Origin of the sequence: Leptolyngbya sp. AN02str, from assembly GCF_050565595.1 — a bacterium.
In the GTDB taxonomy this organism is placed as follows: Bacteria; Cyanobacteriota; Cyanobacteriia; order Elainellales; family Elainellaceae; genus Kaiparowitsia.
Genome location: NZ_JBNXVR010000053.1, coordinates 1 through 40,990, shown reverse-complemented (window position 1 = coordinate 40,990; position 40,990 = coordinate 1). Strand labels below are relative to the sequence as shown.

Annotated in this window: 21 protein-coding genes; 13 read left to right on the top strand and 8 right to left on the bottom strand. The window is 48.2% G+C overall.

Going from position 1 to position 40,990, the window contains the following annotated elements; all coding sequences use genetic code 11:
• The first annotated feature begins 524 nt into the window (after nt 1–524).
• The 5 genes from ACQ4M4_RS25770 (at nt 525) to ACQ4M4_RS25750 (ending at nt 11,478) form a co-directional block, all read left to right on the top strand.
• A complete protein-coding gene (locus tag ACQ4M4_RS25770) occupies nt 525–992 on the top strand; it encodes an Hsp20/alpha crystallin family protein (RefSeq protein ID WP_430687346.1) in 468 nt (155 codons plus the stop codon).
• 285 nt (nt 993–1,277) lie between these two features.
• Nucleotides 1,278–1,964: a phosphoribosyltransferase gene (locus tag ACQ4M4_RS25765; protein ID WP_430687345.1), complete on the top strand. Its 687-nt coding sequence runs from the start codon at nt 1,278–1,280 to the stop codon at nt 1,962–1,964.
• A complete protein-coding gene (locus ACQ4M4_RS25760) occupies nt 1,961–2,635 on the top strand; it encodes a dienelactone hydrolase family protein (protein ID WP_430687344.1) in 675 nt (224 codons plus the stop codon). Before ACQ4M4_RS25765 ends, ACQ4M4_RS25760 begins: the two co-directional genes overlap by 4 nt.
• A 381-nt stretch (nt 2,636–3,016) precedes the next feature.
• A complete protein-coding gene (locus tag ACQ4M4_RS25755; RefSeq protein WP_430687343.1) occupies nt 3,017–10,072 on the top strand; it encodes a PAS domain S-box protein in 7,056 nt (2,351 codons plus the stop codon).
• Between the two features lie 335 nt (nt 10,073–10,407).
• Complete coding sequence (locus ACQ4M4_RS25750; protein WP_430687342.1) at nt 10,408–11,478, top strand: 3-deoxy-7-phosphoheptulonate synthase; 1,071 nt, start codon at nt 10,408–10,410, stop codon at nt 11,476–11,478.
• 114 nt (nt 11,479–11,592) lie between these two features.
• Here the strand turns inward: ACQ4M4_RS25750 and ACQ4M4_RS25745 are convergent, their stop codons facing one another.
• Nucleotides 11,593–12,060, bottom strand: coding sequence for a cupin domain-containing protein (locus ACQ4M4_RS25745; RefSeq protein ID WP_430687341.1), 468 nt, complete (start codon nt 12,058–12,060; stop codon nt 11,593–11,595).
• A 15-nt stretch (nt 12,061–12,075) separates the two neighbouring features.
• Nucleotides 12,076–12,486: a RidA family protein gene (locus tag ACQ4M4_RS25740; protein WP_430687340.1), complete on the bottom strand. Its 411-nt coding sequence runs from the start codon at nt 12,484–12,486 to the stop codon at nt 12,076–12,078.
• A gap of 661 nt (nt 12,487–13,147) precedes the next feature.
• Between ACQ4M4_RS25740 and ACQ4M4_RS25735 the strand changes: the two genes are divergently transcribed.
• From ACQ4M4_RS25735 to wrbA, 4 genes are all read left to right on the top strand, one after another.
• On the top strand, nt 13,148–13,921 hold the full coding sequence (locus ACQ4M4_RS25735) for a hypothetical protein (RefSeq protein WP_430687339.1): 774 nt from the start codon (nt 13,148–13,150) through the stop codon (nt 13,919–13,921).
• A gap of 384 nt (nt 13,922–14,305) precedes the next feature.
• A complete protein-coding gene (locus ACQ4M4_RS25730; protein ID WP_430687338.1) occupies nt 14,306–16,666 on the top strand; it encodes a glycoside hydrolase family 31 protein in 2,361 nt (786 codons plus the stop codon).
• Between the two features lie 443 nt (nt 16,667–17,109).
• Nucleotides 17,110–18,471, top strand: a complete 1,362-nt coding sequence (locus tag ACQ4M4_RS25725) for an 8-oxoguanine deaminase (protein WP_430687337.1) — start codon at nt 17,110–17,112, stop codon at nt 18,469–18,471.
• A 208-nt stretch (nt 18,472–18,679) separates the two neighbouring features.
• Entirely contained in the window at nt 18,680–19,309 is a 630-nt protein-coding gene (wrbA, locus tag ACQ4M4_RS25720) for an NAD(P)H:quinone oxidoreductase (RefSeq protein WP_430687336.1), read from the top strand.
• 57 nt (nt 19,310–19,366) lie between these two features.
• Here the strand turns inward: wrbA and ACQ4M4_RS25715 are convergent, their stop codons facing one another.
• Entirely contained in the window at nt 19,367–19,606 is a 240-nt protein-coding gene (locus tag ACQ4M4_RS25715) for a hypothetical protein (RefSeq protein WP_430687335.1), read from the bottom strand.
• Nucleotides 19,607–20,263: 657 nt separating this feature from the next.
• Between ACQ4M4_RS25715 and ACQ4M4_RS25710 the strand changes: the two genes are divergently transcribed.
• Both ACQ4M4_RS25710 and ACQ4M4_RS25705 read left to right on the top strand, forming a co-directional pair.
• A complete protein-coding gene (locus tag ACQ4M4_RS25710) occupies nt 20,264–25,423 on the top strand; it encodes a diguanylate cyclase domain-containing protein (RefSeq protein WP_430687334.1) in 5,160 nt (1,719 codons plus the stop codon).
• 216 nt (nt 25,424–25,639) lie between these two features.
• A complete protein-coding gene (locus tag ACQ4M4_RS25705; RefSeq protein WP_430687333.1) occupies nt 25,640–31,528 on the top strand; it encodes an EAL domain-containing protein in 5,889 nt (1,962 codons plus the stop codon).
• A gap of 247 nt (nt 31,529–31,775) precedes the next feature.
• On the opposite strand, the gene thrS is transcribed toward ACQ4M4_RS25705, so the two are convergent.
• Nucleotides 31,776–33,008, bottom strand: coding sequence for a threonine--tRNA ligase (gene thrS / locus ACQ4M4_RS25700; RefSeq protein WP_430687332.1), 1,233 nt, complete (start codon nt 33,006–33,008; stop codon nt 31,776–31,778).
• A 1,013-nt stretch (nt 33,009–34,021) separates the two neighbouring features.
• Here thrS and ACQ4M4_RS25695 point away from each other — a divergent pair.
• Nucleotides 34,022–34,876, top strand: a complete 855-nt coding sequence (locus ACQ4M4_RS25695) for a DUF1206 domain-containing protein (RefSeq protein WP_430687331.1) — start codon at nt 34,022–34,024, stop codon at nt 34,874–34,876.
• Between the two features lie 309 nt (nt 34,877–35,185).
• Here the strand turns inward: ACQ4M4_RS25695 and ACQ4M4_RS25690 are convergent, their stop codons facing one another.
• From ACQ4M4_RS25690 to ACQ4M4_RS25675, 4 genes are all read right to left on the bottom strand, one after another.
• A complete protein-coding gene (locus ACQ4M4_RS25690) occupies nt 35,186–35,965 on the bottom strand; it encodes a peroxiredoxin-like family protein (RefSeq protein ID WP_430687330.1) in 780 nt (259 codons plus the stop codon).
• 184 nt (nt 35,966–36,149) lie between these two features.
• Complete coding sequence (locus tag ACQ4M4_RS25685) at nt 36,150–36,773, bottom strand: cupredoxin domain-containing protein (RefSeq protein WP_430687329.1); 624 nt, start codon at nt 36,771–36,773, stop codon at nt 36,150–36,152.
• Between the two features lie 140 nt (nt 36,774–36,913).
• Entirely contained in the window at nt 36,914–39,184 is a 2,271-nt protein-coding gene (locus ACQ4M4_RS25680; RefSeq protein ID WP_430687328.1) for a heavy metal translocating P-type ATPase, read from the bottom strand.
• Nucleotides 39,185–39,339: 155 nt separating this feature from the next.
• Nucleotides 39,340–40,083, bottom strand: coding sequence for a hypothetical protein (locus ACQ4M4_RS25675; RefSeq protein WP_430687327.1), 744 nt, complete (start codon nt 40,081–40,083; stop codon nt 39,340–39,342).
• Nucleotides 40,084–40,691: 608 nt separating this feature from the next.
• Here ACQ4M4_RS25675 and ACQ4M4_RS25670 point away from each other — a divergent pair.
• On the top strand, nt 40,692–40,862 hold the full coding sequence (locus ACQ4M4_RS25670; protein WP_430687326.1) for a four-helix bundle copper-binding protein: 171 nt from the start codon (nt 40,692–40,694) through the stop codon (nt 40,860–40,862).
• The last annotated feature ends 128 nt before the right edge of the window (nt 40,863–40,990 follow it).

The following is a 40,990-nucleotide window of genomic DNA, read 5'->3' as shown; positions in this document are numbered from 1 at the left end:
ACGGATAGGATTGGCAATCTTTGGCAGACGAGTCATGATGAGCACCCATTCGGCTACATCCAGCCTAAAATCTGCACAAGCTCAACATAACAGGCTTTTAGCTTCTCTTTATAAATCAGCTCTAAAGAGATGCATCTACATTAATTACTTTAGTTCACATTTCAATCCAGAATGAATGCAGAACGAATGTAGAGAATGCAGTTCTGGTTACCTTCACACTATCCTTACATCTTTGATTTATGATGCAGTGTGTAAAATGAATGCAACGGAACGATACAACAGATTTTGATACGTATTACAATCATAAGTAAGCCTCACTAGGGTATTTATTCCAGAAGCAAACAGCTCCTCAGCTCTTCTTGAGAATTAGAATTCGTCGCGCTGCATACACCAGTTTCCACAACCTAAATTTCCATCGAATATTTGGGCACTGAAAAACCTGGCTTAACTAGCCGAATAATGAATTCTAAGTGTTGAGTCCGCCACACAAGATCGAATCTTTCAACACGAAAGGAGATAAACCTATGGCTATCATGCATCGTGACTCCTTAGAAGAACTTGCACACTGGGAACCATTTCGCGGCGTTGAACGGCTGCAACAAGAAATGAATCGCTTGTTTGATCGATTTCTTCCCAACGGAAACGGCGAGATGCGATCGCTTGCCTTTATTCCTTCTGCCGAAATGGAAGAAACCGACGACCACATTTATCTCAAGCTAGAAGTTCCAGGATTGGAAGCAAAAGATCTGGATGTACACGTAACGGAATCATCAGTAATTGTGAAGGGTGAACGGCGCTCAGAATCCAAAAAAGAAGAAAAAGGTATCGTTCGTTCTGAGTTTCACTATGGCAAGTTTGAACGCAGAATTTCGTTGCCAGCGCATGTGCAAACAACGAACGTGCAAGCTGAATGCAAGAACGGTATGCTGCACCTGACTTTGCCCAAAGTCGAATCAGAACAGCACAAAGCAGTCAAGGTCAACCTTTCCTAAGAAATCAACCCAATCAAGTGTCATTTTTGAGCTACGGGCTTGGCAACGCCAAGCCTTTACCAAGCAAGCGATGGCGCAAGGGTTGGGTGCTGGTAAGCTTGAGCCAACCCAGCACCCTAAACGAGTTGAGTTCCCTCTGGTTTAGGTATTAGCCAGTAGATATTGGCCAGCATAAAACTGCCCAGCCATTACCTGCCCATTGGTGGGTTGTGTCTTCCACTTGCCTAGAACATCACCCATGGGTGAACGAGTTTTCTGAAATATGCAATTAGGAGAACGCACCGAATGCCTAGTCATCCTGGGAAGTTTCAAAATCGTACCGATGCTGGCCAACTGCTGGCCGCTCGGCTTGAGTTCTATGCCAAGCAGCCTAATGTGCTGGTGTTGGGTCTGCCTCGGGGGGGTGTACCTGTTGCGTACGAAGTGGCAACAGCGCTCAATGCACCGTTAGACGTGTGTTTGGTGCGCAAGCTGGGTGTACCAGGACAGGAAGAGTTGGCGATGGGTGCGATCGCCTCGGGTGGTGTACGAGTTCTCAACCATGATGTGGTGGACGAGTTGGGAATTTCGCGCAGAACCATAGATGCAGTCACTGCCCAAGAGCTACGCGAATTGCAGCGTCGCGATCGACTGTATCGTGACGATCGCCCACATCCTGAGGTTCGCGATCGCATCGTCATTTTGGTCGATGATGGCATTGCCACAGGCTCAACCATGCGAGCGGCGATCGCGGTGATTCGAGCACAGCATCCTGCCAAATTAATTGTGGCGGTGCCAGTTGCTCCTTTGAAGGCCTGCCATGAACTGCGAGCCGAAGTAGACGAACTAGTGTGCTTAATGGTGCCTAACGACTTTTATGCGATCGGTCTTTGGTACCAAGATTTTTCCCAAACAACTGATGAAACAGTTCGTTGTATCTTAGCTCGGGCTGCTCATTCCATGGGCTACTCTAGTAGCCATTCGCCATCATGAATCCATCGTTTATCTCCAATCTTCGAGAACAGATTGTGACTGTTGAAGCGGGGCGTGTCCCTTTGACGGGTCATTTGGTGATTCCTCAAGGGGCGCGGGGTGTTGTGTTGTTTGCCCATGGGAGCGGCAGTAGTCGCCATAGTCCTCGAAATCACTATGTTGCGCAGATGCTACAGCAAGCCGGGTTGGCTACGCTGCTGCTGGATTTGTTGACTGTGGAAGAAGAGGAAGAAGATTTACGCACTCGGCACTTGCGGTTTGACTTGGGGCTGTTGTCCTCTCGCTTGGTCGGTGCCACCGATTGGCTGCGTGGCACCCCCAGCACGCAATCGTTGAGCATTGGTTATTTTGGGGCAAGTACGGGTAGCGCTGCGGCGTTTATTGCAGCAGCACGGCGGCCTTCTGTCGTTAAAGCAATTGTTTCTCGGGGTGGACGGGTAGATTTGACAGGTTCGTTGCTGACGCAGGTGCAGGCCCCTGCCCTATTGATTGTCGGGAGCTACGATTTTCCGATCATAGCGATGAATGAGGATGCGATCGCCCTCCTCAACCAAGTGCCCGAAAAACGGTTAGAGATGATCCCCAACGCTACGCACCTGTTCCAAGAGCCAGGAGCCTTGGAGCAGGTAGCCATTTTAGCAAGCCAATGGTTTCAGCGGTTTTTGGTTTAGCGCTGGTTAGAGCCAGATACTGCGATGGACTGCTCACAACAGGGCGATCGCAGCGTTTGGATACCGTGGTTGCCTAAGGTGGTTGCGTAGGAATGAACCTATTTTTGCGGCGGTTCGAATCCTGATGAGCGACCTGATAAGCTAGCAGTAGAGCAGCGTAACTTTGGCAGGTTTGCAATACCCTTTGTGCTGATTCTTTTAGCACACTTGACTTAGGACAAAAAGTGATAGCCCTTCTTAACCTTGGGAATAATTAGGTAAATTCACAGACTTACATACACCGCAACGTATCCTTAACGCTCATGGGTAGTCTTAATCGTGCGCGAATTTAGCTGGTTGAAACGCCCCAACAAATCGCGTTTTTTTCGGTGGAGTTTCCTGATGCCTTTTGTGCTGCAAGCTGCGGGAGCTGTAGCACTGGTTGGGTACGTGTCTTACCGATATGGGCAGCACATCACACAGGGTTTGGCCATCCAAATATCAGACGCAGCCAGCCAGCAGATTGTTCAAGGATTAGACGATGTGCTGCAAGAGGTTAAGGCGGTATCTCAAGAACATCAAATCGCGATGGAACTTGGGATGCTGAGCTGGCAAACCCCAGAGCTGTTGAAGAGCTATGCGATACATCAACTCACCTTGCACCGCCATGTGAGCCAGGTCAGCTTCACTCGCGGCAACGATGTTTTGGCGGTGCATCGGCTCAGTGCAACAGACTTTACGGTTCGTCAGCGCCAACTGAAACCAGGAGAATTAGAAGCTTCCAAAATTCCGGTTCAGCCTCCCTCTGTCGTTCATGCAGTGCCCAGTTTGGGCCAAGAATCCGCTCAGCCAGCACCCCAGGGGCAATGGCTGCCCCTGGGAGAACCAGAATCAGACGAGCAAGCGCAACCGCTCATGCTGGCCTACCGCTTGCCTGTGACCGATGCCCAAGGCACCCTGCCAGGAGTGGTGACGGCGAGCGTTGCCATCCCCACATTGGCAGCCTTGCTCCAAACCATCAATCTTGGAGAAACGGGCCAAGCGTTTGTAATGGATGAGCACGGCTTGCTGGTAGCAACGTCCACGGCTGAAGCCTTGCTGCAAACAGATGCTGAAGTAGGAGCAGAGGCTGTGATCGGGACGCAGCCTCTGCTGCGATCGGCAGAGACCAGTCCCAATCCCATCACTCGAACAGCCGCCGCGATGGAGCGATCGCTCCACGGGGATACCGCCCAAACCTCAAATTTGACAGAATTTCGTTGGCAGCACCAGCGGTACTTTGTACGAACTGTGCCGTACTCATTGGATAGTCAGCTCAATTGGACGATTGTGCTGGTGGTGCCAGAGGTTCGGTTTTTGTCCGTCATTCAGCGCAATACTGCAATGACCCTTGCTCTGTGCGGGGCAACCTTGGGCTTGGCGATCGCCATTAGGCTGATCCCCACACGCAGACGGTCCCAACCTAGCAGCCAGGTTCCGTTGGATGGCGACACTGGCGATCGCCAAGATGGAGCGCCCATCCATCCTTCGCCCGAAACCGATAGGCCATTGAGCTGGTGGGATTACCTCCACGCAGTGCGGCTCCCCTCCAAAGAGATTCATGGACGCAAAGCCGCCGAACTGGCGTTGCTGGCAAGGGACACCCACTTTCGCCAAATTGCCGAAGCCATTGCCGAAGTGGTGTTTATCAAAACGGCAGATAATCGCGAAATTCTCTATGTGAGTCCTGCTTACGAGCGCATTTGGGGGCAATCGTGCGATCGCCTTTACCAACAGCCTCAGGCGTGGCTCGATAGTGTTCACCCAGAAGATCGAGCTTCCACCGCAGAATTTCAGCAATCGAACGTAACCGAACCTCGGCAGGCCGAATTTCGCATTATTCGACCGGATGGCTCCATTCGGTGGGTGGCCGAGTGGGTGGCCCCAGTTTTCAACGATGTGGGGCAGGTGCAATACCTGGCCAGCACCGTACGAGACATTAGCGATCGCAAATTTATCGAAGCGAAGCGCCTTGCCGCAGAAACCTCCTTACGCCAGAGCGAACAGCGATTTCGAGCCATTTTCAACACCATGTTCCAATTTATGGGACTGCTCACCCCAAGTGGCCTTTTGCTCGACATCAACCAGGCCGCATTGGACTTTGGTGCCCTCGCCCAGCACGAGGTGGTGCACAAACTTTTGTGGAAAATTCGCTGGTGGAGCCTGTCAACCGAGACTCAAGCACAGCTCAAGGTGGCTGTGGCTCGGGCGGCGGCAGGCGAGTTCGTGCGGTATGAGGTGGATATCTTAGGGGCGGGCGATCGCGTCGTGACCCTAGATTTTTCGCTCAAGCCCCTTCGCGATGATCAGGGCAAAGTTTGGCTGCTCATTCTCGAAGGGCGCGATATTAGCAATCGCAAACACATCGAAGCAGCCCTGCAAGAAAGCGAAGCTCGGTTTCAAACCCTGGCAGCCAACACACCAGGGATGCTGTATCGGTACTCCCCCGATCTGGATGGAGCGGGTACGTTTACCTATGCCAGCGCCGGAGCCTACGAGCTACTAGAGCTAGAACCCCAACAGGTTGTTCAAGATGCAACCACCGTTTGGAACTTAATTCACCCTGAAGATTTTCCCTCTCTGCAAGCGTCGGTTGCCGTTGCTGTCCAAAACTGTGCCCACTGGCAATGGGAGGGACGCTTAACCACACCATCTGGCCAACTCAAGTGGATTCAAGGGCGATCGCGCCCGCAGCCAACCCCTCAGGGAATGGTGTGGGATGGTTTGCTCATTGATATTAGCGATCGCAAATGTGCCGAAGAGTCGCTACGCCAGTCAGAACTCCGCTACCTATCCATCGTTCAAGACCAAACCGAGCTGATTGCTCGGTTTCAGGCTGATGGCACATTGGTCTTTGTCAATGATGCATTTTGTCGCTACTACGGCCTGCCCAAAGAGCGAATCGTTGGCCATAGCTACAAGCCCAGGATTTATCCCGAAGACCAACCGCTCATCGATGCCTGCTTAGCAGCCCTATCGCCCCAAAATCCTATTGGCACAGTTGAGCATCGCGTTTGGGTAAACGGCACCATGCGATGGACTCAGTGGACGAACCAAGTCATTTATGACGCGCAAGGCCAATTTATCGAGCTGCAGTCGGTTGGCCGCGATATTCACGAGCGCAAGCAGGCCGAGCTTGCCCTTCAGCAAAGCGAAACGCGCTTTCGAGAAATTTCGGATGCCTCTCCAGCCAACATCTACATTTTGGTCAGACGCGTGGATGGCTCTTTCTATTTCGAGCACATCAGCAAAGCGAGCGAAACGATTCAAGAACTGCGAGTTGAAGATATTCTGGCCGATGCAACAGTACTGCTGAACTGCATCCACCCAGATGATCGCGCCGGCTACGAAGCCGTGGTACAAACATCCCTTGAGCTGTTGCAACCCTTTCAGCACGAATGGCGAATCATCACCCCATCGGGAACGGTGAAATGGCTGAAAGGATCGTCGCAGCCTAAGCGCCGCGAAAATGGTGAGATTGCCTGGTACGGCGTCGCTCTAGATGTTACACCCCGCAAACAGGCCGAGGCCGAACTTAGGCAGATTCAATCTGCACTGCTACAAGCCCAGCGGGTCGCCCACATTGGCAATTGGGAATTTGACCTCTCAAGCCAAACCATCACCTGGTCGGCAGAGTTGTTTCGCATGTTTGGGCTGGACCCCGACCAAGGAGAGCCAGCTTATGCCGACTATTTACAGATGATTCATCCCGATGATCGCGTGGTTTTGCAACAGTGTGTTGCTAGAGCCGCAGAGCAGGGACTTTCCTATGTGATTGACTATCGGGCCATGTTGCCCGATGGATCGATGCGCTATCACGAAGGCCGCGCCGAGGTGGAACGCGATGCCCAGGGTCGAGTCGTGCGGTTGTTTGGCACCGCGTTGGATATTACCGATCGCAAACAGGTTGAGCAGGCATTGCAAGCCAGTGAGGCCCGGTTTCGGGCGGTATTCGAGCAGGCAGCCGTCGGAATTAACCAGGCTAGCCCGTCGGGTCAGTTCGTTGACGCCAACCAATATTTTTGTGATTTGTTGGGGTACACCCACGAGGAACTCTTAGCGCTGACCTTTCAAGAGGTGACCCACCCAATGGATATGGAAGCGCAAAGAGTTCAACTGGATCGACTGTATCGCGGTGAGATCGATGCATTTAGCATGGAAAAGCGCTACCGCCACAAACATGGTGGATGGGTGTGGACGGATATGACCCTGTCGCTGATTCGCGATGCTGAGGGCAACCCTATCAAGGATCTGGCCGTTGTGATTGATATTGGCGATCGCAAACAGGCCGAGACCGAACTCAAGATTAAAACAGAGGAGCTGAATCAGTTCTTTTCGGTTGCGCTCGATTTGCTTTGCATTGCCACTATTGATGGCCATTTTCTCCGGCTCAATCCCCAATGGCAGCAAACGTTGGGCTATCGCCTGGAAGATCTGGAAGGCAGCAGATTCTTGGATTACGTGCATCCAGACGATCGAGATAGTACCCTGGAGGCGATCGCCCAATTGGCCAACCAGCAAGAAATCTACGGTTTTGTCAATCGCTACCGCTGTCGTGATAGTTCGTATCGGTGGCTAGAGTGGCGCTCCTACCCCGTGGGCAATTTGATTTATGCCGCCGCCCGCGACATTAGCGATCGCCTCCAGCTTGAACAAGAACTGATCAAAAACCGCGATTTTCGCGAACTGTTATTCAACGAGTCGAACGATGCGCTGTTTTTGGTCGATGCCGATACGCTCCTCACCACCGACTGCAATCAACAAGCCCTCAACCTGTTCGAAATAGAAACCAAGGCTGACCTCATCGGCAAAGAAGGGCACATTCTGCAAAAGCAGAAGTTTACTCCCGAAGAATTGATTTCGATCAAACAAACCATTGACCAACGAGGCTTTTGGAGCCGTGAGGTGGAATATGTGACCCGCCGTGGTCGTGAGTTTTGGGGCGATCTCTCCGTTAAACAAATTACCTTTGGCGATCAGCGGTTTAATCTGGTGCGAGTTGCAGATATTAGCGATCGCAAACAGGCCGAATCTGACCTCCAGCAACTCAACGAAAAACTAGAGCAACATGTTCATGAGCGAACTCAGCAGCTCAGCCAAAGCGAAGAACGCTTGCGCCTGGCGCTCATGGCCTCACAACAAGGACTCTATGACCTCAACGTGCAAACGGGCGAAGCCATTACCAGCCCGGAATACGCCATCATGCTGGGATACGATCCAGCCACCTTTCAGGAAAGCCTTCAGGACTGGTTAAAGCGATTACATCCCGATGATGTAGAGCACGTTACGAATACCTACCGCGCCTACATGTCAGGCAACATCCATGAGTATCAGGCGGAGTTTCGTCAGCGCACTAAAGACGGACGCTGGAAATGGATTTTATCCATCGGTAAGCTGGTTGCCTGGGATGAATACGGGCAACCGTTGCGCATGTTGGGAATTCACGCCGACATTAGCGATCGCAAACAAGCAGAACAAGCCCTCAAAGAATCCCGAAATATTCTCAATCTTGTCTTAAACACCATTCCTCAACGCGTCTTTTGGAAAGATTTAGAGTCCAGATTTTTGGGTTGTAATGCCTCATTTGCCAACGACTATCACCTCACCGTTGAAGACATTGTTGGCAAAACCGATATGGAATTACCCTGGGCCGAGGGGGCGCATCTCTACCGAGCCGACGACGCCAATATCATCCGTACCCGCATCCCCAAACTCAACTACGAAGAACCAAACCGCAACAGCAACGGGGAAAAAGGTTGGATTCGAATCAGCAAAATTCCCTTAACCGACAGTCAAGGGGCGGTGATTGGAGTTTTGGGGTGCTATGACGACATTACCAATCTCAAACAGGCCGAAACCGCGTTGCAGCAGTTGAACAGCGAGCTAGAGCAGCGAATTCAAGAGCGCACCCTCGACCTACAGCAAGCTGTACAAGCAGCCGATGCAGCCAACCAGGCAAAAAGTGCCTTTTTGGCAAACATGAGCCACGAACTGCGCACCCCGCTCAACGTTATTTTGGGCTTCACGCAACTGCTGCGCTCAGACCGTACCCTTCAACCGCAGCAGCAAGAATACATCCGCATCATGCACCGCAGTGGCGATCACCTGTTGCACCTCATCAACGACATTCTGGACTTATCCAAAATCGAAGCAAACCGCATCACACTAGAAACCAGCGGCATTAACCTGATCGAACTGCTGCAAGACTTGCGGGCCATGTTTTGGGAGCGGGCAGAAGATAAAGAACTGCAATTTAGCCTAGAGCTTGACCCCAACGTACCCCGACATATCATTGCAGACCCAAACAAACTCCGTCAGGTATTAATTAATTTGCTGAATAACGCGATCAAGTTTACTCACCAGGGTGGAGTCATTCTGCGGGTTGGCTTGCAGCCCATGTCGCAAAACGATGAGCCACGGTTGGAAGATAACTTTGGCAGCAATACAGCAGTTTCTGTCTCTGCTCTGTACTTTGAAGTGATTGATACCGGCGTGGGCATTGCAACTGAGGAGTTGAACACCATTTTTGATGCATTTACTCAGGCGAGGGCCGGGCACATTTCGTTAGAGGGCACGGGGTTAGGGCTGGCCATTAGCCGCAGTATTGCCACTCTGATGGGAGGGGATCTCACCGCGGTGAGTACGTTGGGCAAGGGCAGCACCTTTCGGTTTTCGATTCCGCTGCGGCTAGCCAGTATGGAAGAGGTCACTTCTGTAAATAAACCTGAAACCGTTCTGGGGCTCACACCAGGACAACCGACCTATCGCGTTCTGGTGGTGGATGATCAGCCCTACAACCGCTACCTCATGGTCAGTGTTTTGTCGCATATGGGATTTGAGGTGCAGGAGGCAGCGAGCGGGACAGAGGCGATCGCCCGTTGGCATCACTGGCAGCCGCATTTGATTTGGATGGATTTGCGTATGCCCGATATGGATGGTTGTGAAGTCACTCGCCGCATTCGAGCGGATGAGGATGCGATCGCCGATCCCCATCGCCCATCCACCCGAATTATTGCCCTCACGGCCCAAGCATCGAGTGATGAGCGTACCCGTGCTTTATCGGCAGGGTGCAACGACTTTGTGAGCAAACCCATTCAAATTGACCTGATGTTGGCCAAAATGGCTGAGCACTTAGGCTTAACCTACGAGTATGACCAATCCGACAATTTCGGCCAGCCATTGGAATTGGCATCTCCGTCTACCAATCTCGATCCGCGACTGCTGCGCATCATGCCCGATGAGTGGATTGCAGCCCTCCACCAAGCGGCCCTATTTTGCGACGATGTTGCCGCCTGCAAGCTGCTACAAGCAATTCCACAAGACCAGTCTGACTTGGTGGATGGGTTGAGCCGATTGCTGTACGACTACAAATTCGAGGTTGTTGTGCAACTCACCCAACCCCAGATCCCAGACTCATGAGATGCATAACAGGGATAAGGGCTTGGCCGAGCGAGGTTTACTGAATGGCAGTCCGTGGGCCTTCTAGAGTTTCTAACGGTGCCTCAATGCCATTTAACCCATGCCCTAGAACGAATTCGCCGGATTGGACTGCTTTTTTGCCCTAATTTCATGGCATGATGCTAGTCTGTAATGCTGATTGGGCAAGTTCATGAGATCGGGGGATGGGGTCGTCGCGAATTTTTGAGAAAATTGTTGTTGATACGCAAGGTTATAAGGCACAGTCAGAGAAGGAAATTAGCCTGTTAGCTGCACATTTAAGATAACTAGGCTCTGTTACAGGGTTCACAAAACAGATGCGCCAAACTTACGATCTCCATGTTATTGAAACGCGCCCTCTGCTAAATCCAGCCTATATCCACGGAGAGCTGCCGATTACAGAGAATGTATCCACTCTTGTTGCGGATACGCGCGATCGCATCCGCAATATTTTGCAGGCAGAGGATCATCGTCTGCTCGTGATCGTTGGCCCTTGTTCCATCCACGATGTGGATGCGGCCTACGAATACGGCGAAAAGCTGCTGAAGCTGCGCCGTGAGCTAGCAGACCATTTAGAAATCGTAATGCGCGTTTATTTTGAAAAGCCCCGCACCAACATTGGATGGAAAGGGCTGATCAATGATCCCCATCTAGATGGCAGCTACGACATCAACACAGGGCTGCGGCTTGCCCGGAAATTGCTGCTTGATCTGGCTCAGTTGGGCCTTCCTGCTGCAACCGAATTGCTCGATCCCATCATTCCCCAATACTTGGCAGATGTCGTGTCGTGGACTGCAATCGGGGCACGCACAACCGAAAGCCAAACTCACCGCGAAATGGCCTCTGGCCTGTCGATGCCGGTGGGGTTCAAAAACGGAACTGACGGTAGTCTCAACGCTGCAGTAAACGCGATGTTGGCGGCTAGTTCCCCTCACCACTTCTTGGGAATTAACTTCCACGGCTTGGCGAGCATTGTCACAACAACAGGCAACCCCGACAGTCACATTGTGCTACGCGGCGGCAAAAACGGGCCAAACTATGACGCTGCCTCGGTTGCAAAAGCAACCAAAGAGCTAGCCCGCTACAAGCTCAACCAACGGGTGATGATTGATTGCAGCCACGGAAATTCTGAGAAGGACTACACACGGCAATCTGAGGTGTTGAAAGACATCACAAATCAGATTGAATCCGGTTCTTCCTCCATTATGGGGGTCATGATTGAAAGCCATCTGGTAGCTGGCAACCAACCCATCTGCCAAGACCTGTCGCAGCTCACCTACGGCCAAAGTATTACCGATGCTTGTGTCGATTTTGAAACCACTGCTACCATGCTGCGATCGCTAGCCGAGGCTGTAAAGCTGCAAACCCAAGGGGTGTTCGTCCCATAAGCCTGGGCTAGTTTGTGCTATCTAGGTTTCTGTGTTGCTCGCACAGCGGGCAACACAGAATTTTAGAGTTGGTCTTCATAGTTCTGCCTTGCAATAGGATAACCCACCCAATCGCTAAGTGGCCTGCTCCTCAGGAACAGGGTATTGATCAAACCGTTGCATTAAATCTAGTAATTCTGCTTGAGAGGGCTGTCGTCCATCTTTGGTGAGTTCAGCCAGCCCTTCAAAATATTGTTCGCGAGAGTCGGCAGGGCAAAACATAATCAGCAACGTTGCTTCGGTCGCTCCGACATTGGCAAAACCATGAGGCGTATTTTCGGGTGCGATCATGAATGTTTTGGGCTGAGCAACAACTTGGCGATCGCCCAAAATCAGCTCCACCTCACCCTCAACGACGTAAAACATTTCCGTTAGTTCTTTGTGAATGTGGGGACTAGCTCCCTTCGTATTGGGTTGCATCACAAACTCAAACAGCCCAAATTGGCCGTGGGTATCCTTTCCTGTTGCTTTGAATGTGCAGGTACTAGGGCCAATGTGAACCGTTCGTCCTTCTCCAGGCTGCAAAATTAGCGGTAACGACATGGCATTCTCCGAATACTAAGAGTTTGGAATTGAAGCGATCGCATCAACTTCAAAAAGTGCTTCTTCCACCGCCAATCTTGGGACGGGAATGAGGGTACTCGCAGGCTTATGCTCCCCCGGCCACATGGCATTTCGTTCAGCTGAAATTATTTGCTGTTTCTCGGTGGTATGGTCAACGGAAAGAACCGTAATTTTGACAACCTGATCGGGTGTGGCTCCCGCCGCTGATAAAGCTGTGTGGAGATTGTGAAAAGCCTGCTTGACCTGGGCAGCAAATTCGGCCGAGAAATGACCATGAATATCTTCACCAAGTTGGCCTGCAACGTATACGAGCGTTGTATCAGGAGGAACAACAGTGACTTGCGCATAGCCATAGTGAGACGGGTCAGCCAATCCTTCTGGATTGATTCGTCGAATTTTGCTCATGTGGTGGCAATTCCTCACAATATTTCGAATGCATTCTCTTTACATGCCAATCGGGAATGACGCTCACTGCCCCCATCTTCTGTGATTGAACTCTAAGCCTTGATGCTGGGCGATCGCCCAGCATCAACAGCACAAACCACATTCTCGACAGAATTCAGCAACCTGTTGCAATCATCAGCTTAGTACCCAGCCCATCACCTGACCAGATGGAAAGCGATAATGTAATAAAAAGGAAATTTAATTCATTGCGAATAAAGTTTCTCAATCTTGGAACTTGCACGCTGTCGATGAAGGAAGCACCCCAAAAGATGGTTACTCTGGAAGATGCCCAGCGCTGAAAGCCGACCCTACATTGTTGAAAGAAAGGGCGTCATCGCTTCATTTAAGCCTTGAGCACGGTTGTCGCGATCGCAAACCTGACGAGAAGGATAAAAAAGAGAAAACCTATCAGTCTTTCCTTCCAATCGTTTCGAACGAGTTGCTCAAGCCTTAAATCACAGCTTCGCAATCGATAAAAATAGAGCAAATTCTATCGTTGATTCGTAGCTTGGCAGAAATTGAATTACTATTTAGGGTAATCCACACGTCAACAATTGACTGAAGGAAACAGTTCTGATCTCAACGTTGATTTGTATGACAACTAAATAGTAGGAGTCAATTTATGATTGATCTGCAATCTGTTTTGGGTACTGAGCAGGCGACAACATTTGTGGAATCACTACAAACCGTTATCCATCAGCTAGAAGTTCGTCAACAGCATTTGGTTGAAGAGCTGCGTGATACATCCGCAACTCTCAACGCAGTTAAACAAATTATGGCTGGCTCGCTAACAGAAGCCACGGATGCGATTGAAATTGCCACGATTGTTTCGTTAGAAGATACAGAAGCATCTCATTTACAAGGCCCCGAAGGTTCAAACGAGGAAGAGGAAGAGGAAGAGGAAGTAGCACCTTCAACAAAATCACGACGCTCGTCAACAAAATCATCCACAAAAACAAAAGCAACAAAAACAAAACGAAGGAAGTCATCGGCAAAGCTAGGTCGTAGGCCCAAACTCAGTCCCAAAGCGAGTAAGGCCGAAACCCCAACAGGAGAGGATTTAGCAGAAAGCTCGACCCATACAGAAATATCTTCATCAGACGCGATCGCTGCTGCTTCCAACTTCAATCCCCGTGAGTCGGTTCTCAAAGAATTTCAAGATCAAACATTACGCACCTCCATTAAAACCATCCTGGAGCGCAATGCTGGTCAGCCCATGAGTACCGACGATGTCTTGCAGGCGCTGTATGGAAAACGCATCAGCCAGGAGAACTTGCAGATGGCTCGTCGGGTGATTGTTGTTGAGTTATCGAAAGGAAAGTTGGCCGGAATATGGGCTAATGTTGATGGCCGTCGTGGGCATTACATCATGCCCCTGGATGAGGATCAAGCCTAACAATAGTAAAGAACTGAGCAGCCTTCCAAGGAGAATTTCAATTCTCCTTGCAACAATGGCGCAGGTAAAAACCAAAGGAGAGATGAAATTTCCTTTGGCGAGGTGAGCCATATACCACTGTTGCCCAGCCTGGTATACGCTTATCAATGACGCCGTCACCAGCGTCTGTTGTGTTGTATTTGCCCATGCTCAACCAGTTGTTTCCTTCCCTTAAGGGAAGCCTCAAAGGGGCGTAATTTTGCGTGGCGCAGTCGCAGTCCCCGTCCCCGTCACGCAAAATCATGCCCTAACTGCAAATATCTCCTTGAGTTCTCCCTAAAGCTGTATGACGGCACAGTCAAGAGACGACATAGTGAAAGCTGCAACGCATTAGGGTGACAACTCATGCCGCAGTATTTTGGGCAATTGCCAGGCCAAGAGCAACAGTGGTCTAAGGTCGGTCGGATAAAGAGCATTACAGTTGGCAATACAGCGCAGGAAAAACTTGAGGAACGTCACCTCACGTTGCAATGTGAGCAGGGCCTTATACGGATCAGCATTTTGGCAATGAACTTGGTGCGAATCCGAGTGACCCCAACTGCAGAATTTTTGCCCCGACGCTCGTGGGCGGTTACTCAGCCCGATGATGCTTGGGAGTCGGTTGCGTTTGACATTCAAGAAACGGACACTCATCTTCAGATTCAAACTGAGCAAATGCGGCTAACCATCAGCCGCGATCGCGCTCAAATTCAATGTTTTGATGCGCAGCAACGACCCTTTGCTTGTGATAGTGAAGACGGTACAGGGTGGAGACAGGGTGCGATCGCCAGTTGGAAACGGATTGAACCCGAAGAGCACTTCTATGGCTTTGGTGAACGAACCGGCTTGCTAGACAAGCGCAGCGAGATTAAAACCAACTGGACAACCGATGCACTCGATTACGGTGCCCTGACCGATGAAATGTACCAAGCCATCCCCTTCATGATGGCTTTGCGGCCAGACGTGGGATATGGAATTTTTCTCAACAGCACCTATTGGAGTCAGTTTGACTTGGGGGTTGAGCATCCAGGACTGTGGCGCATGGAAACTCAGGCTCCTGAGCTAGATTACTACCTGATATATGGACCAGAGCCCGCGCAAATTTTGTACACCTACACTCACCTGACAGGCCGAATGCCCCTACCACCCAAGTGGGCCTTAGGTTATCACCAATGTCGTTGGAGCTATGACTCAGAAACGGTCGTGAAGCAGCTAGCCCAGGAGTTTCGGCAGCGGCAAATTCCCTGCGATGTCATCCATTTAGATATTGACTACATGCGCGGCTACCGGGTGTTTACCTGGAGCCCTACCCGGTTTCCCAATCCTGCCTCACTCATTCATAGTCTGGCGCAAAATGGCTTTAAAACGGTAACCATCGTGGACCCGGGGGTAAAGTACGAACCCGAAGCCAATTACTCCGTTTTTGACGAAGGACTGGAGCAAGATTACTTTGTTCGGCATGTTGATGGCAGGTTGTTTCACGGTTATGTCTGGCCCGACAAAGCCGTATTTCCTGACTTTTTGCGGCCTGAGGTGCGCCAGTGGTGGGGCACCTGGCATCGTGCCTTGGTTGATGCAGGAGTGGCAGGCATTTGGAACGACATGAATGAACCCTCAATTGCCGATCGCCCATTTGGAGACGATGGCAACAAGATTTTCTTTCCCCTAGATGCGCTTCAGGGGCCAGCCGATGAGCAAACAACCCATCGTGAAGCACACAACCTTTATGGTCTGACCATGGCACAAGCCTGTGCCGAAGGGCTAGAGCAACTGCGTCCAAACCAACGCTCGTTTGTCCTCACCCGATCGGGGTTTGCCGGAATTCAACGCTGGTCGTCGGTCTGGATGGGAGACAACCATTCCCTATGGGAGCATTTGGAAATGTCGTTGCCAATGCTCTGCAACATGGGCTTGTCAGGGGTAGGATTTGTGGGTTGCGATGTGGGCGGTTTTGCCAGCAATGCCACTGGAGAGCTGTTTGCGCGATGGGTGCAAATGGGGATGCTTTATCCTCTGATGCGAGGACATTCGGCGTTATCAACCGACCAGCATGAACCTTGGGTCTTTGGCGATCGCATTGAGCAAATTTGCCGAGAGTACATTCAACTGCGTTACCAATTGCTGCCCTACCTCTACACCCTGTTTTGGGAAGCCGCAACCACAGGGGCGCCCATTTTGCGCCCCCTACTCTACCACTACCCCAACGATCCGAGAACCTATGCATTGTACGACCAAGTATTGCTAGGACCATCCCTGATGGCGGCTCCGGTATATCGGCCAGGGGTAGAACAACGAGCTGTGTACTTGCCAGAAGGGGTTTGGTACGACTGGTGGACGGGCGATCGCTTTGAGGGGCCAACCTACATCTTGGCAGCAGCCCCACTAGAATGCATGCCCCTCTATGCCAAAGCTGGAGCCATCATTCCCATGCAGCCTGTCATGCAATTTGTAGATGAGCACCCGCTCAGTCCCCTGACGCTCAAAGTTTATCCAGGCAGCGGAGAAGGCATACTCTACGAAGACGACGGCCACACGCTAGATCATCGTTCTGGGCTGTGGGCAACGACTCACTACTCTGTTACCCCCCATACTCAGCACATAGAATTTTGTGCCTCATCGCGCCAGGGTCAATACCGCCCTCCAGCACGGCAGGTAATTGTTGACCTCGTTGGGATTGGGCAACACCACTATCAAGATGACGGAACAGCCCAAACCTTAACTTGGTAAAGATTCAAGCTCACGACCTATAGCAACGTCTGTTTTAGTCAAAAGCGTTGTGCAGTTGAGCCTGTAAATCACTTTAAAACTTGAGATTGATGCCGCCCGATTTCACAGCTTCAACAGACATCACAAACAGGCAGCATGAATAGATCCCCAGATCTCCTGCACGAATAGCTGTTAGGACTGACGCACTCCATCCAAAAAACCAGGCAGTTGAATGATGTTTGGGGTGCTTAGCACCCCAAACATCATTCAACTGCGTAATTCCTGAGCTGTTTCAAATATGAACTGTTGTGTAGCTCCGTCGTATAACAATTTCATACAGGAGGTCTAATAGACTCGTAATAAAATTCTTTACGCAGAAAAATGTGTGACTCCATACAGTCCTGGGCCGATTGTTGCTGTAAACCAGACACATCCTTTGCGGTTTGGATCACGGTTGAGAGTTTATGTCTACTCTGCTTGTTAAACAAATACACACCCTAGTCACCATGGATGCAGAGCGCCGAGAAATTGCGAACGGCGCTCTGTTCATTCGCGATAATGTGATTGAGCAGGTGGGAACAACCTCGGAACTGCCCCAGACCGCAGACGAGGTGTTGGATTTGCAGGGTCGCTATGTGGTGCTGCCGGGTTTGGTCAATACGCATCACCATTTTTACCAAACGTTGACGCGGGCAATTCCTGCTGCGCAGGATTGCGATTTGTTCAACTGGCTGCAAACGCTATATCCCATCTGGGCCAAACTTACCCCTCGGGCCATCTATGTGAGTGCGCAAATGGCCGCTGCCGAACTGATGTTGTCGGGCTGTACCACAGCCAGCGATCACCTTTATATCTATCCCAACGGCAGCACTCTCGACGATGAAATTGAGGCTGTGCAGGCGATCGGGCTGCGGTTTCATGCCAGTCGGGGCAGCATGAGTGTGGGGCAGAGCCAGGGCGGGCTACCGCCTGACTCGGTGGTGGAACGAGAAGCCGATATTTTGAATGATAGCCAGCGGCTAATTGAGCAGTATCACAACAACGATCGCCACGCGATGTTGCGAATTACCTTGGCCCCTTGTTCTCCCTTTTCGGTCTCTCAAGATTTGATGCGAGAGTCGGCAGCGTTGGCGCGATCGCACCCAGGCATTCGGCTACACACGCACCTGGCAGAAAACAAATCCGACATTGAGTACAGTTTGGCGACCTTTGGCATGACACCCGGAGACTATGCCGAGTCGGTCGGGTGGGTTGGCCCGGATGTATGGCATGCCCACTGCGTACAACTCGACGATCGCGCCATTCGTCAGTTTGGCAAAACGGGAACTGGCATTGCCCATTGTCCCTGTAGCAATATGCGGTTGGCCAGCGGTATGGCCCCCATTCGCACCATGCTCCACCATCACGTTCCGGTTGGGCTGGGGGTCGATGGTTCCGCCTCCAATGACACATCCAATTTGTTGAATGAAGCGCGAACCGCCTTTTTAATGGCGCGTGTACGAGAACAAGATGCATCGGCTATGACCGCACGCGGTGCCCTAGAACTGGCCACTCTGGGCGGTGCTAGGGTGCTAGGTCGAGACGATATTGGAGCCTTGGCTCCGGGGATGTCGGCTGATTTTGTGGCTATTTCTCTAGATCGGCCTGAATTTGCAGGTGCGTTGCACGATCCTGTTGCAGCCATGATCTTTTGTCAGGTTAACCGAGTGGATTACAACTTTATCAATGGTCGCAAGGTGGTTGATCAGGGACGACTGACGACGGTTGAACTGGAAACATTGGTTGAAGAACACAACACGCTTTCCCGTCAGTTGATGGAACCCTAAATCAAGCTAGTTTCGGTTAAGGGCTGCTTTGCTTATCTATAACTCAGGTTAATTCACGGTGCGATCAGGATGCGATAACTTGGCCCAACAACTTGGCCCAACGCTGATCACCAGGCTTGGTGCGAAACTACGCACAAAGAAACATGCAGGCTGAACGGTGAAGCCATAGCATAACGGTGGAAAAACCAAAACGGGAGATTCAAGCGATATGGCTACTGTCAACGTGTTAGTTGCGTTCTACTCTCGCAATGGCTCAACCGAAGCCCTTGCTCAGGCGATCGCCGAAGGTGCAAAAGCCGAAGGTGCCGAGGTGGTGCTGCGCCGCGCTCGCGAGGTTGTTTCCCAGGAGGTGATGCAAAAAGCTGAAGGATGGGTTGAGAATGCAGAACGCATGAATGCACAGTACGAAGCCCCTACCTCAGCCGATGCCGAGTGGGCCGATGCCATTATCTTTGGATCTCCTACGCGGTTTGGCAATATGTCGTCGGAGCTAAAAGCCTATATTGACTCGCTCGGTGGTCTGTGGTTTCAGGGCAAATTGGTTGGTAAAGCAGGCAGCGCATTCACGTCAACCTCCAGCGTGCATGGTGGCAATGAAAGCACCATTTTGTCGATGTATCATCCCATGGCGCACCTGGGGTTGATTTTGGTGCCGCTGGGCTATGCCGATCCGTCGCTGTTTAAAGCCGGAACTCCCTATGGTGCGTCTACGGTCTCTGGTCAGGAGAGCGCTCCTCCTACACCAGATGATTTGGAAGTGGCGCGATTTCAGGGGAAGCGGGTTGCTCAAGTGGCACGCGCACTCAAGACGGCGGGCGAGACTTCAACCAATCCGTAACTCAGTCCTTGCCACCATTTGCAGTTGAATGAGTTTGGGGCGCTTAGCGCCCCAAACTCATTCAACCCCCTGTTTTTTCGGATGGAGTGCAGCAGCCCCATTGATCAAGTCTGTTATAGAAACATTCAACGTAACCGTATTGTAGTAGTAAAGAATCAACACGCTTGGCAGAACTACCTGCATATTTGTGTTGCTTTGTGTGCTGAGCTGAGCCTTGGCCGGAAACGCAATCAAAGTGCTGGCAATAGCCGTTGTGGCGGCGATCGCCCCAGCGGTAAGAGGCTTGATCGTTTGCAAGAAACCCTAAAATTGAAGTCAGTATCTGGAACCGTAGCGAACTATAGGGCTGACTTTCAATTGCGACAATCAACCCTAACAAGGTGCAACATATATTTTCTAGTGGCAGGAAATACTCTTTGCACTCGTAATTTTTCTCAGGCTTGAGTGTATGCCAATTTAAGGGGTGTCAAATCCCTGTGGATCTTACGGATGACTGAAGATCGGAAGCGAATTTGCCCCGAGCGCCCCACCTGAGAAAAGCCCTGTGGTCGCTCAATGCTTCTTAATTTAGTGATGCAATGGGCATAATTTCTAATAGTAGTGTGTCATGTTTGATGCAGTAAGGGTTCGCCAAAGCGGATCTTACCGTCTCTAAATACCCAGGTTGTAGAACAACGTGAATTGGGGCACTGGCTCTCAAATATAGAACTAGTCCAGATAAAAGCCAAAGCGTTGTTCGGTCGTGTTTCAAATGTGTGGTTATTGGTTGTGGAAGGGGGCGATGCCCCCCTTCCACAACCAATAACCACACGTCTAGAACATCACCGCGTTGTTCTAATCCGTAGGAAAAGTCTAGCCTAGACTGATTTTTGTACAGGGATCAGCAATGTCGCCCTGGAAAATAGCATAAATTGCCGATTCCAAACATCCGCATATCAAGCAGAATTGATAACTATGTATGCAGACTCCAGGTTGTTAAATACGATTCCCGGGTACCGTTTAAGTCAGCAAGTATTTTTCAGCCCAAAGTTCGCTGTTTACCGAGCAGTGTGTGAAACCGATCAGTGCTCGGTAGAGATTAAATTTCTCAACCGAGAATATGCTTCGTTTACGGATATATTGCAATTTCGCAATCAATATATGATTGCGAAATTGGTTCAGCACAAAGGCATTATTCAGGTTTACAGCCTAGAGTCACATCCCTGCGGCTACGCTCTCATCATGGAGGATTTTAGCGGTATTTGTTTGCAGAAATACATGCAAACGCGATCGCTCCAGCCTTCAGAAGTATTGAAAATTGCTCTCCAATTGGCAGATATTCTCGATGCATTGCATCAACATCGAGTTATTCACAAAGATATAAAACCCGTTAACATCCTAATTCAGCCAGAAACTAACCAAGTTAAGCTCGTTGACTTTGCGATCGCATCACTGCTTCCTCAAGAAACTCAAGAGCTTCAAAGCCCAAACGTTTTAGAAGGAACCCTCGCTTACATCTCACCTGAGCAAACAGGACGCATGAATCGGGGAATTGATTATCGTACGGATTTCTATTCCCTAGGCATCACTCTATACACATTATTGACGGGCCAATTGCCTTTTCAAGCTGAAGACCCGATAGAACTGGTTCACCAACATTTGGCACAGCAACCAATCGCCCCTCACAGGATTCGGCCAGAGATTTCACCAATTCTGTCGAATCTAGTGTTGAAACTAATGGCAAAAAATGCTGAGGATCGCTATCAAAGCGCCAGCGGACTCAAATATGACTTGGAGTCATGCCTTGCTCAAATGCAAGACGCTCTAAGAATGACTCCCTTTGAACTGGGAGCACGAGACAGAAGCGATCGCTTCATGATTTCAGAAAAATTATATGGACGAGACGCAGAAGTAGAAAGGTTGCTTTCCGCTTTTGACCGCGTCAGTCAGGGAAATACTGAAATGATGCTGATCACAGGCTTTTCGGGTATCGGCAAAACTGCAGTTGTTAACGAAATTCATAAGCCAATTGTTAAACACCACGGTTATTTTATTGCAGGGAAGTTTGATCAAGTTCAACGAAATATTCCATTTTATGCATTGGTTCAAGCCTTTCGAGATTTAATTCGGCAGCTATTATCTGAACCTGATCAGCAGTTGATTCAGTGGAAAACCCAAATACTTCAAGCCTTGGGAGAAAATACCCAAGTAATGATTGAAATCATTCCTGAATTAGAACAAATTGTAGGACAGCAGCCTCCCGCATCAAAGCTGTCTGGAAACGCTACCCAAAATCGATTTAATTTGGTATTTCAAAAATTTGTACAGATCTTCGCCAATCCCGAACATCCTCTTGTTTTGTTTGCGGATGATCTCCAATGGGCAGATCCAGATTCCCTACAATTAATGCAGCTTCTTCTGACCAATTCCGATACGCACTGTTTGCTATTTATTGGTTCCTATCGTGATCACGAAGTGGATGATTCACATCCGTTATTGCACACTCTAAATACTCTGATGCAAGGGCATCTCCCTATTCATAGAATTGTTCTTGCACCATTAAGCAAACTGAATCTCAATTCATTCGTTGCAGATACCTTAGGCTGCACAACGGCCACAGCAAGCCCATTAACCGATCTGATATACCCAAAAACCCAAGGCAACCCTTTTTTCAGCATTCAATTTCTTAAAACATTGCATGACGACGGCTTGATTACGTTCGATCCGCAGCAACGATGCTGGCAGTGCGCTCTAACCTCGATTAAAGCAAGAGCGTTAACCGATAATGTTTTAGAGTTGATGGCGTTACGGTTGCGAAAGTTGCCTATTGAAACGCAACAGGTCTTGAAACTGGCGGCCTGCATTGGTAATCAGTTCGACTTAGAAACCTTGACCCTTATCTCACAGCAATCGTCATCATCAACAGCCGCCGCTTTATGGAAGGCTTTGCAGAGTGAATTCATTGTTCCAACAAATGAAGTTTACAAGATTTATCAGGTTCATCGTGAACCGATATTGGATCTTGAACATCAACCGTCTGCCGCTCAGCAGAGCATCCATCCTGAAACTCCTACTGTTTTCCCAGGCTATAAATTCTTACACGATCGCATTCAGCAAGCTGTATATACTCTAATTCCAGATTCAGAAAAGCAAGCAATCCACCTAACTATTAGCCAACGTTTGCTGAGCAGTATTTCAAAAGCAGAACTTGAAGAAAAAATATTTGATATTGTTAACCGATTAAATTATGGAGTTGAACTAATTACAGCACCTCAGGAAAGAGAACAGCTGGTGGAATTAAATTTCATGGCTGGGCGTAGGGCAAAAGCAACAACCGCCTATGCTGCCGCCATTGAGTATTTAGCGATAGCGATACGGCTTCTTCCTCACAACACCTGGAAGGCGAACTATCGATTGACATTGGCGTTATATGAAGAAGCGATCGAAGCAGCTTATTTATGCGGCGACTTTAGACAGATGGAAGCTTGGAAAACGATTTTGCTGTCCAAGGCAGTCGATATTCTTGATCAAGTAAAAACGTATGAGATTCAAATCGTTGCTTTCATTGCCCAAAATCAACTACAGGAAGCGATCGCCACTGCCCTTGCAGTATTACATGAATTGGGAATTCACTTCCCCACTTGCCCTACACCAGAAGACTGGCAGCAAGCAATTGCAGAGGTAAGATCCAACCTGGCAGGAAAGACAGTGGCAAGTGCGATCGATTTGCCACCAATGACTCATCCTCAAAGCCAAGTTGCCCTGCGTCTTCTGTTAAGTATTGATGCACCAACCTACATGATTTTTCCTGACTTGCTACCGCTAACCATTTGTAAGCAAGTGAATTTATCCCTAACATTTGGAAATTTACCAAGCTCAGCAAAAGCCTACGCCAATTACGGGTTGCTTTTATGCTCTGGATTGGGAGATTTAGACGTTGGCTACGAATTTGGCCAGTTGGCGCTTCGGGTTTTAGACGCACTGCCCGCTAAAGAGATTTTTGCACGTACATCTTTTCTGGTGAATTTTCTAATTCGACATTGGAAAGAGCCCCTACGGGACACCTTACCATCGTTACAAGAAGCTTATGACATGGGGCTGAAGACGGGAGATCTGCTCCATGCAACAATTGCGGCTGAAAAGTATTGTTATCATGCCTATTTCGCTGGAGAGTCTCTACCCAACCTGGCCGAAACAATGGAGATGTATGCTGAAAAAATGGTGCAGATGAAGCAGGATGTAGCTTTATGTACCCATCAAATTCACTGGCAAGCTGTTCTGAACTTGATGGGTAAATCTCAAAATCCCTGTTGTTTGATCGGTCAAGCCTGTGATGAAACGAGTGCATTGCCAACTTTCATAGAGCGCAATGCTAGAACTGCTCTGTACTATATCCACTTTAATAAATTACTGCTGTGCTATCTATTTTATGACTATGAGCAAGCAATTGTTCAGGCAGAGCTTGCTGAACAGTACCTTGATGGGAGTTATGGGCAATATATTTCATCTTTGTTTTATTACTATGAAGCTCTAGCTCGCTTGGCAATCTACCCAAACTCTTCATTCGAGGAACAAGAAGCCATTTTAGAAAAGGTAGCCGCCCATCAAAATAAGATGCAGCATTGGGCTAACTATGCGCCTACAAATTTTCAGCATAAGTACGATTTAGTTGCTGCAGAAATGTATCGAATTTTAGGAAAAAAGGTCTCAGCGATTGAACATTATGATGCAGCAATTGAAGGAGCAAAAGCAAATAATTATATTCAAGAGGCCGCGCTTGCAAACGAGCTCGCAGCTACTTTCTACCTCAACTGGGGCAAAACAAAAATTGCTCAACTCTATCTGCTCGATGCTTACCGTTGTTACACACACTGGGGCGCAAAAGCAAAGACGAATGAGCTAGAAGTTCGCTACCCACATCTATTGAAATCGCAACAAAAGCATCACAGCCTGGATCCGTTAGAGGCGATCGCTCCATCTTTTGAGCCTGATGAAGTGCATCAATCAATCTCTATTGCTACACCAGATTCAGATGCTCTAGACTGTGCCGCAATCCTCAAAGCATTCCAGGTACTTTCGAGCGAAATTTATCTTGATAAGTTGCTCGTTACCTTGATCAAAATGGTCATTGCCAATGCTGGTGCTAGCAAATGCGCATTGATTCTTCTCTATCATTCTGATCTCTATATAGAGGCGGTAGCTCAACTAGGTCAAGAACCCAAAATTTTGCAATCAATTCCCATTGATGAAAGTACGGATATACCGATTCGTTTACTCTACAAAGCCAAACGTAGCCTAGAAACAATAACAATTGACAACGTTAGTAAGGAAGTCTCTTTACTAACAGATTCTTATCTCGTCCAGCAGCAACCTAAAAGTCTGCTATGCATGCCTATCCTAAATCAAGGAAAACTGATTGGAATCTTGTATTTAGAAAACCAACACGCAGCTGGAGCCTTTACCAAAGATCGTGTTGAGATTCTCAACCTACTGTGCTGCCAGGCCGCCATCTCCTTACAAAATGCCCGTCTCTACGAGCAAGCTCAAGGCTATTCTCACCAACTGGAACTGAAAGTCTCCGAACGTACAGCAGAATTGGAAAAGGCAAATCAAGAACTGTATCGTATTGCGACATTGGATGGATTAACGCAGATTTTTAATCGACGTTACTTTGATACCTATTTGAAAGAGCAATGGCAGCAGTTATTGCTTGTCAGACAACCCTTGAGCCTTTTGCTATGCGATATTGACTACTTCAAGCGCTATAACGACTATTACGGCCACCAAGCCGGCGACGAATGTCTGAAGCAGGTGGCTCAGCTCTTAAGCCAAATAGTCAAGCGGCCTAACGATGTTGTTGCACGGTATGGAGGTGAAGAATTTGCAGTTGTTTTGCCCTACATCAATCAGCAAGGGGCTGGACAAGTTGCTGAGCGAATTGGAGTTGAAACTAGACATCGACGCATACCTCATGCTGAATCACACATTGCGCCTTATATCACTCTCAGTATTGGTGTTTCCAGCCTTGTCCCTCATGCAGACATGTCTTACGAGGCACTGATCACCACGGCTGATCAAGCTTTGTATCAAGCAAAAAAAGCAGGACGAAATCGGTTTTGTACCTACCATGACTGATTACTGACAATTAAAAACGCTGTTGACAGGACTTCCGGCACACTAGCTTTCCAGTGAGTTTGATGTAGCAAAGCTGACCTTGAGAATTGCAACGCTAATTCTTATAAAATTCAAACGAACTTTACGGACCATAGAATAATCTCTGTTTGATCAAACTCCAAATATCTTGTGCGTGCGAGATACTAGTTTTTATTAGGTTCAATTTAAAGCATCTTTATGGCAGACCTGCTCGGATACCAAATTCTAGACCAACTTTATACAGGTACTAAGACTCAGGTTTACCGTTGTCAACAAAATGCGACCGCCCAGCCTGTAATTATCAAGCTACTCCAAGCTGAGTATCCTAGCTTTGGTGAGTTGGTGCGATTTCGCAACCAATACATTATTGCTAGATCATTGAGCTTGTCCAATATTGTTCAGCATTACCGCTTAGAGCCCTACCGGAATAGTTATGCTCTCATTATGGAGGACTTTGGCGGGATTTCTCTGAAGCAGTGGATGGACATAAAGCAAGATGAGCGGACTAATCCTCAATTTTTAGATGACTTTTTAAACATTGCGATTCAACTTGCTCAAGTTCTCAATTGTCTTTATCATCAGCGTGTTATTCACAAAGATATTAAACCGTCAAATATCCTCATCAATCCAGAGACAAAACAAGTCAAATTGATTGACTTCAGCATTGCTTCCTTGCTACCACGAGAAACACAAGAAATACAGAATATTAATATTCTAGAAGGAACGCTAGCTTATATTTCTCCAGAACAAACGGGCCGAATGAACCGGGGAATTGATTACCGGACTGACTTCTATTCGCTGGGAGTCACGTTTTATGAATTGTTGACTGGACAGCTTCCCTTTCCGACTCGTGACCCAATTGAACTCGTTCATAGTCATATTGCAAGAGTTCCCCTTGCAGCTCATCTTCTTAACCCCCAAGTTCCTGTTGGGCTGTCTGCAATTGTTAGCAAATTGATGTCGAAAAACGCAGAAGAACGTTATCAGAGTGCAACCGGGCTGCAACATGACTTGGTAATTTGCCGTGATCTCTGGAGAGATAATCGGGGAATTGAGAGCTTCACCCTAGGGCAGCGAGATTTTAGCGATCGCTTCCTCATTCCTGAAAAGCTTTATGGACGACAAGCGGAAATCAACACATTATTAGAAGCATTTGAGCGCACAGCACAGGGCCAAGCTGAACTGATGCTAATTACAGGCTTTTCTGGAATTGGCAAAACCGCTGTCGTCAATGAAGTTCATAAGCCGATTGTGCGTCAAAGAGGTTATTTCATTAAAGGTAAATTCGATCAATTCAACCGCAACATTCCGTTTTCTGCTTTTGTGCAAGCGTTGCGCAGTTTGATGGAGCAATTGCTGAGTGAATCAGAGAGCGAACTTGCAATATGGAGATCTCGGATCCTTGAAGCTGTTAGCGAGAATGGGGAAATTCTCATTGAGGTTATACCTGAGCTAGAACAAGTGATTGGGAAGCAACCGCCCGTCGCAGAACTATCCGGCACTGCAGCTCAAAATCGGTTTAATCTACTCTTTCAAAAATTTATTCAAGTTTTTACAACACCAGAACATCCGCTGGTACTGTTTTTGGATGATTTGCAGTGGATCGATTCTGCATCGCTAAAACTGCTGCGAGTGCTGATGGGTGAGTCTCAAAATGGTTACCTACTGGTCATTGGGGCTTATCGAGACCATGAAGTTTCTCCGACGCACCCCCTTATGCAGGCTCTTGCTGAAATCAGCCAATTCAACCCTCAGCAAACGACCATTACGCTCGCACCCCTTGATCGAGTGCACTTAAACCAATGGATTGCAGATACCCTCGGCTGTGAGGAGTCAGCAGCGCAACCTTTGACGGAGTTGGTCTATCAAAAAACTTCTGGTAACCCATTTTTTGCAGCACAATTTCTCAAAGCTCTGCATCAAGATAATTTGATCTCCTTTAATACGTCGTCAGGATGTTGGCAATGTGACATTACCCAAGTGCGGGCAGCCGCCCTGACAGATGATGTTGTGGAGTTGATGGCACAGCAACTGCAAAAACTATCTGTAGAAACACAGCAAATTCTGAAGTTAGCAGCTTGTATTGGGAATCAGTTTGATTTGGCAACGTTGAAAATTGTTGCAGAAACATCAGAAGTTGAAACGGCGATCGCCTTGTGGGCAGCTTTACAAGAAGGACTCATTCTTCCGCAGAGCCAAATATACAAGTTTTACGTAGGTGCAGAACAGAACGTTTCTTCAACGTCAGATACTTCCGTAGCGGCTAGCGCCACCTATCGGTTTTTGCACGATCGCGTTCAACAAGCTGCATATTCTTTAATTCCCGAAGCCAAGCGAGTATTGGTCCATGCTCGAATTGGCCAATTGCTACTGGAACAACTTTCTTTCCAAGAGAGAGAAGATCGGATTTTTGAGCTGGTCAATCAGTTGAATTATGGTGTTGCATTACTAACCACACCCGAAAAGCGAGATGAATTGGCCCATCTCAGCCTGATAGCTTGCCGAAAAGCCCGCAACGCTACCGCATACCAAGCAGCTCGTGACTATGCTGCTACCGGAATATCGCTATTGGGGGAGAACAGATGGCAGCGGCAGTATGCACTCACGTTGGCTCTACATGAACTCGCCGCCGAAATTGCTTGGCTGTGTGGGGATTTTGATCAAATGGAAGATTGGATCGATACAGCGATTCGGCAGGCAGAAACATCTCTTGATCAAGTGCAAGTGTATCAAGTCAAAATTGAATCGCTAAATGCTCGCAATGATTTCCCTGCTGCGATCGCCACAGGGCAAACAGTCTTACAGTTGTTGGGAGTTAGCCTCCCTAACCCAACCCAGGCAGCGATTCAACACATTAGGCCGGATATCCACGCCCTGATTGGCGATCGCTCCATTGAGGATTTAGTTCACCTGCCGAAAATGACTGATGCGCGATCACTCGCCATCATGCAGATTACAGATAGTATGATGCCCGCTTGTTATATGACGGGCTCGCTACTGTATCCCTTAGTCGTGGCGCTGCAAGTCAAGCTTTCCATTCAATTTGGTAACAGTCTCTTTTCTCCTGTGGGATATGTCAGCTATGCCTTTCAACTGAACAGCTTGTGGCAGGCAATGACAGAAGCTCAACAGTTTGGGCAATTAGCATATCGTCTCGCTTCGGAACCAGAGGCTAAAAGAATTCGTGCTGCAACCTTCAATATCTTTGCCGGATATATTCATCACCGTACCGCCGCTCTAAAAGAAACACTGCCCATGTTTCAAGAAGGTTTTCAAGCTGGCTTGGAAACTGGTGATCTGGAATTTGTCGTCTATATTGTGCAAGTGTTTTCGTTGAATGCATTTTGGTCAGGACACACCTTAACCGATCTGGATCTACAAATCAACGCGTATCACCAGCAATTGCTAGAGCTTAGCCGAGATACAGCTGCCAAACATTACTGGATTTATTGGGAAACAGCTCTCATCTTGCTGGGACGTTCGGAAGAAGATATTCTTTTACGGCAGGATTCCTACGAGCAAGCGTTACTCTCGCAAGTTCAAGTCTCCAATGATGGATTTCGCGTGTGCATTTTCTATCTACACCGATTTGTCCTGAATTTTTTGCTTGATGATATTGCAAAAGCAGAAAGTGATGCTGTGGAAACTCGACAGCATCTCTCTGCCTGTGTTGGAACGGTCATTGAGCCAGTATTTTACTTCTATGATTCTTTGTCAGCCTTGGCCACGCTGAGAGAACGGAATGCAGAATCAACTGCCTACTTACAACGTGTGCAAGAAAACCAGATCAAATTACAGAGCTGGGCAAATTATGCTCCGATGAATTACTTGCACAAATGGCACCTGGTAGAAGCAGAACGCTATCGTTATCTGCAACAACATAAAGAGGCGATCGAGTTCTACGATCTTGCTATTCAGGGCGCACAAGCAAACGAGTATCTTCAAGATGAAGCCCTTGCTTGTGAGTTGGCAGCGCAGTTTTATTGGAATTGGGCCAAAGAAAAAGTGGCTTCAGGCTATTTTCAGGATGCCTACTACTGCTATGCCCGCTGGGGAGCCAAAGCCAAAATTGAAGATATGAAGCGACGCTATGCTCAATTTCTTCAAGTAATTCTTAGCCAAGAGCAATCGCACTCCCAAGGCAGCTTAACCACAAAAACGCAATCTACCAGCAGTTCTAGCAGTTCTACCGAATTTCTAGACTTGGCAGCGGTTATTAAAGCCGCCCAAGCCATTTCTAGAGAACTTCTGCCAGATCAGCTGATTCTTACCTTAATGCAAGGTGTGTTGGAAAATGCAGGAGCAGAGCGAGGTGCTCTAATTCTACTCGAATCTGAACAGCTATCTATCGTAGCCCAATGTGCCAGCGGTCAAAGCTGCCAGATTCTATCGACTCCGCTCGATAATTGTTCCACATTACCCAGCACCTTGATTCGCTATGTGTTTCGAACAGCCGAAACCTTTGTCAGCGATAATCTCAAAGAAGAGAGCCAATTTATAGCCGATTCCTATATTATCGAGCGGCAGCCAGCTTCGGCTCTCTGTATTCCCTTCATCAAGTCAAATCAACCGATGGGAGTCCTCTATTTAGAAAACAACCTAACAACAGGGACCTTTACGAGCGATCGCATTCACGTGTTGAACGTACTTTGTGCTCAAGCTTCCATCTCCTTTGAAAACGCCAACTTGTATAGAAATTTGCAAGCATCTCACCAAAATTTAGAGCAATCATTAGCTGATCTCCAACAAACCCAGGCAAAGTTAGTCCAAGCAACAGAGCAGCTTCAACATCATGCATTTCATGATGTGCTAACAAATCTGCCCAATCGGGCGCTATTTATGCAGCTTCTTGACCATGCCATTCATTTAAGCCAGCGACAAGCAAACCGTTACTACGCTGTTTTGTTTATCGACCTCGATCGCTTCAAAATGATTAATGACAGTTTAGGACATGCCCTCGGAGATGAACTCCTAAAAGGCGTTGCCCAACGATTGCGAGCTTGTGTTCGCGATTCTGATACCGTGGCCCGATTTGGTGGGGATGAGTTTGCCATCCTTTTAGAAGAGTTGGGCAACGTGAATGAAGCAACTGAAGCAGCACGACGTATTCACTATCAATTCACCCTACCGTTCAATGTGCAAGGCCACGAAATCTTTACAGCCGTAAGCATTGGAATTGCAGCCAGCACAATTCAATATCAACAGCCAAGCCATGTATTGAGAGACGCCGATACGGCCATGTACCATGCCAAAGCACAGGGAAGAAACGGGTATGCGATGTTCGATCCTGAAATGCAGATGCAGGTAACAGCCCGACTTCAATTAGAAAGTGACTTGCGTCGAGCACTCGAAGCTCAAGAATTTTGCCTCTACTATCAGCCCATCATTTCCTTATCTACAGGCAGCTTAAAGGGGTTTGAGGCCCTCGTTCGATGGCACCACCCACAACGAGGCATTATCTCACCAGTAGAATTCATTCCCGCTGCTGAGGAAACTGGCCTGATTATTCCCCTAGGCTGGTGGGTATTGCAAGAGGCCTGTTATCAACTTAGTCAATGGCTCTCTCAATCGCGTGAACAATCTCGTGAAATTTTACCTTGTGTGATGAATGTTAATCTTTCTGCAATTCAGCTAAAGCAAGTAGATCTGCTAGAGAGATTAGAAAAAGTTTTGGAAGCAACTCGTATCCCAAGAGATTGCTTAAAATTAGAAATTACAGAGAGCTGTATTTTAGAGACTTCTACCTTAGAAGCTCAACGTTTAAAGCAACTGAAAAACTTAGGCATTGGATTATCAATCGATGACTTTGGTACAGGTTACTCCTCCCTCAGCCGTTTGCATGAGTTCCCAATTGATACGTTGAAGATCGATCGCACATTTGTGAAAAGCCTAAGCACTAGTTCAAGCGGAACTGTCGGAATGATCGTGATGCTGGCTCACAGCTTAGGAATGGATGTTGTTGCAGAAGGCATTGAAACAACTGTAGAGTGCGAAGTCCTCAGAGAGTTAGGATGTGAGTTTGGTCAAGGATATTTATTCTCTTCTCCTGTTAACTCTCAGCAAGCAGGCGAGTGGTTAAAGAATTGAAGATAAGTAATCAGCCATAATTAAATATAAAACCCTAAAGTTCTGTGCCGCTCGCACAGCAGGCGGCACAGAACTTTAGGATCTGGTTTTTTATGAGGTTGAGGTACTTACAAATGCAGGAGATACACCAACTGAGAGAAGAATTGAATGCATCATCTTTTGTCACTCTTGCGAAGAACCCCCGGAACGTTTTTCCATGGATTAATGGTTATTGTGGGTTTGCCTTACCAGGGTAACAAAAGATGAATTACAGTTTGGCATGGGGAACAGACCAACCCGAAAGCATTTGCTCCAGGTGCGACAAGCTCATGTCTTCAGGCTTACTTGCCGAACCCAAACGTCGAAGATTTATGGTTTGGCTCTTTGCTTCCTGCTCTCCTATAATGACGACGAGTGGAACTTTACGCTGAGAAAGTTCCCGAATCTTCCTATGGATAGTTCGATTTTGGTTGTAGAGCTCTATCCTAATGCCTTGAGACTTTAGTTTTTCAAAGACGGTTTGTGCCCAATCCAATACTTTCTCAGAAATAGGAGCGATCGCCACCTGAGTTGGTGCCACCCAAATTGGTAGAACTCCGCCATGATGCTCTAACAAAATGCCAATCCATCGCTCAATTGAGCCCAATACAGCCTGATGCAACATGACAGGCCGTTCCATTTCTCCTCGCTCATTGACAAACTCTAGTTCAAAGACTTGAGGAAGATTGAAATCAACTTGAAAAGTTCCACATTGCCACGAGCGCCCAAGTTGATCTTGTAAGCTAACTTCTAGCTTAGGACCATAAAAGGCTCCTTCTTGAGGAGCCACTTGGTAATCATACCCAAGCGCCTGAACAGCATTCATCAAGAGGGCTTCCGCCCTATCCCATAGGGCATCATCTCCAAGGCGTTGCTTGGGCCGAAGCGAAATTTGCAGTGAGAATTGACTGAATCCAAACGCGGAATAAGTTTGCTGCACCATCTGCAAAAAGTTTGAAATTTCCTGTTGGATATGTGATTCTCGGCAAAAGATATGGGCATCGTCTTGGACGAACTGCCGCAATCGCATACAGCCTGATAATGCACCAGAAAGCTCGTTGCGATGGCACATGCCAAATTCCATCAACCGTAACGGGTGCTCTCGATAGCTGCGTTTATGGGATTGGTAGATAGCAATGTGGGCAGGACAGGACATTGGTTTGAGTGCGTAGCTCAATTCAATGTGCGGGTCAGATATCGCATCCTCTGCATCTTCGTGCCCAACAACAAACATCCCCTTGCGAAATTTCTCCCAATGGCCCGATCGCTCCCAAAGTATGCGGTTCAGAACAACGGGCGATCGCACTTCTGCAAAGCCATGGGCTTGGTACATCTGCCGCATGAAGTCTTCAATGTTGCGAAACAGTTGGAACCCCTGTGGGTGCCAAAACACCATTCCTGGACTGTGCTCCTCGAAATGAAACAGGTTCATTTCCTTTGCAAGTTCACGATGGTTTGCCATGTTCTATCTCCAAAATCGGTGGATTGAGTGGATTGAATAATGCGCTAAAAAGCACGCTTAAAAAAGCCCTCCAAACTTAACTTGGAGGGCTTGACAAACTGCACGTGCAACCGTTTGTCACGTCCCTCCTAGCGTTGTCGTCGTGGTTTGACAAAGCATTAGGGTCAAAGCTTTCGCCGTAAGCAGCATGGATTTCATCATCATGTTTTTTTCCAAGAAACGATTCTTAAAAAAATTGCCCTCCAGAAAACCTCTGGAGGGCAATTCAGCAGTAAGGCTGTTTTTATAACGCAGCGTCTTACGCCCCTCCTAGGTGGGTGGTTGAGGTGGTCGTAGTCGTGGTAGCGATCGCTGCTTGCATATACAGAAAAGGCTTGCGTTTGATACTTCTTCTTTAACCTGATCTCTATTCGAATGTCAAGTCTGTGCGAGAAAACCACTAACATTTTTGCTTTTAAGCAAGCAGCCATCATGAAACATAAAACCCCAAAAGCTTTGTATCGCCTGTTTTCCGGGCGACACAGAGCTTTTGGGTCTGGCTTTTCATGGTGTCGAGGTACTTAGACTTGATATCCATTCCCCAATTGCAGGCCAAAGCTTCAGCTCGCGCAATATCTTCCTTAGGATTGACGAAGTAGATTCGCAATAAGCAAAGCCTATAGCAAGATAGAGTCGATTCTTCAACTCTTCTTGTATCTATCTCTTTAAATTTGTTGTTCCCATTAAAGCAATCATGATGGAATTTGTCATACCTCCCATCATCAATCCTATAGATAGATGACAAGCAGGATGGTTAGATACCACTCTACTAAATGGATATAGATAGGTGGATGTAGCTGCTTCAAATATTTCCCATTTGGCTTTTATTCCTATCAGATTTCTGCATTGAAGTTTCATCCAACATTTCATCGGTGGGCAGGCGATCGCGCACGCTAAATCAGCGTTCTGATGTTGCGATAGAGCTGACAAATGGTTAGCAATTTAATTTATTTTTTATTCTTGGAGCAACAGTCATGAATCGGCGAAATTCTCCTTTATCGGATCTGCAACGGCCTGCAAAAAAGGCAGCTGCACATCCTTGGATTGAGCACTTAGCCAGATTTGGATATGCCGCTAAAGGGGTTGTGTATTTTATTGTTGGTTTATTATCCGCACAGGCTGCATTCACAACGAGTGGTAGCCCAACCGACACAAATGGCGCACTAGAAACCATTGTGAATCAACCGTTCGGTAAATTTCTGTTGGCCATAGTCACCATTGGCCTAGTTGGCTATGCAATTTGGCGTTTGGTACAAACAGTGTACGACCCAGAACATCAAGGTGAAAGCAACAGCGCAAGCCGGATTGCTCAAAGAATGGGTTATGCATTTAGCGCGATCGCCTACAGTGGATTAGCCCTTACCGCTGTCAAGCTCATTGCTGGTACTGGTAGTAGTAGTGGCGATGCAACCCAAGACTGGACGGCTCGGTTTATGAGTCAACCTTTTGGACGGTGGCTTGTTGGTCTAGCTGGTTTGATTGTGATTGGGGTGGGATTTTCCTACCTTTACCAAGCTTACAAAGCTAAATTTCAAGAACATTTCAAACACCACCAAATGCGCCAATCCGAACGCAATTGGGCAAAATGGCTCGGACAGTTTGGTATTGCAGCTCGCGGTATTGTTTTTGGGATTATTGGGCTATTTTTGTTTCTGGCGGCTCTACGGGCCAATGCTAGCGAAGCAAGAGGATTAGGGGGTGCACTTGTTACTCTGGCCCAGCAACCCTTTGGGCCTTGGCTGTTGGGTATTGTTGCTCTTGGGTTGATTGCGTACAGTATCTACTCACTGATTGAGGCACGCTATCGGCGAATCATTCAACCTCGGTAGTAATTGATACAAGAGTGCCTGACTGCAGGTAGACTAAGCCTCATGTAAATTACGAAGCACAAGCAGCCATAAAACCCTAAAACTCTGTGCCGCCCACTGTGTCGGCGGCACAGAGTTTTAGGGTCTGGTTTTGATTTGAATAGCGTCAAGGTATTTAGTCTATTAAAAATAGGACTTAACCTTCTAGTCTCATCAGAAAGATAAGACCTATTTGTGATGGATGACTGTGCGATCGCAAATATGCACTTTCAATAACCCATTGACTGATGTTTCACATATCTAGAACATCACCCAACTCATCAATGGAAGCTAAAGAGAGACTTTGTTGAACAGAATAGATAGGGGATCACTCATATTTTCTGCAAAGCCTAAAATACCTTTATCTCGATGTTCATACAACAAGATTCCATCACGGTCAAACAAAAAGGTGCCGCCTCGTTGAGTCATGTACTGAGCATTGGGAACATAAGTTTTCCAATGGCTTAAAACTTCAACCATGTTTTGCAAGCGCAACGTTGCCAACTCAAAGGGACGCTGAAACCCTGTCCCTCCAGCAAACTTAAAGACAGAACCTTTGAATGTCGGTAGGGGAGACGCTTTCACAACTTCATCATCGGCAATGAGTTGAGGCGCGTTGCGATCGCCCCGGTAACCGCGAAACACCTCTGCTAGGGTGCCAGGGCTACCCACCCCTGCACACATCATCATCAAATTGATCCACGCATTTTGAGATGCAGATAACATAGGAGCTTGGAACGAAAGCCCTGCATAAAGCCCCAATTGCTGATGTAATTCTGCAGTTGGATCCACAAAGAGCCAATTGGGAGGAAACCCTGTGTAGGTGCAGAATTTTTCTCCAGAGACGCGATCGCCAATTCCGACCGCCCGAATTGTAAGATTGGCCTCACGTAATTGTTCTGCTTTGCGCTGTAGCCACCAAGCATACTCCAGACTGTCAAAATCGCCCAACTGAGGCAATACCAACACCAAAAGGCGATTGGCAGCCTCGCAGCCCTCCAAAATGGCAACACATTCACCATCGCTTACACGCTGCCGTTGAGTTTGCTGGAAAAGGCGAAAAGAATCCATAGCTGCTAAAAACAAACAATCCAGAATCTTCAAAAAGTATCACGATTGGAATCCCTATCGTGAGAAAAATGGTGAGTGAGCAGTTTTTGAACGCCCTGATCACTCCTATTCCTCAGATTATTCGTTGAGGAGACCGTGCATCATTTTAATGGATTCGCGACTACTGTTGCAGATTGAATAACCTCTATCCGCTAGATGCTTCCGCATGCGTTGCTTGACCGATTGCAGACTCCCTATCAGATGCTGAGCGTGCGGTAGCCGAAAATTTTGTTTCTACGTCTCCTGAAGCAGGCTGTACTTCCACAACCCCACGAAACATATTCATGCCACAGGTAAACTCATATCGTCCAGTTTTTTGAGGTATAAACTCAATCGGTGTAACTTGATTTAGAGGGAGTTCTTGTGCAATGCGAAACTCAGGAAACCTCACTTCTTCTAAGCAACTGCTGGGATCTTGACGGTCAAAATTTAACCGAACGAGTTGCCCTACCTGAACTGTAATTTGGCTGGGCTCATAGCCACCATCTACTGTAACCGTTACCTCCTGGATTCCCCCCTGTGTTGTTGCTTGACGAGGCTTGGGCTTGCTGTATAAAAACCACCACAACTCCAGGCCAATAAATCCTAAACCGCCAACGGTGACAATCCCCTTAAGCCACAATGGCTGTTCAATTTGCCGAAAGGTCTCGGTTTGCTCGGTAGGAGTTTGGTGAGTATCGCCATGCATTTGAGCAATGACAACAGAACTAGATCCCAGCAGCAGCCCCAAGCTGGTGATGCTACTAACCATGATCGACTGATAACTCATATGAGTAAATTCCTTGGAACGTCTTAAATCAACAGTTCGACAACGCTTCCTGCAATGAAACTGATCAAAAAATAAACCCAATTTATTCACTAAAAGCGAATAAAAGCAGATGATGGTACGCAGATCAAACTTAGAACAGTTCAAACTGATGAGGTTGACTTGGGTTGAAAGTTTCTCAACCGTAATGCATTGGTGACAACAGAGACAGAGCTGAATGCCATGGCCGCACCAGCAATGACAGGATTGAGTAACCAACCAAATATGGGATAAAGAATACCTGCCGCAATGGGAATACCTGCTACGTTGTAGATGAATGCAAAGAATAGGTTTTGCTGAATGTTGCGAATGGTGGCTCGGCTGAGTTGAATTGCGGTGACAATTCCATGCAAGTCACCTGAAATGAGCGTGATGTCACTGGCGGCGATCGCCACATCTGTTCCAGTTCCAATAGCGATTCCGACATCGGCTTGCGCTAGGGCTGGCGCATCATTAATTCCATCGCCCACCATCGCCACAATTTTTCCTTCTGTTTGAATGGCGGCTACCGTTGCGGCTTTCTGAGCGGGACGCACTTCCGCAAGCACCCGCTGAATTCCCACTTTGCGAGCAATTACATTCGCTGTGCGTTGATTATCACCGGTTAGCATAACGACTTCCAAACCCATCTTTTGCAAAGAGCGAATCGCATAAATAGATGAGGGTTTTACAGCGTCGGCAATGCCCATAATCGCTTCAGCACGTCCATCAACCGCTAGCCAAATGACAGTTTTACCGAGATATTCCAGAGCATCCCATTGCTGTTGTAAGTCGTGTGTGTCAATCCTCAGCTCGGTCATCCATCGATGAGTACCAATTTGAATTCGATGACCATTCACAATGCCTTGAACACCACTCCCTGCGATCGCTTCAAAATCCTGAGCCTTCGACAGTTCAACCCCTTGAGATTGAGCATACTGCACTACGGCTTCTGCCAGTGGGTGCTCCGAGTTGTGCTCAATTGAGGCTGCTAAATGCAATAACTTAAGTTCGTTGCGGTTGGCTGTTCCGTTGACAGTCACGTAGTCCGTAACCGTTGGTCTACCTTGGGTAATGGTGCCCGTTTTATCTAGCACGATCGTTTGCAGCTTGTGGGCCAGTTCCAAACTCTCGGCACCTTTGATCAAAATCCCATTTTCGGCACCTTTGCCAGTTCCTACCATGATGGACGTGGGAGTTGCCAACCCCAAAGCACACGGGCAGGCAATAATGAGCACGCCAACCGTAGTAATTAACGCCATGGTGACATTGCCCATGACGTTGAACCAGATGATGAAGGTGAAGATAGCGATCGCAATCACCGCAGGCACAAACCACCTCGTTACTTGGTCGGCAAGGCGTTGAATGGGAGCTTTTGAACCCTGAGCTTGCTGCACGAGCTTGACAATTTGGGCCAAGAAAGTGTCTTTGCCAACGCGAGTCGCCCGAAATTGAAAGCTACCAGTTTTGTTGAGCGTGGCTCCAACCACTTCGTCACCGGGCTGCTTTTTGACAGGCACACTTTCTCCCGTCACCATGGATTCGTCAATGCTGGAGGACCCTTCAATAATTTCGCCATCCACCGGAATTTTTTCCCCTGGCCGCACAAGAATCACGTCGCCCAGTGCCACCTCCGCAATAGGAATGTCAACTGCTTGCCCCTGACGAATGACGCGGGCTGTTTTGGCCTGCAAGCCCATCAGTTTGCGCATCGCTTCCGATGTTTGACCTTTGGCGCGGTTTTCTAAAAGCCGCCCCAGTAGCAGCAACGCAATAATGACGGCTGCGGCTTCAAAGTACACATCGGGGCGCAATCCCTGTGCAATAAACCATTGCGGAAAAATTGTTGGAAACAGGGAGTATAGGTAAGCCGTGCTAGTACCCACAGCCACTAGAGTATCCATAGTAGCCGTATGGCGCTTGAGAGCTTTCCAGGCGTTGATGAAAAAACTGCGGCCTGCCCACACCATGATCGGTGCTGTGAGTACCAGCTGAAGCCATGGATCGTGCAGCCACATCGGAATAAAGGGAACTGGAAGCCCTAACATGGCTGGCAGCGAGCCAATGACCAACACAGCGCTAATGATGCTGCTGACCCACACGCGACGGCTTAGCTTACGGTTTTCGGTCTGGCGCTGTTGGCGTTCGGCATCGCCTTCTTCAGCAAGCACATCTTCTTGCATGCGCTGGGCCGAGTATCCGGCATCATCCACGGCATTCTGAATGGCCGTAACATTTGTCGCACGGGCATCGTAGGTTACGGTTGCCAACTCGGCACCAAAGTTTACACTACAGGCTTCGACCCCAGGTACTGTGCGAATTGCATCTTCAATATTGCTGGCACAGGAGGCACAACTCATGCCCCTCAGTTTCAACGTTGCATGTTCTGTGGCCATCGCTCTTACCTTGCGCTACTGTCCCTATCTTGAAGTCTCTACTTCACTGGAGAGTCAAGTGGTGAATGTTAAGATTCTGCGCGATCGCCACGTTGCCTAGAGGCTATTGCTCCAGCCCTCTGTAATGCTGGTGTTAGGACTCATATTCTTGGAAGTTATAACGCCAGCAGCAAAATCGAATAGCCAAACGCTCCGATTGCAAATGCCCAAAAACGGCTTTCGCGCTCTTCGGGTAACTCTTCTTTCAAAACGTTGAGCATGATGCCCCCCGCCAAGAATGAGAACAAACTTGCGATCGCTGCTTGAGAAATTTGGGTACTATTTCCAACCGACCAGCCAGCCAGAATTGCAGAGACTAGAATCCAACGTCCACTCTGTTCATACATGTGCTTGTGGTGTTCTTGCAGGCCATAATCATTCACAAAAAAGTGCAACGCCATAGCGATCGTAAAAAAAATTAAATTCGCAAATCCAGGAACTTCTCGATGGACTAATAGGTAGCCAATCAGTGCATTGTAAAACGCAAAAGAACCAATGTGCAGCCAAAAAACTCCAGGACTGGTCACATCGTCACCGCTATCTTTTTGACTTTGTTTCCGCGACGTTTTTGCAGCACGCTCCAATCCATAAAAGATTGCCAAGCCCACCAGTGCCAGTAGATAAACGTGGTGTTCTAAAAACTCAAGTTGTGGATTGATACCACCTTGTTGAATCGTGGCCTGTGCTGAGCCCAAGTCGGGCAAAATGTGCACAAAGACATAGGCAACCGAGACTCCGCTGCTAAACGATAGCCATCGACTCCGAAGGGTCGATCGCAAAACTTGCAGCTGACCAGCTACAACATGCACAAGTGCTAGCCCAACCGCCAAAATGCCTGTTAAAGCAACTGTTGAATTCACGTGGATTCACGAAAACTGCCTGAGGATCTTGTGATTCAGTTTAGCTTGATTTCGTAGTGGAGATAGGTTGACCTGTCATGGTGCAATGCGGTCGTCATTTTTTACCAGTCATGGGCGTTATAGATTTCCTAAAGTCCTGCCCTGTCGAGCTTTAGATAGCTGTCGCCAGCATCGTTAGGCCAAGGACAGTTTTGAAGACGGCCTTGCCACCCTCAAAACTATCTGAATCGAACTGGCTATCGCTCTGTGCTCTCCAATCTCTTGTATAAACTGTTATGTGGCTCCATCGCGCAACAATTCATACGATTTGGGCAGGGGGGCCAAGTCTTTCTCTCTTACTTTCTCTCTCAATAGTTAGATCCGATGGCTCTGCCAACTGCTTAAGGTATAACCAGGGACCTATCATCACCTGTTGGAGAGCTCTAATGACAACCACTCAATCTCATCAATCTCTACTTGAAGCATGTATCGAAGCATGTCTTCACTGTTTGCGTGAGTGTGAAAATTGCGCGACGGCTTGTTTGACTAGCGACATGGTGCAAATGATGGCAGAGTGCATTCAACGATGCCGCGATTGTGCTGATACTTGTACCTTATGTGTCCGTCTTATGTCGCGTCATTCAGCTATTCATGCTGCAATGTGCCGGGTGTGTGCCGAAGCGTGCGATCGCTGTGTGGCTGAGTGCAGCAAACATGACCACGATCACTGTCAGCGCTGTGCAGAAGCCTGCCGCCGTTGTGCCGAAACCTGTCGCCAAATGGCTGCTGCTATGGCCTAGTGCCGACATTCCGCAGGTTGCTCTGGGAATTAAAGGGAGTGGGGATAAGCTGAGGGAGACGAGTTAGGATCGCCCCCTTGCAGATCGAGAACTTGGACCACTTGGGACTGATTGCGGGTGTTATTGAT

Excerpts from the sequence above, each read along its gene's own strand:
- ACQ4M4_RS25730 (WP_430687338.1), top strand. The coding sequence starts at position 14,306 with ATGCCGCAGTATTTTGGGCAATTGCCAGGCCAAGAGCAACAGTGGTCT.
- ACQ4M4_RS25765 (WP_430687345.1), top strand. The coding sequence starts at position 1,278 with ATGCCTAGTCATCCTGGGAAGTTTCAAAATCGTACCGATGCTGGCCAA.
- thrS (WP_430687332.1), bottom strand. The coding sequence starts at position 33,008 with ATGGCAAACCATCGTGAACTTGCAAAGGAAATGAACCTGTTTCATTTC.
- ACQ4M4_RS25670 (WP_430687326.1), top strand. The coding sequence starts at position 40,692 with ATGTCGCGTCATTCAGCTATTCATGCTGCAATGTGCCGGGTGTGTGCC.
- ACQ4M4_RS25680 (WP_430687328.1), bottom strand. The coding sequence starts at position 39,184 with ATGGCCACAGAACATGCAACGTTGAAACTGAGGGGCATGAGTTGTGCC.
- ACQ4M4_RS25760 (WP_430687344.1), top strand. The coding sequence starts at position 1,961 with ATGAATCCATCGTTTATCTCCAATCTTCGAGAACAGATTGTGACTGTT.
- ACQ4M4_RS25690 (WP_430687330.1), bottom strand. The coding sequence starts at position 35,965 with ATGGATTCTTTTCGCCTTTTCCAGCAAACTCAACGGCAGCGTGTAAGC.
- ACQ4M4_RS25750 (WP_430687342.1), top strand. The coding sequence starts at position 10,408 with ATGCGCCAAACTTACGATCTCCATGTTATTGAAACGCGCCCTCTGCTA.
- ACQ4M4_RS25745 (WP_430687341.1), bottom strand. The coding sequence starts at position 12,060 with ATGTCGTTACCGCTAATTTTGCAGCCTGGAGAAGGACGAACGGTTCAC.
- ACQ4M4_RS25725 (WP_430687337.1), top strand. The coding sequence starts at position 17,110 with ATGTCTACTCTGCTTGTTAAACAAATACACACCCTAGTCACCATGGAT.
- ACQ4M4_RS25740 (WP_430687340.1), bottom strand. The coding sequence starts at position 12,486 with ATGAGCAAAATTCGACGAATCAATCCAGAAGGATTGGCTGACCCGTCT.
- ACQ4M4_RS25710 (WP_430687334.1), top strand. The coding sequence starts at position 20,264 with ATGTATGCAGACTCCAGGTTGTTAAATACGATTCCCGGGTACCGTTTA.
- ACQ4M4_RS25735 (WP_430687339.1), top strand. The coding sequence starts at position 13,148 with ATGATTGATCTGCAATCTGTTTTGGGTACTGAGCAGGCGACAACATTT.
- ACQ4M4_RS25755 (WP_430687343.1), top strand. The coding sequence starts at position 3,017 with ATGCCTTTTGTGCTGCAAGCTGCGGGAGCTGTAGCACTGGTTGGGTAC.
- ACQ4M4_RS25770 (WP_430687346.1), top strand. The coding sequence starts at position 525 with ATGGCTATCATGCATCGTGACTCCTTAGAAGAACTTGCACACTGGGAA.
- ACQ4M4_RS25695 (WP_430687331.1), top strand. The coding sequence starts at position 34,022 with ATGAATCGGCGAAATTCTCCTTTATCGGATCTGCAACGGCCTGCAAAA.
- wrbA (WP_430687336.1), top strand. The coding sequence starts at position 18,680 with ATGGCTACTGTCAACGTGTTAGTTGCGTTCTACTCTCGCAATGGCTCA.
- ACQ4M4_RS25685 (WP_430687329.1), bottom strand. The coding sequence starts at position 36,773 with ATGAGTTATCAGTCGATCATGGTTAGTAGCATCACCAGCTTGGGGCTG.
- ACQ4M4_RS25705 (WP_430687333.1), top strand. The coding sequence starts at position 25,640 with ATGGCAGACCTGCTCGGATACCAAATTCTAGACCAACTTTATACAGGT.